Origin of the sequence: Paenibacillus sp. BSR1-1, assembly GCF_030403775.1 — a bacterium.
Taxonomy (GTDB): domain Bacteria; phylum Bacillota; class Bacilli; order Bacillales; family Cytobacillaceae; genus Neobacillus.
This window is the reverse complement of record NZ_JAQMWQ010000005.1, coordinates 172,136-229,806: the sequence shown is the minus strand read 5'-3', so window position 1 is coordinate 229,806 and position 57,671 is coordinate 172,136. Positions and strand designations below refer to the sequence as shown.

At 38.3% G+C, this 57,671-nt stretch carries 62 protein-coding genes, 1 other RNA gene and 1 pseudogene (2 of these 64 running past the window's edge); 9 read left to right on the top strand and 55 right to left on the bottom strand.

The genetic code is table 11. The features are described 5' to 3' along the window. Together PH210_RS11215 and PH210_RS11210 are read left to right on the top strand one after the other, a co-directional pair. Positions 1-401, top strand: partial view of a cytochrome c oxidase subunit II gene (locus PH210_RS11215; protein ID WP_289985381.1) — the 3' portion only. It extends 76 nt beyond the left edge of the window; the window shows 401 of its 477 coding nt (coding positions 77-477); its start codon lies off the left edge, out of view; it ends in the stop codon at positions 399-401. Continuing rightward, complete coding sequence (locus tag PH210_RS11210) at positions 401-2,059, top strand: b(o/a)3-type cytochrome-c oxidase subunit 1 (RefSeq protein WP_289985379.1); 1,659 nt, start codon at positions 401-403, stop codon at positions 2,057-2,059. Before PH210_RS11215 ends, PH210_RS11210 begins: the two co-directional genes overlap by 1 nt. An 18-nt stretch (positions 2,060-2,077) precedes the next feature. Here PH210_RS11210 and PH210_RS11205 read toward each other — a convergent pair whose 3' ends face one another. From PH210_RS11205 to PH210_RS29920, 3 genes and pseudogenes are all read right to left on the bottom strand, one after another. Beyond that, complete coding sequence (locus PH210_RS11205) at positions 2,078-2,998, bottom strand: DMT family transporter (RefSeq protein WP_289985378.1); 921 nt, start codon at positions 2,996-2,998, stop codon at positions 2,078-2,080. Continuing rightward, a complete protein-coding gene (locus PH210_RS11200) occupies positions 2,995-4,494 on the bottom strand; it encodes a carboxypeptidase M32 (RefSeq protein ID WP_289985376.1) in 1,500 nt (499 codons plus the stop codon). The genes PH210_RS11205 and PH210_RS11200 overlap by 4 nt, the downstream gene beginning before the upstream one ends. A 178-nt stretch (positions 4,495-4,672) precedes the next feature. After that, positions 4,673-4,765 (bottom strand): annotated as a pseudogene (locus PH210_RS29920) (DUF2249 domain-containing protein); the annotation flags it as partial. A 92-nt stretch (positions 4,766-4,857) separates the two neighbouring features. Between PH210_RS29920 and PH210_RS11195 the strand changes: the two are divergent. Next, positions 4,858-5,010, top strand: a complete 153-nt coding sequence (locus PH210_RS11195) for a hypothetical protein (RefSeq protein ID WP_289985374.1) — start codon at positions 4,858-4,860, stop codon at positions 5,008-5,010. Positions 5,011-5,370: 360 nt separating this feature from the next. Here PH210_RS11195 and PH210_RS11190 read toward each other — a convergent pair whose 3' ends face one another. From PH210_RS11190 to PH210_RS11150, 8 genes are all read right to left on the bottom strand, one after another. Then, positions 5,371-7,296, bottom strand: coding sequence for an ATP-dependent DNA helicase (locus tag PH210_RS11190; RefSeq protein WP_289985372.1), 1,926 nt, complete (start codon positions 7,294-7,296; stop codon positions 5,371-5,373). A gap of 59 nt (positions 7,297-7,355) precedes the next feature. Then, a complete protein-coding gene (locus tag PH210_RS11185) occupies positions 7,356-8,501 on the bottom strand; it encodes a THUMP domain-containing class I SAM-dependent RNA methyltransferase (RefSeq protein WP_289985370.1) in 1,146 nt (381 codons plus the stop codon). Positions 8,502-8,650: 149 nt separating this feature from the next. After that, positions 8,651-9,049: RNase P RNA component class B (gene rnpB / locus PH210_RS11180), an RNA gene on the bottom strand. An 80-nt stretch (positions 9,050-9,129) separates the two neighbouring features. Continuing rightward, positions 9,130-9,432 (bottom strand): cell division regulator GpsB, encoded by a 303-nt coding sequence (gpsB, locus tag PH210_RS11175; RefSeq protein ID WP_289985368.1) that lies wholly within the window; start codon positions 9,430-9,432, stop codon positions 9,130-9,132. A gap of 66 nt (positions 9,433-9,498) precedes the next feature. Further along, a complete protein-coding gene (locus tag PH210_RS11170) occupies positions 9,499-10,062 on the bottom strand; it encodes an SLOG family protein (protein ID WP_289985367.1) in 564 nt (187 codons plus the stop codon). A gap of 129 nt (positions 10,063-10,191) precedes the next feature. Further along, entirely contained in the window at positions 10,192-10,608 is a 417-nt protein-coding gene (locus PH210_RS11165) for a CotD family spore coat protein (RefSeq protein ID WP_289985366.1), read from the bottom strand. Between the two features lie 373 nt (positions 10,609-10,981). Then, entirely contained in the window at positions 10,982-12,247 is a 1,266-nt protein-coding gene (locus PH210_RS11155; RefSeq protein WP_289985365.1) for a ribonuclease H-like domain-containing protein, read from the bottom strand. A gap of 2 nt (positions 12,248-12,249) precedes the next feature. Further along, entirely contained in the window at positions 12,250-14,541 is a 2,292-nt protein-coding gene (locus PH210_RS11150) for a DEAD/DEAH box helicase (RefSeq protein ID WP_289985364.1), read from the bottom strand. Positions 14,542-14,712: 171 nt separating this feature from the next. On the opposite strand from PH210_RS11150, the gene PH210_RS11145 reads away from it, so the two are divergent. Together PH210_RS11145 and PH210_RS11140 are read left to right on the top strand one after the other, a co-directional pair. Next, positions 14,713-15,411 carry a Crp/Fnr family transcriptional regulator gene (locus PH210_RS11145; protein ID WP_289985363.1) on the top strand — a complete coding sequence of 233 codons (699 nt, stop codon included), beginning with the start codon at positions 14,713-14,715 and terminating at the stop codon, positions 15,409-15,411. Between the two features lie 109 nt (positions 15,412-15,520). Continuing rightward, complete coding sequence (locus PH210_RS11140; protein ID WP_289985362.1) at positions 15,521-16,006, top strand: Hsp20/alpha crystallin family protein; 486 nt, start codon at positions 15,521-15,523, stop codon at positions 16,004-16,006. A gap of 47 nt (positions 16,007-16,053) precedes the next feature. Here the strand turns inward: PH210_RS11140 and PH210_RS11135 are convergent, their stop codons facing one another. Beyond that, positions 16,054-16,602 carry a YppG family protein gene (locus PH210_RS11135; RefSeq protein WP_289985361.1) on the bottom strand — a complete coding sequence of 183 codons (549 nt, stop codon included), beginning with the start codon at positions 16,600-16,602 and terminating at the stop codon, positions 16,054-16,056. 188 nt (positions 16,603-16,790) lie between these two features. Here PH210_RS11135 and PH210_RS11130 point away from each other — a divergent pair, with 188 nt between their 5' ends. After that, entirely contained in the window at positions 16,791-17,000 is a 210-nt protein-coding gene (locus tag PH210_RS11130; RefSeq protein WP_289985360.1) for a YppF family protein, read from the top strand. A gap of 36 nt (positions 17,001-17,036) precedes the next feature. On the opposite strand, the gene PH210_RS11125 is transcribed toward PH210_RS11130, so the two are convergent. The 3 genes from PH210_RS11125 to PH210_RS11115 all read right to left on the bottom strand — a co-directional run bounded on the left by PH210_RS11125 (position 17,037) and on the right by PH210_RS11115 (position 19,075). Continuing rightward, complete coding sequence (locus PH210_RS11125) at positions 17,037-17,390, bottom strand: YppE family protein (RefSeq protein WP_289985359.1); 354 nt, start codon at positions 17,388-17,390, stop codon at positions 17,037-17,039. An 88-nt stretch (positions 17,391-17,478) separates the two neighbouring features. Then, positions 17,479-17,754 carry a hypothetical protein gene (locus PH210_RS11120; protein WP_289985358.1) on the bottom strand — a complete coding sequence of 92 codons (276 nt, stop codon included), beginning with the start codon at positions 17,752-17,754 and terminating at the stop codon, positions 17,479-17,481. Between the two features lie 343 nt (positions 17,755-18,097). Then, positions 18,098-19,075 (bottom strand): DUF2515 domain-containing protein, encoded by a 978-nt coding sequence (locus PH210_RS11115; protein ID WP_289985357.1) that lies wholly within the window; start codon positions 19,073-19,075, stop codon positions 18,098-18,100. Positions 19,076-19,255: 180 nt separating this feature from the next. On the opposite strand from PH210_RS11115, the gene recU reads away from it, so the two are divergent. Together recU and PH210_RS11105 are read left to right on the top strand one after the other, a co-directional pair. Beyond that, a complete protein-coding gene (gene recU / locus PH210_RS11110; RefSeq protein WP_289985356.1) occupies positions 19,256-19,858 on the top strand; it encodes a Holliday junction resolvase RecU in 603 nt (200 codons plus the stop codon). Positions 19,859-19,894: 36 nt separating this feature from the next. Then, positions 19,895-22,525 carry a transglycosylase domain-containing protein gene (locus PH210_RS11105; protein WP_289985354.1) on the top strand — a complete coding sequence of 877 codons (2,631 nt, stop codon included), beginning with the start codon at positions 19,895-19,897 and terminating at the stop codon, positions 22,523-22,525. Positions 22,526-22,552: 27 nt separating this feature from the next. On the opposite strand, the gene PH210_RS11100 is transcribed toward PH210_RS11105, so the two are convergent. The 18 genes from PH210_RS11100 to PH210_RS11015 form a co-directional block, all read right to left on the bottom strand. Further along, complete coding sequence (locus tag PH210_RS11100; protein ID WP_289985352.1) at positions 22,553-22,912, bottom strand: YpoC family protein; 360 nt, start codon at positions 22,910-22,912, stop codon at positions 22,553-22,555. Further along, a complete protein-coding gene (gene nth, locus PH210_RS11095; protein WP_289985351.1) occupies positions 22,905-23,567 on the bottom strand; it encodes an endonuclease III in 663 nt (220 codons plus the stop codon). Before nth ends, PH210_RS11100 begins: the two co-directional genes overlap by 8 nt. A 29-nt stretch (positions 23,568-23,596) precedes the next feature. After that, positions 23,597-24,295, bottom strand: coding sequence for a DnaD domain-containing protein (locus PH210_RS11090; protein ID WP_289985350.1), 699 nt, complete (start codon positions 24,293-24,295; stop codon positions 23,597-23,599). Positions 24,296-24,429: 134 nt separating this feature from the next. Next, positions 24,430-25,623: a pyridoxal phosphate-dependent aminotransferase gene (locus PH210_RS11085; RefSeq protein WP_289985502.1), complete on the bottom strand. Its 1,194-nt coding sequence runs from the start codon at positions 25,621-25,623 to the stop codon at positions 24,430-24,432. A 32-nt stretch (positions 25,624-25,655) separates the two neighbouring features. Beyond that, positions 25,656-26,129, bottom strand: a complete 474-nt coding sequence (locus tag PH210_RS11080; protein WP_289985348.1) for a cell wall elongation regulator TseB-like domain-containing protein — start codon at positions 26,127-26,129, stop codon at positions 25,656-25,658. 14 nt (positions 26,130-26,143) lie between these two features. Next, positions 26,144-26,314: a YpmA family protein gene (locus PH210_RS11075; RefSeq protein WP_289985346.1), complete on the bottom strand. Its 171-nt coding sequence runs from the start codon at positions 26,312-26,314 to the stop codon at positions 26,144-26,146. 117 nt (positions 26,315-26,431) lie between these two features. Further along, complete coding sequence (locus PH210_RS11070; protein WP_289985345.1) at positions 26,432-27,268, bottom strand: hypothetical protein; 837 nt, start codon at positions 27,266-27,268, stop codon at positions 26,432-26,434. 51 nt (positions 27,269-27,319) lie between these two features. Next, on the bottom strand, positions 27,320-30,124 hold the full coding sequence (gene dinG / locus PH210_RS11065; protein WP_289985343.1) for an ATP-dependent DNA helicase DinG: 2,805 nt from the start codon (positions 30,122-30,124) through the stop codon (positions 27,320-27,322). 91 nt (positions 30,125-30,215) lie between these two features. Then, complete coding sequence (gene panD / locus PH210_RS11060) at positions 30,216-30,599, bottom strand: aspartate 1-decarboxylase (RefSeq protein ID WP_289985342.1); 384 nt, start codon at positions 30,597-30,599, stop codon at positions 30,216-30,218. Positions 30,600-30,623: 24 nt separating this feature from the next. Further along, complete coding sequence (gene panC / locus PH210_RS11055) at positions 30,624-31,472, bottom strand: pantoate--beta-alanine ligase (RefSeq protein ID WP_289985340.1); 849 nt, start codon at positions 31,470-31,472, stop codon at positions 30,624-30,626. Continuing rightward, complete coding sequence (gene panB / locus PH210_RS11050) at positions 31,469-32,305, bottom strand: 3-methyl-2-oxobutanoate hydroxymethyltransferase (protein WP_289985338.1); 837 nt, start codon at positions 32,303-32,305, stop codon at positions 31,469-31,471. The genes panC and panB overlap by 4 nt, the downstream gene beginning before the upstream one ends. Positions 32,306-32,711: 406 nt before the next feature. Continuing rightward, on the bottom strand, positions 32,712-33,689 hold the full coding sequence (locus PH210_RS11045) for a biotin--[acetyl-CoA-carboxylase] ligase (protein ID WP_289985337.1): 978 nt from the start codon (positions 33,687-33,689) through the stop codon (positions 32,712-32,714). Next, positions 33,674-34,873 carry a CCA tRNA nucleotidyltransferase gene (locus PH210_RS11040; RefSeq protein ID WP_289985336.1) on the bottom strand — a complete coding sequence of 400 codons (1,200 nt, stop codon included), beginning with the start codon at positions 34,871-34,873 and terminating at the stop codon, positions 33,674-33,676. The genes PH210_RS11045 and PH210_RS11040 overlap by 16 nt, the downstream gene beginning before the upstream one ends. 10 nt (positions 34,874-34,883) lie before the next feature. Then, on the bottom strand, positions 34,884-36,011 hold the full coding sequence (bshA, locus tag PH210_RS11035) for an N-acetyl-alpha-D-glucosaminyl L-malate synthase BshA (RefSeq protein WP_289985333.1): 1,128 nt from the start codon (positions 36,009-36,011) through the stop codon (positions 34,884-34,886). A 3-nt stretch (positions 36,012-36,014) separates the two neighbouring features. After that, on the bottom strand, positions 36,015-36,725 hold the full coding sequence (bshB1, locus tag PH210_RS11030; RefSeq protein ID WP_289985332.1) for a bacillithiol biosynthesis deacetylase BshB1: 711 nt from the start codon (positions 36,723-36,725) through the stop codon (positions 36,015-36,017). Beyond that, positions 36,715-37,134, bottom strand: a complete 420-nt coding sequence (gene mgsA / locus PH210_RS11025) for a methylglyoxal synthase (RefSeq protein ID WP_289985331.1) — start codon at positions 37,132-37,134, stop codon at positions 36,715-36,717. Before mgsA ends, bshB1 begins: the two co-directional genes overlap by 11 nt. Positions 37,135-37,144: 10 nt before the next feature. Continuing rightward, the gene (gene dapB / locus PH210_RS11020; protein WP_289985330.1) at positions 37,145-37,948 is read right to left on the bottom strand and encodes a 4-hydroxy-tetrahydrodipicolinate reductase; all 804 of its coding nucleotides are present in this window, start codon (positions 37,946-37,948) and stop codon (positions 37,145-37,147) included. Next, the gene (locus PH210_RS11015; RefSeq protein ID WP_289985329.1) at positions 37,941-38,297 is read right to left on the bottom strand and encodes a nucleotide pyrophosphohydrolase; all 357 of its coding nucleotides are present in this window, start codon (positions 38,295-38,297) and stop codon (positions 37,941-37,943) included. Before PH210_RS11015 ends, dapB begins: the two co-directional genes overlap by 8 nt. 169 nt (positions 38,298-38,466) lie before the next feature. On the opposite strand from PH210_RS11015, the gene PH210_RS11010 reads away from it, so the two are divergent. Next, positions 38,467-39,339, top strand: coding sequence for a YitT family protein (locus tag PH210_RS11010; protein ID WP_289985328.1), 873 nt, complete (start codon positions 38,467-38,469; stop codon positions 39,337-39,339). A gap of 32 nt (positions 39,340-39,371) precedes the next feature. Here the strand turns inward: PH210_RS11010 and PH210_RS11005 are convergent, their stop codons facing one another. The 22 genes from PH210_RS11005 to folE all read right to left on the bottom strand — a co-directional run. Beyond that, a complete protein-coding gene (locus tag PH210_RS11005) occupies positions 39,372-40,052 on the bottom strand; it encodes a zinc metallopeptidase (protein ID WP_289985327.1) in 681 nt (226 codons plus the stop codon). A 62-nt stretch (positions 40,053-40,114) separates the two neighbouring features. Further along, positions 40,115-40,909, bottom strand: a complete 795-nt coding sequence (gene ypjB, locus PH210_RS11000; protein ID WP_289985326.1) for a sporulation protein YpjB — start codon at positions 40,907-40,909, stop codon at positions 40,115-40,117. Positions 40,910-40,980: 71 nt separating this feature from the next. Next, on the bottom strand, positions 40,981-41,574 hold the full coding sequence (gene lhaT, locus PH210_RS10995; RefSeq protein WP_289985325.1) for a lipoprotein heptaprenylglyceryl N-acetyltransferase LhaT: 594 nt from the start codon (positions 41,572-41,574) through the stop codon (positions 40,981-40,983). Between the two features lie 65 nt (positions 41,575-41,639). Next, complete coding sequence (locus tag PH210_RS10990; RefSeq protein WP_289985324.1) at positions 41,640-42,416, bottom strand: menaquinol-cytochrome c reductase cytochrome b/c subunit; 777 nt, start codon at positions 42,414-42,416, stop codon at positions 41,640-41,642. 61 nt (positions 42,417-42,477) lie between these two features. Beyond that, complete coding sequence (gene qcrB / locus PH210_RS10985; protein ID WP_223593471.1) at positions 42,478-43,152, bottom strand: menaquinol-cytochrome c reductase cytochrome b subunit; 675 nt, start codon at positions 43,150-43,152, stop codon at positions 42,478-42,480. 3 nt (positions 43,153-43,155) lie between these two features. After that, the gene (locus tag PH210_RS10980; RefSeq protein WP_289985321.1) at positions 43,156-43,659 is read right to left on the bottom strand and encodes a Rieske (2Fe-2S) protein; all 504 of its coding nucleotides are present in this window, start codon (positions 43,657-43,659) and stop codon (positions 43,156-43,158) included. Between the two features lie 140 nt (positions 43,660-43,799). Beyond that, entirely contained in the window at positions 43,800-44,264 is a 465-nt protein-coding gene (locus PH210_RS10975) for a YpiF family protein (RefSeq protein ID WP_289985319.1), read from the bottom strand. 97 nt (positions 44,265-44,361) lie between these two features. Next, the gene (locus PH210_RS10970; RefSeq protein WP_289985317.1) at positions 44,362-44,928 is read right to left on the bottom strand and encodes a ReoY family proteolytic degradation factor; all 567 of its coding nucleotides are present in this window, start codon (positions 44,926-44,928) and stop codon (positions 44,362-44,364) included. A gap of 32 nt (positions 44,929-44,960) precedes the next feature. Continuing rightward, entirely contained in the window at positions 44,961-46,226 is a 1,266-nt protein-coding gene (locus tag PH210_RS10965; RefSeq protein ID WP_289985316.1) for a tetratricopeptide repeat protein, read from the bottom strand. 24 nt (positions 46,227-46,250) lie between these two features. Beyond that, positions 46,251-47,147, bottom strand: coding sequence for a hypothetical protein (locus PH210_RS10960; protein WP_289985315.1), 897 nt, complete (start codon positions 47,145-47,147; stop codon positions 46,251-46,253). A 91-nt stretch (positions 47,148-47,238) separates the two neighbouring features. Beyond that, positions 47,239-48,528, bottom strand: a complete 1,290-nt coding sequence (gene aroA, locus PH210_RS10955) for a 3-phosphoshikimate 1-carboxyvinyltransferase (RefSeq protein WP_289985313.1) — start codon at positions 48,526-48,528, stop codon at positions 47,239-47,241. Between the two features lie 26 nt (positions 48,529-48,554). Continuing rightward, on the bottom strand, positions 48,555-49,661 hold the full coding sequence (locus PH210_RS10950) for a prephenate dehydrogenase (protein ID WP_289985311.1): 1,107 nt from the start codon (positions 49,659-49,661) through the stop codon (positions 48,555-48,557). Positions 49,662-49,698: 37 nt separating this feature from the next. Next, positions 49,699-50,787, bottom strand: coding sequence for a histidinol-phosphate transaminase (hisC, locus tag PH210_RS10945; RefSeq protein WP_289985310.1), 1,089 nt, complete (start codon positions 50,785-50,787; stop codon positions 49,699-49,701). 26 nt (positions 50,788-50,813) lie between these two features. Beyond that, positions 50,814-51,188 (bottom strand): chorismate mutase, encoded by a 375-nt coding sequence (gene aroH, locus PH210_RS10940; RefSeq protein ID WP_289985308.1) that lies wholly within the window; start codon positions 51,186-51,188, stop codon positions 50,814-50,816. Between the two features lie 16 nt (positions 51,189-51,204). Continuing rightward, entirely contained in the window at positions 51,205-52,275 is a 1,071-nt protein-coding gene (gene aroB, locus PH210_RS10935; RefSeq protein ID WP_289985307.1) for a 3-dehydroquinate synthase, read from the bottom strand. After that, on the bottom strand, positions 52,275-53,447 hold the full coding sequence (aroC, locus tag PH210_RS10930) for a chorismate synthase (protein WP_289985501.1): 1,173 nt from the start codon (positions 53,445-53,447) through the stop codon (positions 52,275-52,277). Before aroC ends, aroB begins: the two co-directional genes overlap by 1 nt. Before the next feature lie 165 nt (positions 53,448-53,612). Further along, positions 53,613-54,059 carry a nucleoside-diphosphate kinase gene (ndk, locus tag PH210_RS10925; protein WP_289985306.1) on the bottom strand — a complete coding sequence of 149 codons (447 nt, stop codon included), beginning with the start codon at positions 54,057-54,059 and terminating at the stop codon, positions 53,613-53,615. A gap of 97 nt (positions 54,060-54,156) precedes the next feature. Continuing rightward, positions 54,157-55,119, bottom strand: coding sequence for a heptaprenyl diphosphate synthase component II (gene hepT, locus PH210_RS10920; protein WP_289985304.1), 963 nt, complete (start codon positions 55,117-55,119; stop codon positions 54,157-54,159). Positions 55,120-55,162: 43 nt separating this feature from the next. Continuing rightward, a complete protein-coding gene (locus PH210_RS10915) occupies positions 55,163-55,867 on the bottom strand; it encodes a demethylmenaquinone methyltransferase (protein ID WP_289985302.1) in 705 nt (234 codons plus the stop codon). 5 nt (positions 55,868-55,872) lie between these two features. After that, positions 55,873-56,685, bottom strand: a complete 813-nt coding sequence (locus PH210_RS10910) for a heptaprenyl diphosphate synthase component 1 (protein ID WP_289985500.1) — start codon at positions 56,683-56,685, stop codon at positions 55,873-55,875. 186 nt (positions 56,686-56,871) lie between these two features. Continuing rightward, a complete protein-coding gene (gene mtrB, locus PH210_RS10905) occupies positions 56,872-57,111 on the bottom strand; it encodes a trp RNA-binding attenuation protein MtrB (protein WP_223593493.1) in 240 nt (79 codons plus the stop codon). Positions 57,112-57,135: 24 nt separating this feature from the next. Further along, on the bottom strand, positions 57,136-57,671 hold the 3' portion of the coding sequence (folE, locus tag PH210_RS10900) for a GTP cyclohydrolase I FolE (RefSeq protein WP_223593495.1). The gene runs 31 nt beyond the window's last position; only the last 536 of its 567 coding nucleotides appear in the window; its start codon lies beyond the right edge, outside the window; its stop codon occupies positions 57,136-57,138.

The following is a 57,671-nucleotide window of genomic DNA, read 5'->3' as shown; positions in this document are numbered from 1 at the left end:
GAGTAAGCGCTTTCTACCTAGGCAATAAGCCGCCTAGCTGTTTGACAACTGTTAATCCAGAAAAGGTGGATCAAACAAAACCCTTCGACAAACCAGGACTACATAAAGTAGAAGGAAAAGATTGGGATTATGAATTAGTCTATGTAGCACAAGCTTTCTCTTATAATCCTGCTCAAGTTAAAGTGCCGCTTGGAGCGAAGGTACGAGTTATCGCTACTACTAAAGACGTCGTTCACGGCTTCGAAGTAGCTGGAACCAATATAAACATGATGCTTGAACCTGGTTATGTCAGCGAATATACGACAACTTTTGATAAAGCTGGCGAGTATTTAATTGTATGTAATGAATATTGCGGTGCAGGTCACCATTTAATGAGCTCGAAGATTGAGGTGGTAGAATAATGGTTAACTCAGCAGTTTCAAAAATAAAAGTTGACCCGCGTGATGCAAAGCTTTCCATGGCGCATTTTTATGTGGCATTTATTGCACTTGCTCTTGGCGGACTAATGGGGTTGCTGCAAACTCTAGTCCGTTCTGGTAAATATGAACTTCCTGGCGGAATTGGTTATTATCAAATTTTAACCGTTCACGGTGTCATGATGGGACTTGTTTTAACAACATTCTTTATTATGGGATTCCAATATGCGGCAGTAAGCCGAACTGCAGGAACCCATTCCAATGCGGCTAGACGCACCGGCTGGATTGGCTTTTGGACCATGACGGCTGGAACAGCAATGGCTGCGACCATGGTTTTGCTTAATAAAGCAAGTGTCCTATATACTTTCTACGCTCCGCTTCAGGCACATTGGATTTTTTACTTAGGATTGACTCTTGTTGTGGTCGGCAGCTGGATTGATGGTGCCGCACAAATAATGACCTATGCCAAATGGCGGAAAAATAATCCTGGAAAACCTAGCCCGTTATTAAGCTTTATGGCCGTTATTAATACCGTCCTTTGGATCGTAGCTACTTTAGGGGTAGCTGCAACCGTTTTATTCCAGTTGCTTCCATGGTCTCTTGGATTAGTTGATACAGTTGATGTTTTAGTCAGCCGTACTTTGTTCTGGTATTTCGGACATCCGTTGGTTTATTTTTGGTTATTGCCTGCCTATATGTGCTGGTATACTATTATTCCAAAAATTATTGGCGGAAAAATTTTCTCAGATTCATTAGCTAGATTGTCGTTTATCTTATTCCTTCTCTTCTCTATTCCGGTTGGTTTCCATCACCAATTAACAGAACCGGGAATTGATCCAGCTTGGAAGTTTTTCCAAGTAGTATTAACCTTTATGGTTGTTATTCCTTCCTTAATGACAGCTTTCTCGTTGTTTGCGACGTTTGAGAGGTATGGCCGTTCAAAAGGGGCAACAGGGCTTTTTGGCTGGTTTAAAGTTCTCCCTTGGGGAGATGCTCGTTTTACAGTTCCATTCATTGGAATGGCTTCCTTCATCCCTGCTGGTGCAGGCGGTATCATCAATGCTTCAAACCAGATGGACCAAGTCGTTCACAATACAATTTGGATTACTGGGCACTTTCATTTAACGGCAGCTACCTCTGTGGTATTAACGTTCTTTGGAATTTCCTATTGGCTAATTCCTCATTTAACCGGACGCAAATTAACAAAAGCGATGAATAAATTAGGAATTATCCAGGGCTGGGTTTGGTTTATTGGTATGGTCTTCATGTCCGGCGCTATGCACTTCGAAGGCTTGCTTGGCGGGCCTAGACGTTCTGCCTTCTCCACTTATGGAGGAGCAAAGCAGGCAGCTGAATGGATTCCTTATCAAATTGCACAAGCTGTGGGCGGATCGATTTTATTCCTAGGCATTATCCTAGTTTTAATTATCTTCATTAATCTAGCATTCTTTGCTCCAAAAGGTGAGGAAGAATTCCCTGTTGGTGAAGCAGAAAATCCACAGGAGTCAGCTCCAATGGTATTCGAAAACTGGAAGTTATGGCTTGGCATCACTGCAGCCCTAATCCTTTTCGCTTACACGATACCATTTATTGATATAATTCAAAATGCACCACCTGGATCAAAAGGGTTCAAAACGTGGTAAAAATCAGAAAAAAAGGCTTCAATCATTTTTGATTGAAGCCTTTTCTTTTTGAATCCTTCGTTCGAAGCCGACAGGAAGATTAATGAGTAAAACAGATAAAAGAATGATGGTAGAGCCTATGCCTTGAATGGCACCAAAATTTTCATTATATACAAAAACACTTAAAAGGGTCGCAACAACTGGCTCGACTGTGGCAATAATGGCCGCTTTACTTGTTTCGATATCCTCAAGGCCTTTAGTATAAAGTAAATAGGCAAGAACGGTTGGAAACACTCCCAATCCAATCGCATAAAAGACAACATCACCATTCATAAGGATATCCACCTTAGTCCATAATCCAGTTAAAGGCAGCAAACTGATAGCAGCAACAACAAAGGTATAAAAGGTAACAGTAAAGGGTGGATATTTCTTCAGGGCAAACTTTCCAAAAATACTATAAAGCGCATAGCCGAAACCTGCGCCCAGCCCCGTCAAGAGTCCCGCACCACTAATGGATGCCGTATCATTTAAATTAAGTCCTGCAATCAATATACAGCCTAATATCGTTCCTGTAACTGAAATAAGCTTGATCGAATTCATTTTTTCTTTTAGAAAAAAGTAGGATAATACTGTGACAAAGGCAGGAGCTGTATACAGTAAAATCACAGCAATCGATAAATTCATTTGATTAATAGCAGAGAAGTAACACCAATTAAATAAGACAATGCTGCAAAGACCTGTGCCAATAAATAGCGGGAGATCCTTATACGCGATTCTTAATTGGCTGCGATATTGAAATGCCCCAAGTAACCCTAGTAATGCTGCTGCAGTGATAACCCGCAATGTCACAATTTCCATTGGGGAAAAGCCAAAACTAGAGAGTTTTCTAATAAAAATTGCAATGATTCCCCACAAGGCTGCACTAGTGGAAATCAACACAATCGGAATCGACTTGTTCAATGTAACTGATAGACCTTTCCATACTTCTCATAGAGATATTCGATTAAATATTTAGCGTTCAGCCCTTCGCCAGTTACGTCATGCAAGATTTCTAAAGGTTTTTTCATTTTCCCATACTGGTGGATATTTCTCGTCAGCCACTCTTTAATCGGAAGCAAATTACCCTCTTCCAGCAATTGATCGAAATTTGGAAGATCCTCGAGCATTTTATGCTTAAATTGAGCCGCATACATATATCCTAATGCATAGGAGGGAAAATATCCGAAGCTGCCTCCTGCCCAATGAACATCTTGAAGAACTCCAACGGCATCATTTATGGGACTGATTCCTAAGTATTCCTCATACAATTCATTCCAAACCCTCGGCAAGTCACGGACTTCTATTTCGTCATTAAATAACCTTTTTTCAATCTCATACCGGATGATGATATGCAGCGGGTAGGTTAATTCATCAGCCTCAATTCGTATGAATGAAGGCTTTGATTCGTTTATCGCACGATAAAACTCTTCAATTTCAACTTGATTAAACTGACCACTTGCATATTTCTTTAACAGGTCGAAATTCTGTTTCCAAAAAGAAAAGCTCCGTCCTACGATATTTTCATAGAAAAGAGATTGTGATTCATGAATCCCCATTGACGTTCCAGAACATAGAGGAGTGCCAACCAAGCCTTTTGAAATATTTTGTTCGTACAAAGCATGGCCGCCTTCATGAATCGTTCCAAAAACGGCAGTCCGGAAATCCTGTTCATCATATTTTGTTGTCACTCGGACATCCCCAGGATTAAGACCGATGGCAAAAGGATGTACAGTTTCGTCCAGCCTTCCTGCATTGAAGTTATAACCCATTTTTGCAAGGATATCCAAGCTGAATTCACGCTGTTTTTCCTTCTTAAACTCTTTAAATAAAAAATCGGTTTTTGGTTTATTCGGCGATTCTGAAATTGCCTTTACCAGAGGCACAATTTTTTCCCTTAGTTCACCAAATACTTTGTCCAATACATCAGTTGTAATTCCCGGTTCAAACATATCTAGTAACACATTATATTTGCTGCCTTCAAATCCCCAATATGAAATAAATCGTTTTGTCATGTCCACTAATTTCTCTAAATAAGGCCTAAAAAGATCAAAGTCTGCCTTTTCTTTTGCCTCTTCCCAAATGCTTTCTGCTTTTGATTGAAGGATAACAAACTCTTTATACTCTTCAGCAGGAATTTTTTTGTTGCGTTCATATTCCTTTTTGCATTCTGCAAGTATTTTTCTAGTCGATTCAGGCATCTCTGCATTTGTTAAACTTGCTATGTAGGCGGCCATTTCTTCGGAAGTGGACATTTTAAAGACTTCGGATGATAACATTCCAATTACTTCTGATCTTTGTTCCACACCTTGCTTCGGAGCACCAGTACGTAAATCCCAATAAATTAAACCAATTGCCTCATTGTAGGCAGACATTTTTTTCACATGCTCTAAAAATTCTTTTTCTAAATGTGCAGTCATGGTACTTCCCCCTTCCTTCAGTTTAAATTTTATCATATTTTTCTGAAAAATAGTTACCTAATAAGGTTATTAAAAAAACAACAGAATAGAATTCTGTTGTAAAATAAGGTTATAGGAAAATAGAGATGTTTCAATGGGAAATAAATAAAATGGAAAAGAAAGAGTGCAGATTTCAAAATTACTTTTTGCTAATTACGATTTTCCAAACTTCAGGGCCTTCTTCAAGGTATTCCCAAGTAAATTGCTCGGTCCTTTCCATCATAAACTGATATAGTGCTAGCATGACAAACAACGAGTGAACCTTATTACACCTTATACATGATTTTGTGAATAGTCCGTGAAATAATTTTAAGGAGGAGAACTATGTCAGAACTGGTTGGCACTTGTATTGGTTGTGAAAAAGAGATTTATTGTTTAGATGGATTTTTAAACGGAGTCGTATCCGAGGAAAAAAAGATTTATTGTTTTGATTGTTATGATCAAACTGCTAATAAGGAAAAAAATCCGCAAAGCTAAACTTTGCGGGTTTCTTCTATTAATTAATCCTCGTCAATGGAAAGATCCTTAACAGGTAGTAATTCTTCGTCTTTGTGAGTCGGTTTCCGTAAATTAAACAATGCTTTCAAACAGAATAAAACTAAAGATCTATACACCAATAAGGAAAGTGGTGTCAGGCACCGCACGCCACGTTAAAATGGTTTGCACAATATCCTTTTGTAGGAAGTTACTTGAACGGCTGGCAGCGTATCCATGATAAGGTTAATCTCGTCTGGGAACTAGATTGGTCCCCTGAAAAAATGACACCTGAAGGGCTTAGATTACTCGGACAGTAAATAAAACGAAAGCACCGTTAATTGGGTGCTTCCTTCCGTTTTATTATTCCTCTATTGCCTTAATTGGTAAAACCTCTTTTATTTTTGTTAAAACGTTATTGTCTATGTTTTCATCTAATAAAATATGAACTGTTCCCTTATCCTGTTCACTTCTAATTAATCTTCCAATTCCCTGACGCAAACGGAGCAGCATATATGGTAAATCAACCTCTGAAAAAGGATCCGCAACGCCCTCTCTTTTTGCTGTAAAGACAGGATCATGAGGAGGAAATGGCAGTGAAAAAATCAATACATTTTCAAGTGATCTGCCTGGAATGTCAAGACCTTCCCATAGATGAATAGAACAAAGGACCGCATGTTCGTCATTTTGAAATTTTGAAACAAGGGTGCTTATTTCTTCATCCCCTTCGAAATAAACAGGATACGGAATTGAGCCTTTTAATCTTTGTTTTAGCTGCATCATTTCCTCCTTTGTATTAAGAAGAACCAGTGCGCGTCCTTGTGATTCCATAATTTGAGCGATTAGATAATCTATTTTTCCATTAGTTGTTTCATTCTTGAATTTTAGAAGATATGCCTTCATTTTCTCCTCATAATCGAACGGCGAAGCGACTGAAAAAGATAAATAATCCTGAACTCCAAGGCTTGCAGCTATATAATCGAACGATTTTTGATTGGCCAAGGTTGCCGATGAAAAAATAAATGGTTTATTCTGCGAGAAAACTTCTTCCTTCATTACCGTTTCAACCATTTTAGGCATGATGACAAGCGTCCGTTCACCTGCATTTTCTTCAAACCAAGTAATTCCATTTACTTCTTGGAGAAAAAGCGATAATGAATGAGTAATTTGCTCTAAATATTCCTCAACAATTTTTAAGTCATATTCATTGATTACATATAATTCACTCTCAAACACCAGCTCTTCTTCTAATGCTTGAAGGGTAGAAAGTAATTTCCGGCAGGTTTTTAATACTAATGGATGTTTAGTAATTATCTGTTTTTCAGATCCTTCCGAATAGGAGGAGAAGCTTGATATTGCATCAAAAAAAGCTTCGTTTTCTAGTAAAGCTTCTTCAATCGTATATAAGGTTTTTTCTCGAACTTCATTTTCCATTAACCGGGTAAGCAGCGTCTCTAATGTATAATCAGTAAAACGGTAGCTCAAGGCTTTTTGTGCAGCATATTCGAGTAGATGACCTTCGTCAAAGACAACAGCCGAATGTTCTGGCAAGAGGGCCAATTGTCCTTCACGCTTTCGTGATTCTTTTGTCCATATATGCTCCATATAAAAATCGTGTGAGCAGATAATTAAATCCTTAGCATGCCGATAAAATTCCCGGTGCAATGTCAGGCCGCAGCGATGGCGTTTTTCACAGGAAAAACAATCCTGAAGGGCATCCCAATTGACTTTTCCCCAATGCTCATCTGACAATGCCGGATAATCCCGCCGGTCACCGTACTTCTCAAAATTCTGCATGGTACCGCTCGCATGAACAAAATCAGGCAATTGTTCATAAATATTGGCAATACCATCTGAATAACCGTCGCCCCTTGCAAGGTCCAGCTTCTTAAGACATAAATATTGGTCCCGGGATTTTGCCAGGCGCACATCAACCTCCAGGTCTAGGACCTTTTCTAATTTAGCAATATCACCTTCTTTTTTGACAAGCTGTTCAATTAAAGTCTCATCTGCACAGGCAATAATGGCAGGACGATTTGTATAGCGAGCATACATAATGGCGTAAAGTAAATAAACGATCGTTTTTCCTGTTCCTACACCCGCTTCCGCAAACATCACCTTTTTATCCTTGAAAGCTTTTTCAAGCTGGAAAGCCATATAAATTTGTTCATCACGAAGCTCAAAGCCAGCTTCCGGCAAAATATCATAAAATAAATCGCCAATCCATTCACTCAACTTATCATAAAATGATTCCGATTTCGAAACACCAAACGGTAATCCTTGCTGCATGTTAACCCTCCAAAAAGAAAAGCGCCATAGACGACGCTAATAAAAGTTGTTTGTTAATTTTAAGACTGACTTACACGTGGTGGCTTTTTCCCCCAATATTGATAAAGGTCTGTTCGGATAAAACCGTTAAATAATTTTCTTTTCTTTGTTGCCGGCTTCCCATAAAACTGCTCAAACTCTTCATTAGAAGTCAGGATATAAATGGACCACGTATCAAGTTTTTGAAACGCCTGTCCCAATTCTTTGTACATATGCTCGACTGCTCTTTTCTCACCAAGTCTTTCACCATATGGTGGGTTGCCGACGATCGTACCATATTCTTTATTTGTAGATATATCCTTAACTTGCATTTGCTTAAATTGAATTAAGTCAGCAAAACCAGCCTCAAAAGCATTCTCTTGAGCCATTTTAACCATCCGATGATCAATATCTGATCCGGTAATGTCTAGAGGCTGATCGTATTTAGCAAGATCTTCTGCTTCATTTCGGGCATTATCCCAAACTTTGGCTGGAATCCATTTCCACCCTTCTGAAACAAACTCTCGATTAAAACCCGGTGCGATATTTTGACCAATCATTGCTGCTTCGATCGGAATAGTGCCTGAACCGCAGAACGGATCAATAAAGGGCCGATCAGGCCGCCAATTCGTCAACATAACCAGTGCTGCTGCCAGAGTTTCTTTAAGTGGTGCCTCCCCTTGATCCGTACGGTATCCGCGTTTGTGCAGCCCCTGACCGCTGGAATCAATTGTAATCGTTGCGACATCCTTTAATAACGCTACTTCAATCCGATACAATGCCCCGCTTTCCTCAAACCAGGAATTCGTTTTATAATGTTTTTTCATCCGTTCAACAATAGCTTTTTTTACAATCGCCTGGCAATCCGAAACACTAAAGAGCTTTGATTTAACCGACTTCCCAATGACTGGAAATTCCGCATCCTCCGGCAGGAATTGTTCCCATGGCAAGGCCTTAGTCTTTTCAAATAATTCATCAAAGGTAAAAGCTTTAAATTCACCAACCTTAATTTTAATCCGGTCAGCGGTTCTAAGCCATAAATTACTTCTGACAATGGCAGATTCGTCCCCCGTGTATGTAACTTTCCCATTCTCTACTTGACATTCATAGCCAAGCTCTCGCACTTCTTTCGCTACTAATGCCTCAAGCCCCATAGCAGCAGTTGCTATTAGTTGATATTTACCCATTTTTTCCACCCTTAACTCTCTCACAAAATTATACAGTATCCATTATTGGCTAAAATCGCTGAAAAATTCAGAGTCCTACCGAAACATATAAAAAGCCCTCCTCAAAAGGAAGGCCGTTATATATGCACTTTACATTCACATTAATAACGTTCTGTAAGCCATGTTCTGTACCAAAGTACTTCAATCGACCGTTACGTCTCGTACTGAGGTGGTAATCATCTATCTACAGACTCGAATGAATCTGTCCTTCTCCTTGTTCAGTTCCTCAGAGAAAGTGCCCCTACCATTATTTGGGTTTCTCGCTCGTGGGGTTTACCCGTTCCACCCTTTCCATTTCTAGAAAGGCATCGTCACTGTGGCACTTTTATAGGTACTCATACCATATCCGTTTGGATTTAGGTATTTTTCCGGCCGTCAACAAGGCGTTATGCCCTGCTGCCCTAGCTTATGATTTCGCTAGGCACGAACACTACGGACATCTCAGCCCGTGCGAGCATGGACTTTCCTCTACAAGTTGCAATAGCTCCTTGCAGCGATTACCCGAACGTCATTAATGATGACATTTCTTATTATATGTATTTCATGGTGTTTATTCAATGGTTTTTATTAGGAAATGTCGTAAAATCTGTTAATCGTAAAGTTTGTTGCCAAAAACATGCTTTTCAAGATTGGACAAACGTTTTAGAATATCAAAATTGGTTGTCCCTGCCGGTTGGGCAACAGGCTGTCTTTTAGATGTATCCTCAAGCTGTTTGCGCAAACGCAAATTCTCTTGTTGAAGATCTTCAATTTCCTGATGAAACGTTCCATAATCCTTAATAATGAGATCTAAAAATTTATCAACATCTTCTTGTTTGTAACCGCGTACTCCAGTCTTAAACTCTTTTTCTAAAATATCCTTAGCTGTTAATTTCACTTTATCTGACAGCATTCAAATCACCTCAAGTTTAGCCAATCATTACCTATTATTTTTTCAAAAATTAGTGTTTTTGTCAATCTATTCATAATCCGTTAGCTTTAATTGCTCTTCCTCCACAATCATTTGCAAATCATAAAAGGTAATCAGGTTAATTAAATACAAATGATTTTTTTGATATTGCTGTGCTAATTCATATAAATATTTGGGGCTTCCTTCCTTTTCATTATCGTATAGGAGAAGCAAACCATCGCTTTTTTCAATAAAAAATTGATTCTTCAGCCTGAATTGCCATGGTTTTTCATAGCCTTTTTTTGTAACCGAATCAATAAAATCAGCTTGAGCGAGTATAGATTCATACCATTCCTTATTAGTTTCATTCCAGGATACTTGTTGGTCCAAAAAAGGTGTTATGACTGCAAGCCTTAATTTAGGAAATTCTGATTGCATTTCAAACACAACTTCGGCTGCCCACAATTCCACTCCAAGCTGGCCGCTAATGATCACCCATTCTAGCCCTTCCTCTGCCATTGGCATTAAGGCCTTTTTAATGGCCGCTTTTATATAGAAAACTGACGGATGGTCATTTTTAAAAACACCTAATTCAAAGGGCTTATATCCTGAAATTGCCAATACTTTATTCAAGGAAGTTCTCCTTATTAAAAAATTAAAAAATTAAAAAATGGGACAAACATTTTTTTAAAAAAAGCATAACATATAGTAAACAATAAAAAAACAAGGGCTAAGAAGCCCCTGTAATTAGCAATGACCCCTTTAAGGTCTAGGTCCCATAAACGGTCCTGGAGCGAACCCTGGACCACCTGGGCCAAATCCTGGACCTCCAGGGCCAAATCCTGGAGCACCCGGGCCAAATCCCGGTCCACCTGGGCCAAATCCCGGTCCACCTGGGCCAAATCCTGGGCCACCCGGTACAACATTCGGCAATGCATTCGATGCTGGCAATACTGCTGCTGGTGCACATGGGTTGCAGCAATTAATGTGCTGGTTACATACCTCTTCAGCACATGAAGCAGTCTGCGGACAGTAATGTTTATGTTGGAACATATGATGATTTATAGTTGTAGTGTGTACTGGATGAATGTGCGGTACCACTGTAGTTGAGAACGTATGGTTCACAATGTTCTGAGTCGGATGAATAACTGGCGGCATAAAATTAGTTCCTAAATACATTTCGTTATCTCCCTTCAAATATTCTGTTTACATTAACAGCCTATGTAAAAGGGATTACTCTTGTACTAAGGAAAATACCTATTTTTGCTAATCTTATAAAAACGAATAAAAGCTATCTTTTAAATTCGTAAAAACAAAGGCAGTTAAACAAACAACTACAAAAAAGGCAAACAAAATTGCTTTATACATATTACCACTCCATATTGTTTCTATCGTGTTTTAACTCAACACAATTTAACATTTTACCTTGTTCAATTATGTTTAACAATACAGAAATATGTTTTTTTTATAAAAAATTATTAAGATTTTGTGACAACATATCGAAGCATGACGAAAAGAGCAGAGTTATTACATTTTTTGGCGAAAATTGCGCTTACCCAGGAAATTTTGCTAATTTTCGTTCTAACCGTTCTCTTCTTTTTTGAAGCTGTTCATTGGAAAACTCTCCAGTTAATTTAGTAAGTTTAGAAGTTTGAGTAACGATTAAAATCGCTTCATGACAATAAAAAATAGCACTCTTATAATCTTTGACTTTATGCTCATAAATTTTAGCAAGCTCTAAGCATGCCTCAAGTGTTAATTTTTCATCCCTGGAATCGACAACATCGGCAAACAATTTCCGAGCCATTTCCCAATCCTGGTCTTTTTTGTGCTGCAAAGCGAGAGCAAGTTTTGCTTGATACGATGGGAAATCATTGCCCTCAACAAGCTTTTTTAATACCTTCTCCGCTTCCCTTTTCTCCCCTAAGCCTGCAAACCATCGGCCAACTTCAAAGGACTCTGATCTCGTTTGCTTCTCGTCAATTCCGCAGATTTGAAAAGTTAGATGAGTATATAATGTGATCAATGACAAAATATCGATTTCATTATGTTTTAATATTCCCAGCATCCCTTCTGGCTGCTTACTTTCAACAAAATCGAAATAGATCATTGGAGCCAAAAATCCTGGGATATCATCTACCCGTTCAACCCCTAGAATTTCTTTCTCCACGACAGCCAGCTTCATCTTTTCTATTTTGTGCTTCCATAGCCTTCTGGCAGCATGGAATAAATCAAAATGTCCAAAAGCCGGAAGTTTCGGGACATGTTCTCTTACAAGAGTATGACGAGTCTTAACCTGCGGCCAATCGAAGGATTTTCCATTATACGTTACAAGCGTTTTATAATTCACTTTTTCTAAAAAACTTTGGTATAAAGGAACCTCCGCCCCTGGGTGCGGTAAAATATGCTGTCTTAAGACTAGTTCTTCCCCAACGAAACTTGCATACCCTAATAGAAAAATAGTATTTCCGGTTCCTCCCCCTAGTCCAGTTGTTTCTGTATCAAAGAAGAATAAATCCTCAGGCTGATGGCCTTGTGCGGATAACGGATGATTAATTGGCCGCTTATTCCATAGGTCTACTGCAGTCAGAAAGTCACGAAAATAATAAATTCCATGCTTCTCAGAAATCGGATATTTCACTTCCCTGATTAAGCAATAATCTTGATCCATATAGTACGGAAAAATGTTTTCGCCCGCCCATTTTTCCCTGAATGGCACATCATTTGTAGGAACTATCGGCGGCTTTTCTATTTTTTCCGGCTGATTTCCGCTAGTAAGATGCGGCTTTAGCCGATTTAATTTATTTTTTAATGACATTGTCACACTTCCTTGTCACTAATAGAAGACTGCAAAAAAGATTCAATAATTTTTAAAGCATCCTTTTTGGCGTATTCACTAACGGTATCCGTGCCAATACATGACGGACACCCGGTTTCACATTGACACCGATTAATCATCTTTTTTGTTTCTGCAAAAACCGCTGCCATTCCGCTGTGGATTTTTTCACTTAAGCCTATCCCGCCTGGGTAGCGATCATAAAAAAAGATGGTCGGCTTTTCATTATGGTCGGCCTTGACTTGGGGAACCACATGGATGTCCTGTGGATCGGACATAACAAATAACGGAGCAATAGACCCAAGTGCATGGGCAGTTCCCACAAGCCCTTGCTCTAGTCTATCATGGCCCATTTCTGCTAAAGGTTTATTTAATGATAACCAGGCTGCATTTGTATGAAGTTCCTCCTCAGGGAGGTGAATGGGACCAGAGCCAATATTTTCGTGGGTTTCAAACTTGATTTTCTTAAAAATTGTCGCCATTGCCCTGACACTGACATCGCCATAACCAATTTCAGCATCATCCATTGTCTTAAGTTTATCTACCTCTAACACCTTTAATTGAACAGCTAAATTTGCATCGGTAAAATAATCTACGTCTACTTCTCTCACAAACGCCTTTTTCTCTTCCCAATCCAATTTTTCAACCTGGAATTGGGTCCCTTGGTGTAAATATATAGCTTCATCATGTAATAAGGTCATCGCAGAGAAGCGGTCCATTTCACCAATAACCTTCACATTCGCCACATCAGATTGATCGACGATGATTACATTTTCCTGTGAAGCCGAGCGCAGACTAATATTATGGGCTGGGAATGAATCATTCATCCAATACCATTTGTCTCCATTTCGATAAAGAACGCGTTCTTCTGTCAAATACTCCAGTAATTCCTCGGTACCAACACTGCCAAACTGTTCATCTACTTTAAATGGAAGCTCATAGGCCGCACATTTCATATGATCGATTAAAATTATCAAATTATCTGGATTAATCCTTGCCGTTTCTGGACTCTTATTAAAGAAATAGTCTGGGTTCTGGATGATATACTGATCCAATGGACTTGAGCTGGCTACCATTATTACCAGGGCCTCACCATGCCGTCTTCCAGCTCTGCCTGCCTGTTGCCATGCACTTGATATTGTGCCTGGATACCCAGTCATAATACAAACCTGAAGTTGTCCGATATCAACCCCTAATTCAAGCGCATTTGTGCTAACAACACCGTAAATTTCACCAGAGCGAAGACCTTTTTCAATCCTTCTTCTTTCCGTAGGAAGATAGCCGCCTCGATAGCCCATAATCGATTTGGGGCCTAATTGATTTTTCACTAATTCTTGCAAGTAGGTCAGAATAATTTCCACCCTAACCCTGCTTCTTGCAAAAACTATTGTTTGAATTTTATTTTTTAACAGTTGACCAGCTAGTTTTCGAACTTCAAGTGTTGCACTTCTTCTTATATTTAAGGGCTTGTTCACAATTGGCGGATTATAAAAGAGAAAATGCTTTCTTCCGCTCGGAGCCCCATTATTATCGATTAAGTGCATTAGTTCTTCTGTTAATTTTTCCGCAAGTTCAAGTGGATTGGCAATCGTTGCGGATGTACAAATAAATACTGGATTACTTCCGTAATAACGGCAAATCCGTTTTAATCGTCGAATGACATTGGCAACATGGCTGCCGAACACGCCTCGATAGGTATGGAGTTCGTCAATCACGACAAATTTAAGATTTTCGAACAAAGACACCCATTTCGTATGGTGCGGCAAGATGGCCGAATGAAGCATATCAGGATTTGTAATCACGACATGCCCAGCTTGTCTTACCCTTTGACGAATATTTGCCGGTGTATCACCATCATACGTATAGCTGTTGATATCAACACCTGCCGCTTGAATAATTTCATTGATTTCACTTTTTTGATCCTGTGCGAGCGCTTTTGTAGGGAACATATATAAGGCCCTTGCATTTGGATTTGAAAGAATCGTTTGCAGCACTGGAAGATTATAGCAAAGGGTTTTTCCTGAAGCAGTTGGTGTAACGGCTACGATACTGTTACCTTCCATAATCTTTTCATAGGCGGCTTTTTGATGCGTATAAAGCTTCTCAATCCCTTTACTTTGAAGCGATTGTATTAAGACAGGGTGTAAATCCTGGGGAAGTGAAACGGTTTGGGCAGGCTTTTCATCAAGGGTATGCCATTTGACAATATTCTCTTTAAAGTCATCATTTATTTTTAATTCTGATAGAATATCTTGCAGGCTTTTTTTCAACATCATGACTCTCACCTCGTTACTTCTATTTTAGCGAATAAACGTTCGCTGCAAAAGATTTTATACAAAATTTTTTCTACTTCTTGCACTGATATTTTTACCTTTTATAGAAAGAGATTCCTTTGAACCCTTAATTTGATACAATAATAGTAACTGAATTTATTTGAAGGTGATCAAATGAAAATAGATGAAATAAAACGAGTCCTGTCTGATTTTTCTCTTTTTCGTGAGTTAAATGATTTCGAATTAAGCAAAATTACCGATATTGCCATTGCTAGAGAGTGGAAAAAGCAAAGCCATGTTTTTCTTCAGGGTGACCCGCTAGAAAATGTTTATTTTATTAATGATGGAAAAATCAAAATTTACAAAAGTGATATCAATGGTAGGGAACAAATAGTTGCCATCGCGAAAAAGGGCGAAATGTTCCCCCATGTCGGCTTTTTTAGAAAAGGGGATTATCCTGCCTATGCCGAGGTTCTTGAGCCATCAACCCTTATTGCTGTCCCTATATCAAAATTCGAATCCGTTTTGATTGAAAATCCGGAACTTTGCATTAAGGTCTTTAAAGTCCTAGGTGAGAAGATTGTTGACCTGCAAAATCGTCTTGAGGAGCAAATTCTTAACAATACATATGAACAAATTGTCAAACTGTTAATTCGGCTTGCCCAGAAGCATGGAAAGGAACTGGAGGATGGAACAATCCTGCTAAGGTCCGAATTCACGAATAAAGATCTCGCCAATATGATTGGGACAACAAGAGAAACTATTAGCCGGACACTGACCAAAATGAAAAAGGACGAATTAATTGAAGTGGACGACGAAGGAAATATGATTGTAGACATCGAAATTCTCGTGGAAGAAATTAATTTAATCTAAAGAATAGCCCGCAGCAAAAATAAAATGCTGCGGAGTTTTTTTTAACCGCACCCACCCAGGCTCAATTTCATATGATATCATGTGAAATTTCGAAAGTGAGGGTATCAAAATGTCATCAAAGCTTCCGAGTGATAAAAATAATAACTCCAAAAAGCCCGTACCTGAACCTTTTCGTGAATTAGTGAAATCAATGAACGACTTATTCACTGAAAAACCGATCAGGGGGTTTTTACAATCCATCGATGAGTTTTTTAAGCATCCTTTTCCTCCAACGGCAGGCTTTCATGTTGAAACATTAGAAACCGAAGGTGAATATATTATCACTGCTGAACTTCCTGGTGTAAAAAAAGAGCAGATTCATTTAAATATGACGGAAAACTATATAACTATCTCTGTTGAAAATAACCAGATTGAAACCCAGGAAGATGAACTTAACCAAATTTATTCACGTAAAATGTTTAGGCAGCAATCCTCCAGAACGGTTTCCCTTCCTCAGACGATCAATGAAAAAAAGGTTAAAGCATCATATCGAGATGGTTTATTACAAATTCGCATTCCACAAGAAAAAGGCAAGGTTATTGAGATTGAAGATTAAATAAACAGCGTAATAAGAGAGACGGCTTAAGGTAGCCGTCTCTTTTATTACGCTTTAAATATTCCTCCAAATCCTTTGACGAGCGAGGAAACTTGATTGACTGCATTCATCATCTGACCTGCTGTATTCACCATCTTATTAAAATCAACGGATCCATCCTGCGATTTAAAAGAATTCATAAAGGATTGCATTCCGCCAGGCTGTTTAGGAATAACATTTTGTTTTGGATAGGGGTTCATCATTGGATATCCATTCATGGGTTGGTATTGGTGATACATTTCTTCCTGTGGCTGCAATGGATTCTGGAACAAGAATTGTGAATCTTTTTGTGAATAATTTTGGTTCGGATATGGGATATTTTGTGGGGCGAATCCAGGTTGATAGTTTTGGGCCGTTTGTTGAAAAACTTGCGGGTTATAAGGATTTTGTTGTGGATATCCGTTCCAATTATAATTTCCAGATGGTGCCTGATATGGAAATGGTTGAGTACGTACACTAAATGGCTGATTCCATTGCTGACCAATCGGGATCTGGTGCATCATTTGCCCCGAATATCCATTTTGAAAGTTTAGGTTTGGCCGCCTTTTACCAAACATGGGCAAACATCTCCTCCGCATTTATCTCTCCTACAATTTATGAAGGATATGAGTGAAAGGTGATTAATTGGAAAAGGACAACCTATGTCAAAATCCCGTGAATTTTGTCTAAAGTTTAAATATTTTAAAAACTAGAAATCACTTTTTTTCGTGATACGATATAAAAAATGGTGAAGGAGGAGCTTTAAATGAACATTCGTGAATTAAAAAGCAGATTTATTCAAAGTCGGGATTATACCACAGATGACGTTAATGCACTAATGGATTTTGCTAAGAAAGCCTATATTCATAACGAAATTAGCATTAAAGAATATCGCCTTCTTGTCCGCGAACTTGAAAGTCAAGGCGCGGTTATTCCTGAAATTGATAAGGAAAACTCCCTCATCGAACATTCCTAATCTATAAACTTAAGAGATGCAAAATGCATCTCTTTTCTATTTGTTCACTTTTAAAATTTCCAAAAGAAAATATTCAATTGTACGGTGGGTATTTAAAAACCTTGTCTTGCTGGTTTCTGGAAAAAAACATTGAATTGAGAGTTGTGAAATATGCTCTCTCGTCGTATCAATTTGCTTAAGATGAATATGTTTAACCGACTCATTTTTCAGCCATGCGTTCATGGCATCTTTCCATTGGTCGTTAACTTCTCTTACCTCATTTGAAAATGGTTTAACAGTTTCATGAAAATCATAGCTAATGCCATTTTCTCTTCCTTCCTGATAGTATTTTAGAAATAGGCGGTTATAGTCTAAAAGTTTTTCTGTTAAGTCGATAATTTCTGTCTTCATTTTGCCAGTATCCCTTCTATTCTACAAATAAAAAAGCAGCATATATTTTCGCTGCTACTTTATCACATTATTTTCATTTTAACGGTAATTAAAAACCTAATTCAAGTTCTAACCGTTTTGCAGCAGGATTTTTGCTTGACTCAAGACTGTTTTCGAAAAATGCTAAGTTTACTTGATCGATTTTATTTTCTATGAATGAGAGTTTCAATGCAGAGTCATTTATTTTACTTTGCTCTTCCTTGTTTAAACTAATGCGAAGGTCGGAGAAAGATGCCTCAAGAACAGAATCCAATTCTTCCAATTGATCGTATATATCAGTCAGCATCGATACCAGCTTTTCTTTTTCAGACATTGGCTTATTCATTTTTATAAAACCCTCCTCGCTTAATCTATAAGGTATAATTCTCTTTCTTTGTTTGGCTTCCTTCCCCCTTGACAAAACTAGAAGCTATTCGTCAAAGAAAGTGTCAAAATAGCAATTTACTTGGATTATTTCGACACATTCCTAAATTCGAATGAAAAATAAAAAACGGCACAAGCTAAGGTTGGAGGTGTTAAGATGCCAAAAAAGACTAAACCAACCAACAAGCAAAAGCAAGCTGCATCAGGAAAAAGTGTTGGCTATGGTGATAAAAAGCTAGAGGGTCCAGATCGTCCTTCTACATAAGATTTTCAAAGAAAAAGCAAGGAATTACACCTTGCTTTTTTTATTCGAATTTATTTAAGTTGAGGACATTTTGGAGGGATAGCAATAATTGAAGTTGATTTGATTTAATGAAATACCAATCAGTTAGATGTATAGGATGGCGATGGCGAGCCGGAAAATACATCCAGGCCGGAGAAATCCTTTGATGCTGACTCCAATCAGTGCAGGTATGCTGATCATGCTCAATTACGGGAAAGACGGCCCTTAATAGGGGGGTATTTCGTTTCGTTTTAACTTTAAAATACTGTTCATAGTCATATCTTGAACCTGTATGCGGCGTTTTTGCAGCGAATTCATAGAAATAAGGAAATAAACGCGGATGAAACAGAATGCTGGCAAGCCTTTTTCCTAAGTCAATCCGCTTGGATAGGGAAGTAAATCCGTTCACACTAGCCCCATAAACCTCTCCCCCGCATGTCGGGAACAATACACAACTAAAATGCAGCCAATCCTGAAAGGAAAAGATAAGCGAACGAAAAACCTTCTTCTTAAACACCGGGTGCTCAATGACAGGCTTTTGGATGACATTTTGCTCGTTAATAATCAAAGCCGTGGTCAGCCTCTTTCTGTCTCTTTCTTTCCAATAACGGGTCCATTCCTTTTGAATAAAGGTGGATACATTAAAATTTGGAAGTAAATGAAACATTGGCTTGTTGATCTTCGTCGAATATTGATAGAGCAATAATTGGGGGAATACGTCATGGAAAATAAGCCAATTAGCCATTTCATACGTTAAAAAAAGCTGTTTCCTAACCTGCGGGGTGAGTAAATGAGGAAGGATTGACCCCTCCAGGTCACACATGTTCCATCCTCCATTCCGAGAAACCATACTGGCAAGGAAGGACCATATAATATCCGTATTTTTATTAAAGTATGAAAAGTAGGCATTAGTTCTAGATATATTGTCGATATTTCGCTTGTTTGTTTCACTTTGAATTTGACGAATGATGGTTTCTTCCTGTATTGTAAGATGATTCATACTCATCTTCCCTTAACGAGTTTTAATAGATTATAAGCATTGATCAATACGTAAATGGGTTCATGCTTTTGTTTGACAATTAAGGAACAATTGTTATTAGCTTGTGCATGATAATTCATTTTATTCACCCCATCTTATCCAAGATTTGATATGATATGTTTAGCTTGTGAGGTGTTTAGTATGAATTTTAACTATCCAAATGGGAAGAAGTATATCACTAAGGAGCTGCCAGCAGAAATGGCAGCAGGTAATAAAAAAAACGGCTCCTACAGTAATAGAGGAATGACACTGGAGGAAGATCTGAATCAAACAAATGAATATTATCGGGAAAGAAAAATAGCTGTCATTCATAAAAAGCCTACGCCGGTGCAAATTGTACAAGTGGATTACCCAAAAAGAAGTGCTGCTGTTATAAAAGAGGCTTATTTTAAACTAGCATCTACTACCGACTATAATGGCGTTTATAAAGGAAAATATATTGATTTTGAAGCGAAGGAAACACAAAATTCAACTTCTTTTCCATTAAAAAATTTCCATCAGCATCAAATAATTCATATGGAAGAAGTCATGAACCAGGGAGGAATTTGTTTCGTCATCCTTCGTTTTACAAAAAATGAGAAGGTTTATTTGCTTGAAGCAAAGCATCTCCTTTCTTTTTGGGAAAGGATGGCTAATGGAGGCAGAAAATCGATTACAATGGAAGAAATCGAACAGCTAGGGCATTACATACCGCTTGGATATCATCCAAGAATTGACTATATTAAAATAATTGATACACTTTAACCTTTTTTGGAAGGTTTGAAAGGATGGAATTTCATTATGGCAGACCAATATCAATCACGAGAGGAGCGCCGAAAGAAACTCCAAGCTAAAGGAAAACCAAATGGAAAAGCCAAGAAAAAACCAGGCGGACTATTTAAGAAAATCTTTCTATCTCTCGTTGTCCTTGGTATCGTTGGCATTCTGGCTGGAGTTGGTACTTTCGCCTATTTAGTGAAGGATGCTCCCAAACTTGATCCTAAATTATTAAAAGATCCAATCCCCTCTAAGGTTTTAGATAAAGATGGAAAACTAATCTCTGAGGTAGGAGGCGTAAATCGTGAATATGTAAACTATAAGGACATTCCTAAGCAAGTCGAGAATGCCATTTTAGCCACAGAGGATTATCGTTTTTACAAGCACCATGGTATCGATCCCATTCGTCTAGGCGGTGCCGTATTGGCTAATATACGCCATGGATTTGGCTCTGAAGGGGCAAGTACAATTACACAGCAGGTTGTTAAAAATTCATTTTTGACTCCTGAAAAAACGTTAAAACGTAAAGTGGAAGAAGCCTGGCTCTCCTATCAGCTAGAGCAGCAATACACGAAACACCAAATTTTCGAAATGTATGTGAATAAAGTGTATGTTTCCGAAAACAGCCATGGTATTGCAACGGCAGCTAAAATTTATTATGGAAAAGAATTAAAAGATTTAACCCTTGGAGAAGCTGCGCAAATTGCTGGAATGCCGCAAAGTCCTAATAATTATAATCCGTTTGACCATCCGGATTTAGCCGAGAAAAGACGTAACATCGTTTTATCTTTAATGAATCAGCATGGATATATTACAAAGCAACAAATGGAAGAGGCGAAAAAGGTGTCTGTTGCCTCTACTGTTTTGAAACCAAATCAAAGAAAAGTTGATGAAAAGCCGTTTGATTCTTTTGTCGATGCAGTTATTGATGAAGTAAATAAAACAACCGATCTTGATATCAATACAGATGGTTTAACCATCTATACAACCTTAGATCCGAATGCCCAAACCTATGTTGATAAAATTTTAAACACAAAAGATATCATCCCATACCCCGATGAGAATATTCAAGCTGGTATCGCTCTCCTTGATACGAAAACAGGTGAAATTCGGGCAATTGGCGGCGGCCGAAATCCAAAGGTAAAACGCGGATTTAACTATGCAATCGATACAAAACGCCAGCCAGGTTCGACCATTAAGCCAGTTCTCGATTATGGTCCAGCTATTGAATACTTAAATTGGGGCACCTATGAAATGATTGAGGATAAACCGATTACCTATTCAACCGGGAAAAAATTTGGAAATTGGGATCAAAAATACAAAGGTCCCATGACGATAAGAACCGCCTTGCAGTTATCACGAAATACTCCTGCCGTTCAAGCACTTCAGCAGGTTGGCCTAGATAAAGCAAAAGACTTTGCGTTAAATTTGGGAATTCCATTGAAAGAAATATATGAGTCCTATGCAATCGGCGGCTTTGGCGGGAAAACGATTGGGGTTTCGCCGCTAGAAATGGCGGGTGCCTATAGCGCTTTTGGTAATAAAGGCATTTACACAAAACCGCATGCGGTTACTAAAATCAAGCTCCGTGACGGGACAATGATTAAAACAGCTCCAGAACCAAAAGTGGTAATGAAGGACTCAACAGCTTTCATGATTACGGATATGTTAAAAAGTGTATTGGTATCACCTGGAACTGGAGTAAGAGCGAAAGTACCAGGACTTCCAATTGCTGGTAAGACAGGAACGACCAACTATACAACTGATGAAATGAATAGATATAATATTAACAGCAGTTCAGTACCGGATGCCTGGTTTACAGGATATACAACCAACTATACGGCTTCTATTTGGACCGGGTACAAAGATCGAACCACGCCAATTACAGCTGTTGGAAATAATCAAAGATTAGCTCAATTAATCTTTAAAAATTTAATGGCCTATGTATCTAAAGATATTGATACTCCGGATTTTGAGATGCCAAATAGTGTTCAAAAGGTTAGGATTGAAAAAGGCTCAATGCCGCCAGTCTTAGCTAGTGAATTCACCCCTGATAGTGAAATTACGACCGAATATGCTCTTAAAGGGCATGCGCCTAAAAAAATATCTCAGAAATATAATAAACTTGAAGCTCCAACGAATCCTGTTGCCAAATTAGATGAAACTAGTCAAAATATTATTTTGACATGGGACTATAAAAATGCGACCGAAAATGTTACTTTCGATGTATCCGTCGATAACGGAACCGGAGTGAACCATATCCCAGTTCAAACGAACACATTGAGTATACCTGCTACACCTGGCACAAAATATACATTTGCTATTGTTGCCATTAGCGGAAATAAAAAGAGTGATCCAGTAACAGCCTCCATTGAAATTCAAAAGCCAGCCAATGAAAATGACACAGGCAATGGTAATGGAAATGAAGGTGGGAATGGCAACGGAAATGGCAATGGGAATGGTACTGGTAATGGTACTGGTAATGGTACTGGTACTGGTAATGGTACTGGTAATGGGAATGACAACGGAAATGGCAGCGGAAATGGAAATGGAAATGGCGGAGGCCAAGGTAATACAGGAGGAACAATTCCACCAGTAACTCCTCCAGTTACTCCTCCAAGCGGGCAAAGTACAGAACCACGAAGTGGAACATAAAAATTTATTTGATCAAGAAAAAATCGTCTAGGCCATTGGCTTAGACGATTTTTTTTTGATTGTATTCTTCGCAAAATGTTTTTCCTGTTCATCCATCAGCTCTGAGAGCTGCCGGTACGAATGATATAAATTAGGCCTCGCTTTAATAAATGCCAATCGTTCTTCAAGATTAATCGGTTTTGTCTCTAATTGGTCAAATTGCAGAGTGCCTTGAAAAAAAGACCTATCATTGGTCTTCAATATAAATTGAATGAATAGCTCGATCCCTTTCTCCATCCATTCCTTGATATTTTTAAAGCTCCGGCTGCGAAAAGATACATCCAGTCTTTCTTTTACAAGCTTCCATTCCTTTAGGATGTTCATCACTTCTTGATCTTTATTATCCATGGGAAACGGCACTGCCCTTCATTCTTTTTTTACCTTCACGGCAAATTTCTAATAACGGGCATGATGGGCACTGGGGATTTTGAGCTTTACAATGATACCTTCCAAAAAAGATTAAGCGATGGTGGGTAACCGACCATTCATCTTTTGGAATTCGCTTCATTAAAGTTTTTTCAACTTCCAATACGGAATCCTTCCACCGGCATATTCCTAGACGCTTACTAACTCTTTCAACATGCGTATCAACGGCGATGGCAGGGACATCAAAGGCAACAGAAACCACAACATTGGCTGTTTTTCTTCCCACACCCGGCAGTTTAGTTAACTCATCCCTATCCTTTGGAAGTTCTCCATTATAATCATCTAAAATCATTCTGCAGAGACTTTGAATATTTTTCGCTTTATTCCTGTATAGTCCAATCGAACGTATATCAGTTTGTAATTCCTCAAGCGGAACTCTTAAATAATCTTCCGGTGTTTTATACTTTTTAAATAATTCCTTTGTGACCTTATTTACGAGCGCATCTGTACATTGTGCCGATAATGAGACAGCAATAATAAGTTCAAAGGGATTCGAATGTATTAATTCACAATGGGCATCTGGGAACATCTCTCCCATTTGATCTAAACAATATCGGATTTGAGTATTATTCAGCATAACATTTCACCTGCTTGTACGTAAAACTATTATTGTTCTAACCAGTTGTAAAAGGGAATCGATGAATGCTGGGATTCATCTTTAACATTTGGTTTCAGAGATTGTTTTTGACGAAACTTTCGTCCCTGGTTTTTAGCTTGTTCTAATGTTTTTATACCATTCTTCTTCCACTCAAACAGGATCCTATCAATATAGCGAAAATTTAATTTGCCTGACATTACAGCTTCTTTTAATCCCGCTTTAATAATAACTGGGTCATGGTGATCATCATCCATCCACATCCCAAGGGTTTCGCATTCAAATGGTGATAAAGGCCGGCCAAACTCCTTTTCAAAACATGTATATAAATCAGTTTCCTCTGCCTTCTTTTCCATTTGGTTTATATTTTGATTATGAATCATAAATTGATCAACGAGTCTCTCCCACAAAGGCTTTAAGGAATACTTTTCAAATCGGATTCCTTCATGCGAATATTCATCCATGATTTCAATGAAACCTCTTTGGATTAGCTTTCTGAGCATTTCATTGCATTCAGAAATAGAAATAGTCATTCTTGCCGACAGTTCTTCCGGTGTTGGAAATTCATTCCCTTTTTCTAAAAAAGTAAGTATATTTAGTAAAAGAACGAGCTCTGTTTCGTTTAAATTAATATTGCGGTATTCAGAAAATAATAGTGTTGGTATCGAAATATTACCTTCTTGAAGCCATGCTAATAAAGTTGTTTTCATCTTTTGGACACCTCCTGATAAGTATACCATGAACATTTTATCCGAGTAAGAGTATTAGGTATCCAGCATTGGAAAGGAAATCAAAAAGCCTGCAGAAAGCAGACTTTTTGTTAATATCAATAGTTGTAACTATTTTAGTTTTTAACGTTAGCCTTTTCAAGTACAAACTGGTGAATCCTTGCTACGGCTTCTTCTAATTGCTCGAGTGAAGTTGCGTAGGAAAGGCGAATATTATCTGGTGTTCCAAATCCTGAACCAGGAATGACAGCCACTTTTGCCTCTACAAGCAATGCTTCTACAAAGTCATCTACTTGGTCAAAACCAGTCATTTCAGCAGCAGCTTTCACATTTGGATATAAGTAAAAAGCACCTTGTGGTTTTACGCAAGTAAAGCCAGGAATTGCAACTAACTTATCATAAATGATTTCTAATCTTTTTTCAAATGCCTGACGCATTTCTTCTACTGGTTCTTGCGGACCATTGTAAGCTGCAATAGAAGCATATTGTGCAGTTGTAGTGGGATTCGATGTACTATGGCTGGCAAGATTTGTCATCGCTTCAATGATATCTTTATTTCCGGCAGCATAACCAATTCTCCATCCAGTCATGGAATGTGATTTGGAAACACCGTTAATGACAATTGTTTGTTCCTTAAGCTCAGGTGATAGCTCGGCAATCGATATATGCTTGACGCCGCCATATACAAGCTTTTCATAAATCTCATCTGAAACAATGAGAATATTTTCTTTCAAACAAATTTTACCTAATTCTAAAAGTTCTTCAGCTGAATAAAGAACGCCAGTTGGATTGCTTGGTGAATTGATAATCACCGCTTTAGTTTTATTCGTAATCGCCTTTATAAGTTGTTCCGGGGTAATCTTAAATTGATTTTCTTCAGAACCCTCAATATAAACGGGGACACCGCCTGCTAATTTAACTTGTTCGGGATAGCTTACCCAATAAGGAGTTGGTATGATAACCTCATCACCATCATTAAGAATTACCTGAAATAATGTATAAAGAGCATGCTTGGCTCCATTGCCTACAATTATTTCATTTGGTTTATACGTTAATCCCTGGTCTTGTTCAAATTTCTTGATAATCGCTTTTTTTAATGCCGGTAATCCAGCTGAAGGGGTGTACTTTGTATAACCTTCATTCATCGATTCTACTGCAGCATCTAAAATATGTTGAGGTGTATTAAAGTCAGGCTCCCCTGCTCCTAAACCAATTACATCTTCACCCTTTTCTTTTAATTCCTTCGCTTTAGCGGTGATTGCTAAAGTAGTAGAAGGTGTAAGTGCTAAAACTCTATTCGCCAGCTCCACTACCATGCCTGTTCCTCCATTCTCAATCCATTCTAAAGATTTTCAATTTTTTTCAGCCATTCGCCTGTTTCAAAGTGTACATAATAATAATTTATTAAATTATTTTCAGAACGATAATAAATTTCCCATAATGGAATATTTTTTTCCATACCTAACCGAACTGAAATAATTTTTTTAGGTTTTTTTTCTTGTAATAATTTTTTTACAGCCTCATTTTTCGTGAGACCATTTTTAGCTTTTTTCACTATAACTTTTTTACTTTTTTCGGGAATCCACACAATGATATTTTCACCTTTGTTATTTTTTCCCTCGATTACATTTACTGTCTCTAAACCATTGTAAATATGAAAGTCCTCTACTTTACTTAATTGAACCCTTTTATTAGCAAGTAGTAACGCTTTTTCTTCAGCCGCTTTTACAGGTTCTTCTGCAGAGAAATATACCTTAATCAAGACACCAAAAATACCAAGAACAAATAATGCTAGAAAAAATAACCACTTTTTCACTTTAATTCACTTCTTTATGTACGATATATAGTAAAAATCGCTTTATTTTTATCTTCTTGATCAAGGGCCAATCCAAACATAAGGTCTTTTTCTTTCAAAGTACGATTCAGCGCATCAACTACTTTATAAAAATCCGGACTATGCTGGATTTTTACAGTTGACAAAACTTCAATTTTACTTTCCATCTAATTCCTCCATTGTCTTTCTCATAACACAAAATCGATAAAAAATTCTACTCAATTATTATAACAGGTTAAAGCGAGAAACGTACTTGAAATGCTAGAATAATTAAATGAATATTTTTACTCTGTTGCATCTGGCAAGGGAATTACTTCATAGTTTGAATCTGTAAATTTAATTGTCACCGTACCGTGTTTTTTTGTAAAATATATCTCCGACCAAATATCATGTAAATCATGTATGATTTCAGTATCAAAGAGATCACCTTCATCAGCAAATAGAATCGAAATTTGCGGATTAAAAAATTCGATTAATTTTTCTGTTATTGCGTCTTCTTTAGCGAAAAGGGGAGTTTTAAAAACGTTTAGGTTCTCGAGGTTCCGAGTTAAAAGCTTTTGTTCAGCGCGTTTGCTAAAAGAATTCATCATGAAAATTCGATGTTTAAAAAACTCCAAAGTAAAATCTAAACCTTCGTTTTGCATACTTCCTAAAAATTGAACTTCAGCTGTCAACTCAGGGAGTATTTCTTTTTTCGTGCCCTCTCCCCAAGCCACAATTGATAGCTGATTTTCAGGGTTTAAACTTTTCGATAGGAATGCCGCCATTTTAGGTGTAGTAATTATCTCTTGGGTTTTATATTTTAAAAGAAATTGATTGATCAGATTAATATGGGTTTCAGGTTCATCATTGGTAAGGATGAGCGTAGAAATTTCCTTGACATCATACAGGCTCAGCCATTTTTCCAATTCTGCTTTGCTCTCTTCTCTCCCGATATTCACTAAAACATTCCCGCCATTCGGTCCTTGAATAAGGGTCGCTTCTCCAGCTGACAATCCCAAAAAGGTAATGGCAACCTCATGGTCCTTCAATTTCAAATCAATATTTTCAATTTTGCTTGTCGCAAAAACAGTCGAGGTGGCTTGAAATATGATCATTATTAAAAGCAGTAAAATTCTCATGCACATTCCTCCTATAGATATTTATAGAATGTACAATTTTACCATTATTTATCATAACCAAGCATGAATAAATTCTACAAGTTCATCCATTGGACCTTTTTTAACCGGCACGGAAGGAATTGATTTCAAAAAAGCCTTTCCATATTTTGTGGTTACAATTCTTCTATCAAATACCACTAAAATTCCTCGATCGTTCTTTGTACGGATCAAACGTCCAAAGCCCTGCTTAAATTTTAAAATAGCTTCCGGAAGTGAGTATTCGGAAAAAGCATTACCGCCTTGTTCTTTGATCACTTGGCACTTTGCTTCCGTCAGCGGTTCGTCAGGCGGGCTAAATGGTAGTCTCACAATCACAAGACAGGTCAAATCCTCCCCAGGAATGTCTACCCCTTCCCAAAAACTGCTGGTTCCTAATAAAATAGCTTTGTCATATCGCTGAAAATTCCGTGTTAATCTCGTACGGCTGCCGCTCGTAATGCCTTGGGCAATCATGACGTAATCATTGAGAAAACCACTTTCTTTAATTAATTCATAGGTTTTCTTTAACATGTCATACGCAGTAAAAAGAAGCATCATTCTTCCATTTGTCGCTTCTGCAAGAGTAATAATATGCTCAGTTATAGCAATTACATATTCATCCAAAGTAACCTCATTGATTTCTGGCAAGTCCTCAGGGATTAAAAGATTGACTTGATGCTTATATTCAAAAGGCGAAGGAATCGTAATTTGTTTCGTCGAGACTGGATCTAATCCGATTTCTTTAATTATATAGTTAAACGAGTTATTTACCGTTAAGGTGGCAGAGGTGATGATTACCCCTTTTTTCACTTGAAATAATTGCTCTTTAAGAGCATTCGCCACAAATGCAGGCTGCGCCAAAAAGGTTGTTACGTTTTGTGGAGAGCGGATATCCATCTCAATCCATTTAACGTCGTGAGAATCCTTTATAAAGCACTTTATGACCGTTTCCCTTAGCATAACTAAATCATTTGAAAGCAGTAAGATTTCTTCCATTTTACTCTTCTGTATATTTGATAAGAAATTTGTCTGTTTTTCTAACAAATGAAGCCGTTCCATAATTGAACCTTGCAGGTCTTTAAGTAAAAAGGAAAACCTTTCAGCACTATGAATAATGCCCTTTGTTTCTTTCCCTTCAGCAGATTTAGAAAAGCGGACTTTGGCACGATAAAAACCTTTTTTGTTAGACAGCTTCTTTTTCGTATAAAGACCGATTAACTTAAAGAATTCATCCATTTCATAGGTAAGGTCCACTATTAGCTGATTCAACTCCTGCCGGGAAGCAAGTTTCTCATTTGTAACACAAATTGAAGATAACAGGCCTTCTAGCTCATAAAAAAGCTGTTTCTGTTCATATAGTCCAAATTGGCCCAATAACAGTCTTGTTGATAAATAATCTAAGGTTGCTCCGAAAAACTGAGATGCAACTTTTTCAAGATGATGACCCTCATCAATAATCACATAGTCATATTCGGGTAAGATTGAGCCATCTCCCTTTATGTCACTTAATAATAACGAATGATTGGTTATAATGATATCGGCGGAAGAGGCCGCCCTTTTTGCTTTTTGGTAATAGTCTTTCTCTTGCCATTCGCGGTTTTGGGAGAATACTGCAGGTTCATTCTTTATTTTATTCCAGTAAATGAGCCCGCCGCTCGAAATATTAAGCTCGTCTTTATCTCCAGTTTCTGTTTCTGTCAGCCAAACAAGTATTTGCATTTTGGTTAACGTGGTATCGTAATTATCGTTTTCATCCAAAAGAGTTTGATAGAATTTTTCCAAACTAATATAATGGTTTCTCCCTTTAAGCAAAACCGAATCAATCTTAAAAGGGAGTATTTTTTCTAAAATCGGAATTTCTTTCTTTAAAATCTGCTCTTGCAGCTGAATAGTATGTGTACTAATTACAATTGGGAGATTTTTCTGCTTGGCAAAATAAGCACTTGGCAAGAGATAACCTAGTGATTTGCCTACACCAGTTCCAGCTTCAATTAAAGTATGCCGCATATTGAATAAAGTCTCATGAACCTCATCCATCATCGTAAATTGACCAGATCTATGCTCAAAATTATCAAAACCTTGTTTAATCAGTTCCATTTTCTCTTCAACATTACCAGGAAACTTGATGTCGATTCTACTTAAGTTTTCTTCTGGATTATTCTTTAAATCCTTTTTTAAGGCAAGATTCTTAAATATCTCAATGGCTTCCGGAAGCTCCTCAGGCTCCATCTTTTTATATTCCAGAAGGTCATCAAGAAGCAGCTGCAGATCACTTTTCAACCCGCCAGAAAGCTGCGTAAGCTGGTCCATTGTGATTAAAGGCAACTGCGATAACTTTCTTAAAAAAATTAGAAAGAGTTCTGCAGTGACCTGAGCATCGCTGTCGGCCTGATGAGGACGGTCATGATTAAGATTTTCTCTTTCTGCTAAATCGGTAAGCTTATAGCCATCTGCGGTTGGATATAAAATCCTGGCCATTTCGACCGTATCCAGAACTGGGCCATAAAACCCCTCGAAGCCTGCCTGAATTAGTTCCTCTTGCAGAAAGGAAAGGTCAAACAAAACATTATGCGCAACAAAATAGGCCCCTTCTAAAAGTTCCGATACTTGCCCGGCAATTTCAGAAAATAAAGGAGCGTCCTTAACCATATCATCATTAATTCCAGTTAGCTCTTCGATAAAAACTGGAATGGATTTTTGCGGATTGACAAGTGATGAGTATGTATTTATGATTATTCCGTTTTCGATGACTACTGCTGCGAATTGGATGATCTTATCGCCTTTTTTGGGAATGTTCCCTGTAGTTTCTAAATCGATAACAACAAATTTATTTGACATCTGATAAACACCCCGAACTTCTGTTCATTAAACGGTATCACAAAAAGACTAAAAAGTAAAAAAGAAAAATCCCCGAAAAAATCGGGGATTACTACATAACTGTAAGTGCTGGTTCTGCATGAAGCAGTTCTTTAATGCGGTTATTCTCATCCATTATCGCCACTTTTGGCTTGTGCGCCGATACTTTCTCTTCAGCCACAAAGGCATAAGATATAATAATGACGATATCACCAGGCTGTACAAGGCGGGCAGCTGCACCGTTTAAACAAACCACACCACTGCCTCTTTCTCCCGGAATAATATAGGTTTCTAAACGGGCTCCATTGTTGTTGTTAACAATTTGCACCTTTTCATTGGCAATCATGCCAACAGCATCTAGAATTTCTTCGTCTATCGTTATACTGCCAACATAGTTTAAATTAGCCTCTGTAACTGTTGCGCGGTGGATTTTTCCGTTCATCATGGTGCGAAACATAGATTTATTTCCTCCCCCTGGTTATTAATTTATATTAATAATTAAATTATCTATCAATCGAACCTTCGTAAATTTAACTGCAAGAGCAATGATAATTCTATCGTTTAATTCTTCCAGTGGCTTAAGCTCTGGATAAGAGAAAATATCGACATAATCGATCTCCCCTTTTGATTCACTTGTTATCATTTCTTTTATTAAGTTGACTAAAGTGACAGGATTACGTTCACCGTGAAAAATGGCTTCCTTTGCAGCCTGCAGGCTTTTATATAAGACGGTTGCTTGTTGTCTATCTTCAGGTAGCAGATTAACATTGCGGGAACTTTTCGCAAGACCATCTTGTTCACGGACAATATCAACTGCAACCAATTCAATTGGAAAATTAAAATCAGAGATTAATCCATCAATGACAGCTACCTGCTGAGCATCTTTAATGCCAAAATACGCCCGTGTCGGCATTATGATATTAAATAGTTTCGTAATGACCGTGGCTACTCCGTCAAAATGGCCTGGACGCGACTTTCCACATAATACATCCGTACGTTTTTCAACGACCACTTTAACTGAAGCAGAACCTGGATACATTTCCTTTACTGAAGGAAAAAAGACATAATCTATTTTCTCTCCCTCAGCTAATGCACAGTCTCGCTCAAAATCACGCGGATAAGTAGAGAAATCCTCTTTTGGTCCAAACTGCAAGGGATTGACAAAAATACTTAATACAACGGTATCATTTTCTTGACGCGCCTTTTTTAACAAGGTTAAATGTCCTTCATGAAGAAATCCCATTGTTGGAACAAAGCCAATTGAATGTCCTTTTTCCTTCAGTTGCCTGATTTCTGATTGCATTTCTTGGATGGTTGTTACGACCTTCATTCTTTACCTCCGTATAAAGCCTTAAGCTCCGTTTCTTTCATGGTAAAAGAGTGTTTATCTTCGGGAAATTGTTTATTTTTCACATCTGAAACGTATGCCTGAATGGATTCAAGCATAAAAGGATTGACTGAATGGTATTGTTTCACAAATTTTGGAACTCGCTCTACACCATATCCTAAAATATCATGATAGACTAGAACTTGGCCATCAACATCAATACCTGCTCCTATGCCAATTACAGGAATGGATAACGACCTTGTTACTTCTTCTGCAAGCTGCTTGGGAACACATTCAAGCACTACAGCAAAAGCGCCTGCTTCTTCGCATTTGATAGCATCATCCAGTAATTTTTTAGCCGCCTCGGAATCTTTACCTTGAACCTTATACCCGCCTAAAACACCGACCGATTGCGGGGTTAGTCCCAAGTGAGCACAGACAGGTATCCCTGCATTGGTTAGTGCAGAGATTTTCTCTAGAACATCGTCAGCCCCTTCGAGTTTAACAGCATGGGCTCCCGTTTCCTGAATAAGACGTCCGGCATTCATTAATGTATCTCGAACCGATAAATGGTAAGTTAGAAAAGGCATATCCGCCACAATAAACGTATCTTTTGCTCCACGTTTAACTGCTTTTGTATGATGAATCATGTCTTCGAGTGTTACTGGGATAGTGGAATCATAACCCAACACCACCATTCCAAGTGAATCACCAACTAAGATTAGGTCAACTCCACCCTGTTCTGCTTGTTTGGCAGACGGGTAATCATATGCCGTTAACATAACAATTTTTTCGTGATTTTCTTTCATCTTTAAGAACTCTGTTGTTTGCTTCATCCTTATTCCCTCCTTTTAATTGGGAGAGGAGATAAAAGGCAGCTGAAGAGCAAATAAAAAGATCCTTCTGAAGGCAGAGGATCTCCGTTACTCATTACTGTTCCATCCCTCTGTCCCGGTCCGTATTTACGGATCTAGGCAGATACCTATTTTAATTTTCGTTTGACGTTAAAGGTGCAGTTCCTTAGGATACTGCCCAATGAAATTATAACAAATTTCTCTTAAAAAGTGTACAAGCTTCTTTATATAAATTGCTGTGTTAAACTTAATTGTTGATTTTTACTCCAGGCGCTTCGCTTTCCGCGGGCGTGCCGGGAAGCCCCGTACTCCCGCAGGAGTATTCGCGCCTTCCGTTCTAATCAACATGGTTTTAAAATGAAAATTTCCTTTACAATCATACTACCGATTAAAGCTCAATATCGGCTGAGTATATATGATGTATCGTACCTAAGTTATCTTCGAGCATTAATACTCCCTCATCAGTAATTCCTAAAGCCTTTCCCTCAATTACATTTGTCAAGGTCCTTGCCTTAAGTACTTTCCCAATGCTTATCGCATAGCTTTCCCATAATAGCCTGATTGGAAGGAAGCCTTGTTCTAAATAAAGTAAATATAGTGTCTCGAATTGTTTAAAGATGCTTCTGATTAAACCGGCTCTAGAGATTGGTTCGCCTTTTTCAATATAAAGAGAACTGGCGATTTCATGCAGTTCAGCTGGGAAATCTTCCTTCTTTTGGTTTACATTTATCCCGATGCCAACAATGATCGAATGGACCCTGTCAGCTTCAGCCTGTAATTCAGTTAAGATACCAGTCACTTTTTTCCCTTTGATTAAAATATCGTTCGGCCACTTTATTTCAGGGGTGAGTCCGGTAAATTCTTCAATTGCCTGAACAACTGCAACCGCTGTTAAAAGGGTTAACTGCGGTGCTTTTGTTAAAGGGATATTCGGACGAAGAATGAGGCTCATCCAAATACCAGTATATTTTGGTGAATGCCATTTACGGTTCATTCTTCCCTTTCCAGACCTTTGCTCTTCAGCAATGATAACCGTACCCTCAGGTACTTCCTCAGAGGCAAATCGGTGGGCAATCTTTTGTGTCGATTCTACACTTTCCTCATAATGGATGTTCCGTCCAATAAAATCCGTTGTTAAACCAAGTCTAATTTCATCAGCCGTTATTTTTTCCGGTGTTTTTACAATCCGATAGCCTTTCCTTCTGACAGCTTCTAATTCGAAGCCCTCTTTCCTTAATTCCTCTATATGTTTCCAGACTGCCGTCCTGGAACAGCCAATTAAATCAGCTAGATGCTGCCCTGATAAGTAATCTTCCCCTGCATTTGTAAAAGCATCAAGCAGTTCCTTTCTTAATTCCGACTGCACTCTACTAGCCACTCCTTAATATCTTGATAATTATTCGCTACTTTCCCTATTAAAATTGCATGTTCAATTTCAAAAAGGGTTTCCTTCAACCAAGGTCCACCACTTTTATTGAACCACTGCATGAGGTCATTACCTGTTACATTCATTTCTGACCGCTCTTTTATCGGCAGCTCTTGATAAACCTTCTTCCAAGAATAAATAGATTTCTTTTCTTCAATTCCTTTTAAAACTAGATAAAGCTTCTCTACTGATTGAATGGTATCAAGCCCGGCAGTATACAAATCATAAACCGTCCATTCCTGTTCAAGTCTTTTGGCTAGGTATGTTAAGGTAATTTGAATATCCCTTACCGCTTTAACCGGCAGTCGCCAGCCTCTTAAAAAAGAATCTGCGTCATTATTTTTTAACTCCAAACAGAAAAGAAGTAACGACCACATTTCTTTTATATTCAGCTTTTCACAATGATAGGCTAATAATAGCTCTAAAAACTTCTTTTGATTTTTAAGGCCCGGCAAATAAGAATATAAATCAGTATCAATCAGGATACTGATTGCTTTTTTTCGATTTTGGCCTGCTAGAAGCTTTTCAAATTCTGTTCTTTTTCGTTCAACAGCAATGTTGTCTAGTAAGGGAATTAATTTTGTTAACGCCGTAATGGTTTGACTTTCCATCGCGAAAGAGAGCTGGCTGACAAAGCGGACAGCTCTCATCATCCTTAATGCGTCTTCCTGGAACCGCTCCATAGCTGAACCGACGGTCTGAATGACCTTTTCGTCTATTGCCAGACGGCCATTAAAAGGGTCAATTAAATTCCCCTGCCTGTCCATCGCTATAGCATTCATCGTAAAATCTCTTCTCTGCAGATCTTCTTTAAGGCTCCGAATAAACGCAACCTCTTTTGGCCTTCGAAAATCCAAATATTCAGCTTCTGTTCTGAAGGTGGTAATTTCATACGATTCATTATTATATATAACAAGGACAGTTCCATGCTCAATTCCAACATCCACAGTTCTTGAGAAGACCCTTTTCACTTCTTCCGGTGTTGCGGATGTGGCGATATCGACATCACTTATTTGTTTATTTAGAAGAAAATCCCTAACTGATCCTCCAACAAAATAAGCTTCATAGCCCGCCTCTTCTAGTTTCATTAGTACTGGAACGGCAGATAAAAATGGTTCAATCATTTCTTTCACCCTAATTCAGCAGCTTAAAGTATATTTGTTCATACTGTTCTACGATGTTGTCCGCTTTAAATTTAGTTGTTGCAGTTTCAACTGACCGTTTAGATAATTGTTGATGGAGTTTCCTATCCATTAATAAAGCAATCGCTTTAGCAGCAATATCTTCAATGTCTCCTACTTCACAAATATACCCTGTTTCACCATGGTTAATAACTTCCGGTAATCCTCCCACATTGGTTCCAATACAAGGCACACCACATGCCATCGCCTCTAAAGCAACAAGGCCAAAGCTTTCCTTTTCTGATAAAAGAAGCATTAAATCACTAATCGAGTATAATTCCTCAAGATTCTCTTGCTTACCAAGGTAAATAACTTTGTCCTCTATTCCTAACTTCCTGACTAGTTTGCAAACGATTGTCATTTCCGGACCATCTCCGACCAGCAATAATTTTGCAGGCATTGACGCTGAAATTTTCGCGAAGGTCTTAATGACATCCTGCACCCTTTTAACAGCACGGAAATTAGAAACATGAATAATGACCTTTTCTTCTTGTTTAATCTCAAATTCACACTTTAAAATATCGGCATTGCTTTTTTTATAGATTCTCTCGTCAATAAAATTATAAACCGTTTCAATTTGTTTATCTGGATTAATAAGTTCAAATGTTTGATTTACAAGGGCTTTGGAAACAGCTGTGACAGAATCTGATTTTTCAATACCAAATTTAATTGCATCGGCAAGTGAAGGGTCATATCCTAAAACCGTAATATCCGTTCCATGTAAAGTTGTCACAATTTTAAGATCCCTTCCGGCCATTTGTTTGGCTAAAATAGCGCAAACAGCGTGAGGAATGGCATAATGAACATGTAAGATATCTAATTTTTCACGATTTGCTACTTCAGCCATCTTGCTTGCAAGTGCAATATCATATGGCGGGTATTGGAAAACGGAATATTGGTTCACTTCTACTTGATGATAGTATATATTGTGGTACATTTTATTTAATCGAAAGGGAATACTCGATGAGATAAAATGAATTTCATGCCCTTTTTCCGCAAGCATTTTCCCAAGTTCCGTTGCAACAACACCTGATCCGCCAACAGTTGGATAGCAGGTTATCCCAATTTTTAGTTTCTTCATCGCTTATTCTCCTATCAAATCACGATTCATAAGGATAGGAACTTTCGTTTTAAAGCCTTCGGCATAAGTTACACCAACCAGCTTTCCAAACATTCTTTCTCTAGCCTCAACTGTTTCAATGTAACCGTTCACTAATGGTGTATCTTCGCTATCATCTGTTTTTTCAAATTGACTTTTATAGGCTCGTAAAGCAGAAAGCTTTTTATCTATAAAGGTTGAAATATCAATCGTAAATTCTGGATTATGGAAACCGTTAATCATATAAAAATAAACCCTTTCCACTCGGTGGGGCATATTTTCTCCATCTGTCTGAAATTTTTTAATCCCCGCTGAAAAAACAGCTTCTTCGACAAGGCGGGCGCAATTCCCGTGATCGGGGTGCCGGTCTTCAAAATAAGGGGCAAAGACAAGTTGAGGCTTGTATGCTCTGATTAATGCTGCAATTTTACGTATGTATTGTTCCTTCAGGAATAAACCGCGATCAGGAAATCCCAATGAAGTTCGGATCTCTACGTTTAGTATTTCTGCCGCTTGTGCCGCTTCCTCTTTTCTTAAGGTTACGTTCCCGTTGGAAGAAAGATCTGCATCTGTTAAATCACATATACCAATTCTTTTACCTTCAGATGCAAGTTTAGCAATCGTACCCCCCATGCCGATTTCAACATCATCAGCATGGGCTCCAAATGCCAAAACATGAAGCTTCTTATTTTCCATTGCTTCCACCATTTTCTTTGACGATATTTCTCCAATCCATTAAACCTTCCTCTAACCCTCTAATTAATAGCTCAGCCGTCCCCATATTGGTAGCAAGAGGTATAGAATATACATCACATAAACGAACAAGTGCGGTAACATCTGGTTCATGAGGTTGTGATGTCAGCGGATCCCGGAAAAAGAACACAGCATCCATTTGATTTTTTGCAATCATCGCCCCAATTTCCTGATCGCCTCCCAGTGGTCCTGATTGGAACCGGGTAATTGGCAGTCCTGTAGCTTCACTGATTCTTGCCCCTGTTGTTCCGGTCGCAAACAATGTGTGTTTGGCAAAAATAGTCTGATAGGCAGTGGAAAATTGTACCAAGTCATTCTTTTTTTTATCATGAGCAATTAAAGCAATATTCATAATTTACCTCCTAATCTAAAATATTTTCTAGTCCATAAACAAAATGATTTTGTTTCATGACTGTTTCGACAGCCACTTTCACTCCAGACATAAAGGAAGCTCTGTTATAGGAATCATGACGAATTGTCAAGGTTTGTCCATCTGCGCCAAATAAAACCTGCTGATGGGCAATTAATCCTGGCAATCGGACGGAATGGATATGCATACCGTCATAGTCCGCACCTCTTGCACCATTAATGGTTTCTTTTTCATTTGGATGACCTTGCTGTTTCTTTGCCCTAACAGAAGATATCATTTCCGCTGTTTTAACTGCCGTACCAGACGGAGCATCAAGTTTCTTATCATGATGCAATTCAATAATTTCAATATCGTTAAAATATTTTGCAGCCATTTGTGAAAATTTCATCATCAGAATAGCGCCAATCGCAAAGTTTGGGGCAATAATACAACCCAATTCTTTTTCCTTACAAATGCGTTCCAGCTCTTCTAAATTATTTTTTGTAAAACCTGTTGTCCCTACAACTGGACGAACATTATATGATAGAGCTGTTGTAGTGTGGTACATACCTACTTCCGGTGTTGTTAAATCTATTAACACGTCTGCATCTACATTTTTCAAACAATTTTCAATGTCCCTATAAACAGGCACACTATGTATCGATTGAAACCCATCAATATCACTTAGCATGATTCCATCGTATTTATGGTCAACAACAGCAACTAATGTAAAGTGTTCCGTTGTGGTTACTAGATTGACTGCCTCACTGCCCATTCGGCCCCGCGGACCGGCAATAACAATTCGGATGTTATTCATTAGACTTATTCCCCATTTCCTCATCTATTCTTGTCCATCTGTTTTTATCCCTCGTATTAAATTTATTCATAACATAATCGTGGGCCTCTTCTAGATCAATATTTAAAGAATTCGCAAGACAAATAATAACAAACAACAGATCGCCAAGCTCTTCCTCAATTGCTTTTTCTGCTTCTGTTGTTTTCTTTGGTTTCTCACCGAAAGTATGGTTTATTTCCCTAGCTAACTCGCCAAGTTCCTCCGTTAGTCTTGCAACCATGGCGAGAGGACTGAAATAACCTTCCTTAAATTGTCCTATGTATGTATCGACCTCTTGTTGAAGGTCTTTCATCGATTTCCCTTTGTCCATTTTCTTCACCTCATAGCTATCATATTTTTCATGTTAGCTAAAAAAAGACTGTTTTACAAATGTTTTCGATTAAAGCGCTCACTTTACTATTTAGATTGCTCCAGTATATTTTATTCGCTATAATAAAAACCGCGATGATAGAGAAAATTATGGTAGAGGAGGAATGTTTATGGTATTAAGCCTTAAAATTAAAAATATATTGTTTATTCTATTAGGTGCAGCCATTTTTTCATTTGGACTTGTAAATTTTAATATGCAGAATAAGCTGGCAGAAGGCGGATTCACAGGGATAACCCTGCTTCTTTATTTCCTGTGGAAGCTAGATCCGTCAATAACAAACCTGGTGTTAAATATTCCTTTATTTATTATTGGATGGAAGCTGCTGGGTCGAAATGTTTTTTTATATACGATCATAGGAACAGTTGGGGTTTCCATTTTTCTTTGGATTTTCCAACGCTATCCTCTAGACATGCCATTGAAAAGTGATTTAACCTTGGCAGCTTTATTTGCAGGAGTTTTTGCTGGTATTGGATTAGGAATTATCTTTCGCTTTGGAGGTACGACCGGCGGCGTGGATATTATTGCAAGGCTTGTTCAAAAATATGCCGGCTGGAATATGGGGAAGACGATGTTTATGTTTGATGCATGTGTCATTGGCTTATCCCTGCTTACATATTTAAACTACAAGCAGGCCATGTATACACTTGTAGCCGTTTTTGTTGGGGCAAGAGTAATTGACTTTATCGTAGAAGGAGCCTATTCCGCAAGGGGAGCGATGATCATTTCGGAAAAAAATGAGGATATCGCCAAAAAAATAATGGATGAAATGGAGCGTGGAGTCACTGCTTTAAGAGGCTATGGATCTTATACAAAAAGTGAGCGTGACGTATTATATTGTGTGGTAGCGAAAAGTGAACTGATCCGCTTGAAAAATTTAGTTACTACAGTAGATCCTCATGCCTTTGTATCCATTTCCATTGTTCATGATGTCCTAGGTGAAGGGTTTACACTAGACGAAAATAAAAAACCAATTCAATCATAAAAGCAATGTCCCTGCCTAGGACATTGCTTCTTTTAATCGTCGTTTCTATTCATACCTGTAAAAATAAAAACCAATCTTAATAATTCCAGAACAGCTACGGCTGCGGCAGCTACATATGTCAAGGCTGCGGCATTTAAAACCTTTTTAGCTTCTCTCTCTTCTCCATGACCAATTAGCCTGAGCGCAGCAATTTGGTCCAGTGCGCGATTAGAAGCATTGAATTCAACAGGCAATGTGATAAGTTGAAAAAGGACGGCTGCTCCCATGAAAATAATCCCCAATAGCAGCATACCGCTAAAATGAAAGAGTATCCCAATCATTATGAGTATCCATGAAGCATTTGAACCAAGATTAGCAACAGGAACCAATGCATGGCGAAAACGCAAGAACGCATATCCTTTTGCATCCTGTATCGCATGACCGCATTCATGGGCAGCCACTGCAGCCGCAGCAATCGAATGACCATGATAGTTATCAGGAGAAAGACGGACTGTTTTCGTCCTAGGGTCATAGTGGTCACTTAAAAACCCTCTCCCTTCTTCAACAGCAACATTATAAAGCCCATTGGCATTCAAAATTTCCCTTGCAACTTCGGCTCCTCGACGATAAGAAGAGGACGGCACTCGAGAATATTTAGCAAAGGTACTTTTAACCCTCATCTGGGCCCATAATGGGATTAGTGCAATGATAATAAAATATAATAGAAATGACATTATAAAACCTCCAAATCAGCTCTTGGTGACTGTCTTGTAATCAAAGCTGCCGATTAGACGCATCAATCCTTTAAATCTCTAGAACGGTCTTTTTTCAACCCTTTTTCACCTTGATACTTTCTCCAGCCAACATATGATAAAGTCATGATAATAATACTTCCGGTTGAGATGATCACCCACCATAATGAAGGATCTGCCTCATCCTCTTCTAAATTGGCAAAAAGGTTTTTTAAATCCGTATCAAGGGCATCCAGTTCCTGCCTGCTTTTTTGATCCTTTACAACTTGCGACCTGTATTCATCAATAAAATTTATTCGGGCATCTAATCTTTGAATATTTTCTACTGGTACATCAATTTTCATACTTGGATAGATAACATTATACAAGGATAAAAACGAATTAAAGCTTGAATGGAAATGAGCAGAATCACCATTTAGGGCCGCATCCTTTGCCTGATGAAAAGCGGTCATAATTTGGTCTTCCATTTCTGTCCATAATGGTTGATGACTAGTGGAAATCGCATCAATGACAAGACGGAATTTCGTAAGTTTATTTATTCTTTCTTCATATTTCATATTTGGGCTTACAGCAGCTTCCATTGCCTCGTCATGGGAGGTGTGAACAATTCTAACCTCATCCATGGTTAAGGGCTGCTTATTACCAGTAATACTAGTGAACTGATCTGAAAAATAATCAAGCAATTTCTTAGCATCTTCGTATCTATGAAACTTCACCATTTGGAGAGCTTCATCGGAAATATCATCAAGCTTCTCCATTGGCGATTGCTGTTTTGCTTGAACTGATATGGGAGTGAGCATCATGATAATTGCTAAAATGATGAACCATTTTATTTTCAATTCTTGTCCCCCCTTTCGTTACTAATTAAAATGTATGAAGGGTTGGACAAGGTTAGACCTGTGATACCAAACTATTTTATATCAAGTTGAAACCGATTTTCCCGGATGCCTAAATAATAGGCAATACCAATTGACAACATCGACAGCCAAAAAGTAAAATAGCCAATTTGCGGGGTATATTGATCAAGCATATGATAGCTTGGCAGCATGAAGAAGACATAGTCAATAACGTCATTATGTAAGGTCCAAATCGCAGTTACAATCAGGTGCCACCATTTTATCCTATAAAACGGAGCATATAATAGTCCTTGTACCGCCATGGCAAAATGGGAGAAAATCAACATATATCCAACAAAATCCAACTCCCCCTGGACAAAATACACTAGGATGTTCATGACAACAGCCCAGATTCCATATTTAAAAAGCGTTACTAAGGCAAGCGATTCTACTAAAGGCCAATTTTTCCTCATTAAAAAAGCAATAAGGACAAAAACAAAAAATAAGCTCGCAGTTGGGCTGTCCGGTACAAAAATGAGAAATTTCGCCGGTGTTTCTTTAAGCTGCCACCCATACCAATAATATCCATATATCGTTCCTGCAATATTAATCACTAGTAAAAGTAATAATACATTTCGATTTGCTAATAGAGGATAAATCCAGCGCACTATGATTCCCCATTTCACTAATTAAGAAAAAAGCTGACGAAAATCGTCAGCTTTCAATCTTTAAATTATTTTTTACCAAGGCCTGAGATAAATTCAGAAAGTGTCTTTAACTCTTCGTCAGAACCTTTGAAAATTCCTGGTGGCATTTTGCCGCCTTTACCTTCTTTGGCAATCTTAGCAATCTCTTCAGGCTTTAAACCTGTACCGATTAGTGTCGGGGCACCAGCACCACCTTGAAAACTATCGCCGTGACAAGTGATACATGTATTTGCACTAGCTATTTTATACCCAGCGCTAGACTTATCAATTTCCACTTTTTCAACAATTTTACCTTGACGTTCTGCAGCAGCCCAGTCATGTGTCGCAACAGATTCCCAAGTTAAATATACAGTAGCAGCTAACGCCAAAAGCATAGCACCAGTCGCGATTGGACGCTTCAATGGGCGGCGTTCCGGTCCACGATCAAGGAACGGAGCTAATAGTAATCCTCCAAAAGCAAGTCCAGGGATAATCATTGCCCCAATTACCGTGTACGGTCCGGAAGCAAATGTATATTTTAGCAATTGATACAAAAATAAGAAATACCAGTCTGGTAATGGAATATAACCTGTATCGGTTGGATCCGCAATCCTTTCAAGCGGAGCCGGATGAGCAACGGTTAAACATAGATAACCAACTAAAAATACTGCTCCTACCATCCATTCTTTCAAAAGGAAGTTAGGCCAGAATGCTTCTGTTTTACCAGGATATTCTGAGTAATCTTTTGGAAGTTTCGGTTTTCGTGCTTCAGGTGCTAACACACGTGAGTCACCAACGAACTTCATACCTTTACCGCGATGCATTGAGCAATCCCCTCCTTTTTCCGTAATAATAAGATAAAATTACAATTTCAGCTAATAAGTTTTAAAGAGGTCCTGAGATACCTTGTCTGCGAATCATGATGAAGTGGGCCCCCATTAGACCTAAAAGAACACCTGGCAGGAAGAACACGTGAATCGCAAAGAATCGAGTTAACGTTTGCGCACCAACAATATGTTCATGTCCAGCTAGTAGAACCTTTACATAGGTACCAATGAACGGAGTTGCTTCGGCAATTTGCAGACCTACTTTTGTTGCAAACAACGCCTTCATATCCCAAGGTAATAAGTAACCTGTAAAACCTAAGCCCAGCATTACGAAGAAAATAAGTACTCCGACAACCCAGTTAAGCTCACGCGGCTTTTTATAGGCACCTTGGAAAAACACGCGCAATGTATGTAAAAACATCATTACAAGTACTAAGCTGGCTCCCCAGTGATGCATTCCACGTACGATTTGTCCAAATGCTACTTCATTTTGAAGGTAATAAACGGACTCCCATGCATTTTTAATATCCGGTACATAATACATGGTTAAAAACATACCAGAGAGAATTTGAATAACAGTAACAAAAAATGTCAGACCGCCAAAGCAATAAACAAACGCTGAAAAATGATGCGCCGGGTTAACATGCTCAGGTACTTCATGGTCTGCGATATCGCGCCACAGTGGCGTAATATCTAAACGTTCATCTACCCAATCGTAAATTTTGTTTAACAATGATTACGCCTCCTTCCGTGGTTCAGCTTTTCCTAGATATAGGAAACCGTCTTTTTCTTTGTAAGGATATACATCAAGCGGGTGAAGTGGTGGTGTACCCTTTATGTTTGTACCATCCTTCGTGTAACGACCATAGTGGCATGGACAGAAGAATTGGTTTGGATGCTCCTTGTCTGTATTCCAGTTAACCGTACAGCCTAAATGTTTACAAGTTGGTGATAGGGCAACAATCTTGTCCCCATTCTTATAAACCCAAGCAGTATTGGTTACTTCAGACTCATACCATGCATCCTTTTGCTTGAAGGTGAAGTCAACCCTTACTGGTTCATCAGTTATTTCAGAAACCTTTTGCTTTGTTGCAATAAAATTACCGGCACCTTCAGTCTTCAATACTGGATCAACTGCAAATCTTACCATTGGCATCAACATTCCAGCTGCCATGAAACCGCCTACACCTGTTAAAGTATAGCTTAAGAATTGACGTCTTGAAACGCGCTCTTTACTCATGCTTATCCCCCCTCTATTAACGAATTTAAGTCCAGCGGACAAAAATTAAACACATATAAAACTAGGACATAACAATGATATATCAATCTGCATGCAAGGTCAATATCATACTATTTTAAAAACATATATTCTGGATAGTTTTACATATTTTCATGCCATTTTTGCGTAAAAAGGGTTAATAGCTGTTTGACTTGACTGTCGATAATCGTTAATTTTTGCGAATCACTCATCTGTTCAAGCGGGATGGCCGGAAGCCAAATTAACGATCCCTTTAATTTTTCGGAGCTTTCTCTCCATTCAATTTCAGAGGTGATATAAAATACGTGTTTAAATTCACTCTGAAAAATACTGGACTCCCAATTGTGCAGTTCATTAAAGACTTTTTCTGTACTATCATTTTTTAAGTATGTAAATGGCGGAAACAAGACTATTCTTCCCGTAAATTGTCTTTCTAAATGACTTGTTAATAAAGTGATAAATTCTGCAGCAGCAGCAGATTGCTTCATTTCCCCCCCAACTGAAACCGAATATAAAGGGACAACAGCGGTATCGACATACTCTTTCGCATTCAAGTAGGTCTCTACCTCTTGAGGTATCCATTTCATAGTGTGCACCAACCTTTAAGAATTCACTATTCCTATATTATCATTTTCTCCAAAAACAATAAAATAATTAAGATGCAAAAGAAAAAAGAAGCCTGCTTTAACGCAGGCTTCCTTTTGGTTCAGCTTGATTTAGTTTATTTAATTTTTCCGTTAACATTTTAAACGCTTGGCGATCTTGTTTATCAAGTGCTTCATCAATCAATTGAAGCAGTTTTTCGCGTTGAAAGCGTTCAATACTGTTTTGCAGCAGTTGTTCAGCAATTACTCCATCTTTCTCGTTAACCTGCAGATGTTTAGGTACAAATGGATTTTCTTCAAGGACTGCTGCATACTGGTGTGCTTGATTTGATGCATGGAAGTTTAATTGAATAAAAATATCTTCGTCCCGGTTAAGCCGAATATCATGAAAGGATTTTTCAGCATCAGTGGTCATGACATTTTCCTTATAAAAGCGAAATGGTACTTTATCTACACAATGGGTAGACATGATCAAACCTCGTGGACAATACTGTGCTTGCTCAACAAAATGAACCTTTTCCATAAGTTGATCGTGGCTCATTAAATAATTTAGAATCCAAACACATTCTCTTCTCTTAAGTTGATAATGATTTAAAAACCATCGTATAAAGTCCTTCTTCTCGTTGACAGAAACAGGGGTTGCCATGATAGTTTCCCTCCTCTGCAAAATCAGCATTTTTAATCTTTAAAATCGTTTAAACGTTCAACCAAGTCAAGGTATTCAAAATTGGTAGGATCCTTAATTAGCAGCTGTTTAAAAATTTCGGCAGCGAGGTCTGATTTTCCTTCCTCAACTAAAAAATATCCGTAATCTTGTAAAAATGCCTCATTGTTCTTAAAAAAAGTATATGCACTTTCATATTTGTCTAATGCGGATGAAAATTTCTCTAATTTCTCTAAAGCAAGGGCAGAATCCCATAAAAATTGGGGTTCTTCATCCTCAGCAATGTCAAGGGCTGAAATTAAATCCAGCACATCCTCATGCCGCTCTTGTTGGAATAGAAGCTTATTTAAGGTTAGAGCAGCCTCGGTAAAGCCGGGATCTAAGGCTATTGCCTCCCGAAAAAGCTGTTCTGCCTCCTCAATCTTTCCAAGCTTAATAGATATTTTTCCTCCGTAGAAAAATAATTCTTTATTAAATTCGTCTTGCTTAATGCCTTCTTTAATTGCACGTATGCTATTTTCAAGCTCTTCTTCCCGCTCATATGCCATGGCAAGATGGAGGTAAAGTGAATGATATTCTGGGTCTAGTTCTTTTAATTCATTGAACTTCTCAATGGCAGTTCTGTTATAACCTGCCTGTAGCGCTGTAAAAGCATAGCCAAATAATGTATTAATTTCTAACTTTTCATCCAGCGCTTTATCATAGTAGACTAACGCTTCTTCAAAGAGGCCAGAAGTACTTAACAGGTCTGCCATTCTCTGGTGAATATTGACTCCGGCAATCTCACTTTCTTCTGTTAAAACTTTTTCATAAGCAGCCATGGCTTGCCTTATTTCGCCCTGTTCACTATAAAGCTCGCCCAGGGCAAAATCGATAATGATTTCATTAGGCAATATTTCCTTAGCCTTAAGCAGCTTATTTTCACAGACCTCATATAAACCTTGAACTTGGTATAGGTCCGCTAATAAAAGTAATGACTGCCCAAAATTAGCATCATGTTCTGAAATTTTTTCCAAAATTAGAATGGCTTCTTCCTCTTCCCCCGCTTCAATTAGAATCTCACTTAATAGTACAAGCAGTTCACCCTCCTCAGGGTACATTTCTAAAAGGTTCTCAACAAGTGCCTTTGCTTCATCAAGAAAACCATACTGATACAATTCTTCACTTAGAAGATATTTTTCATCAGGCATTCCGCTTTGTAATAAAACATTATATTCATTTAAGGCCTCATTATGTTGGCCGTTTTCTAACATAGAAATAATTTTATTAACTCTGTCCATTGACTTCTACCTCTTCCCCTAAATTTACAAAGAAAAATAAGCTGGGGTTCGCACTTTTACATGTTCTCCATATCCTGGTTTAAATAAAACCTTTTCCCCAGACCGAACAACCTTTCCTTTGTGAACTGTAACTACAAGTCTATCACCATGATAATGAAATAATTTCTGTTCATCAACATTCATGATTCCTCTTCCCTTTACATATAAATTATAGCTTAATTCAGTGCCATTCATAAGGCTCGCCATATGGGGATAGAGTCCTAAATGATTTAATGCATTGATTGAAAGTGGCAGGTCTTCTTTTAGCTCTTCGTAAAAAGCGGAAATTTTTTCATTTTCCATGATACTTTTCCATTTCGACAAAGTGAAGCCAGCTTCCTTCTTATTTGAAGTAGAAATTATTGGAATTAATGGACTATTGAATGGGAACAAGGCTTCCCTGATCCATCCCCATGGCATATTGGCTAATTCCTCTGGACATCTTATTTCAACAAAAATAGCTGGTACTTTTTCTTTTTTGCATTTTCGGATAAATGACGGGGTTAAAAGGCGAACAGGGATTTTTACCGCAATGACAAAGTCAAGCGGGCTGTTGAGTAGTGTCATCTTCATTTCATTGATTCTTTCAATTAGTTCATTTTCAAAGTTAACTTGGACAAATGTAATTAGAGCCGTGGATCCTTTTAATAAGAATCGATCGATAAACATCGTTTTCAAATCCCGGAAGGAAATATCAGGTGAGATTTTAGAATTTAACAGAACATAAGAGGGGGTCATGATATACGGTTCAACATTCATTTTCATCAAACGATAATGCTTGGAACTTCTTTGTATTGACTCGATTCGGTCTTCCCTAATGATGAGTGAACAGGTTGTTAACCGCTTATCTTTAAGGATATTGGCATTTTCAATGATATACATTGTCCACCCACCCTTTAATATTCTCTTAAGACAAGCTATGCGAAAATTAACAAAACTATGACATACAAAAAAACTGCCATAATGGCAGCTTTTAGTTTGTCAGGCTTTTTAAATGTTCAAAGAAATTGGGGTAGGAAACAGCGATAGCCTCTGGATTTTCAAGGAATACCTCACCATCACTGACTAGTGCTGCAATTGCCAGCATCATACCTATGCGATGGTCACCATGGCTGGAGACGGTTCCGCCATGTAGATTAGATTTACCGTTTATTATCATTCCATCATCTGTCGCCTCTATTGATGCACCTAATTTTTTGAGTTCGTTGACAACGGTATCGATACGGTTTGTCTCTTTTACCTTAAGTTCCTCCGCGTCTTTTATGATGGTTTTCCCTACAGCTTGTGTTGCCAATAGGGCAATAATCGGAATTTCATCAATAAGCCTTGGAATTAAATCCCCTTCAATCACCGTTCCTTTTAGACTTGAAGTTCTTATAACGAGGTCACCGGCTGGTTCAAAGGAGTCGCTCTCATCTGAAATAATCTCTAAGTCAGCACCCATATTTTTAAGAACCTCAATAATACCGGTTCTAGTTGGGTTTAATCCTACATTTTTCAGCACGATTTCACTGCCTGGTACAATAGCCCCAGCGACCAAGAAGAACGCTGCAGAGGAAATATCACCAGGAACGTGAATCGTAGCTCCTGTCAGCTTTTGACCGCCTTTAACCGTAATAATTTTATTCTCCTTATCAATCACTCCGCCAAATTGCCGAATCATTCTTTCAGTATGATCTCTAGTTTCAGAAGGTTCGATTATTTGAGTAATCCCTTCAGCCTGTAAACCAGCTAAAATAAGGGCAGATTTAACCTGGGCACTGGCAACCGGAAGTTCGTACTGAATTGGGTTTAACTTTCCTCCGCGAATGGATAATGGAGTATAGGAACCGCTATTACGGCCATCAATCACAGCCCCCATTTTCGCTAATGGACCAGTAACCCTTGTCATCGGCCGTTTCCCAATCGAAGAATCACCCACTAGCGATGAGAAAAATGGTCTTCCGGCCAATATTCCCATCAATAAACGAATGGTTGTACCAGAGTTCCCTACGTCTAAGACATCAATTGGCTCTTTTAGCCCCTCAATTCCATTTCCGCTGATTCGGATCTGGTTGTCTTCTTCCTCAATGGATACCCCGAGCTTCCGAAAACAAGAAATCGTACTTAAACAATCCTCACCAGGAAGGAAATTAGTAATCTTTGTCTCACCGTGTGCGATGGAACCAAACATAACGGAACGATGGGAGATAGATTTATCTCCAGGGATAGTTATTTCACCAATTAACCGATTTAGTTTCGTATTAAGTGTTATTGATTTCATGAAATCACCTTTTTAATTAATATAAATTAGGAACCGATGGATGTGGCGTAGCTTGAATAGGCTCGAATACAACGTTCAGCCCTATGTCGATCCTCTTCCGTTTGAAAACTAATCACCAGAACACCATTTATATCTTCACGTGTTTCAAGGATTCGAATGTTTGTAATGCTGATCTTTTCTTTTGCTAAAAATCCTGTTATTTCGGAAATGATACCAGGGTAATCAGGTATGTCAACATACAAATCATAAAAGGCCGGAATTGCACCTTTTTCTTTTATTGGTAGTCCATCACGGAATTGTTTTGCTTGGTAAAAATAATCATAAATGGCAGTGCTATTTTCATTTTCTAATAGCGTTTTAACCCATTCCATTTCGTCTTGCCAATGGTTTAACAGCTCAATTAAATTTTCACGATTGTGTAAAAGGATGTCTTTCCACATCTCTGGACTGCTTGATGCAATGCGGGTGATATCTCTAAATCCTCCTGCAGCGAGGCGGGGGATCAGGCTGTCTGCTTCCGACAATTTTTCAGTTTGGCGGACGATTGAGGCAGCAATGATATGCGGGAAATGACTGACAATCCCTGTAAGGTAATCGTGATTTTGCGGGGTAATGGTTAAGAACTTGGCATTAGTCCCCTTTAACCACTCTTTAAGTAACATCACCTTTGAATTTTCAACATACTCCCCGGGTGTTAATAGGTAAAAAGCATTTTCAAATAAAATTTCTTTTGCTGCCGACACACCACTTTTATGTGAACCGGCCATTGGATGCCCACCAATAAAAGTAATTCCTTGTTCCTTTAAGCTGAAGGCGTTTTCGACAATTTTACTTTTCGTGCTTCCTGTATCCGTTACAATCACATCCGGGTTTAGTGAAAGCTTTGAAAGTGATTGAATAATGGTTTTGGTATCATTGACTGGGGCCGCAATAATAATTAATTTAGCCTCATTGGCCCCATCTTGTATATCAGCAGCAATTTCATCAATTACTCCGAGCATTTTGGCAAGTCTTGCTTGTTCACTATTGATGTCTAAGCCAATAATGGTTGCTTGTGGATGCTCTTTTTTTATACAAAGAGCCAAGGAACCCCCTATTAGGCCCAATCCAATGACGAAAACACGGCCATTCAAAAATAATTCCTCCCCCTAGACCAAAAGCCGTTCAGCGTTAATTCTCAGCCAGAAAATCACTTAGTGCTTTTAGTACCCCTTCATTTTGTTCAGGAAGGCCAACCGTAATTCTAACGGAGGTTGGAAACCCTAACGCTTTGCCTGAACGAGTAATAAACCCTTTTTCTAGTAAATATTGAAAAACCTTGTCACCATCCACTTTAAAATCGATTAATATAAAGTTGGTTTGCGATGGATAATAACTCAATTTATTTTCATCACAAAACGCATAAAATTGAGCAAGGCCTTGTCTATTTTTTTCTTTACATTCCAGAACAAATTCTTGATCTTTGATTGCAGCTACCGCTGCCAATTGTCCTAAAGTGTTAACGTTAAACGGCTCTCTCGCAGGTTCTAGTGCCTTAATTATGGATGAATGTGCAACACCGTATCCAACCCTTAAGGCAGCAAGTCCGTAAATTTTTGAAAAAGTTCGAAGCACGATAACATTTTGGTACTTGCGTGTCAGACTTATGGATTCATAATAGTCATCAGCATCAACATATTCATAATAAGCTTCATCAACAACCACTAAAATATGATCCGGCACTCTATCTAAAAACGAGGTTAATTTATTTTCTGGAATATATGTACCAGTTGGATTATTAGGACTACATACCCAAATGACATTTGTTTGTTCATCAATTGCTTCTAGCATTGCTTCTAAATCATGATCACCGTCTTTTAAAGGAATCTCTTTAATAATGGCTCCTTCTATAATTGCATTATGCTTATATTGAGAAAAAGTCGGCGTAGCCATTATCGTACTTGCATTTGGATGCAGCAGGGCTCTTGAAATCATTTGAATGATATTATCTGAACCATTTCCAAAGATCAGTTCATTCTCGCCCACTTCTAAAAATGCAGCAAGTTCTTCTCTTAAATTTGCTGCATAACCATCCGGATATATAGCCAAATTGTTAGATATCGATTGAAGCGCCGGAAGCACCTTTTTAGAGCATCCGAACGGATTTTCATTTGATGCAAGCTTTACAATTTTATCTAGTTTGTATTGTTTCTTGACTGACTCAATTGGTCTTCCAGGCTGATAAGGAGTCAGCGTAAGTAATTGCTCTTTCCATCTCATATTATCCACCCCATTGGTTATATCTTTTATAATGCCAAACTATTATCGAGATCAGGTCTTAGAACCTTGGCTTCATTTAAATAAACATGGAGAATATCTTTCTGATTTTGATTTGTATTGACATGCATCATAATTCGGATGCACATTTTTAACGAATTCGGAACTTGGATTTCCCTCATACACATTACAGGTACGTAGGTCCATCCCTCAAATTTTCTCAAGGCCTTTGCAGGAAATGCTGCTGTAACGTCCTCTGTAGTAGAAATAAAAACGGATGCGACAGTATCAGGTTGAATTTGATTAACCTCAATGATTTTAGCCAAAAGTTCTTCAGTAGCTGTAACAATTGCCTCTTCAGTATTAGCTGTAACCGTCGTCGCTCCTCTCACCCCTCTGAACATGAAAAACCCTCCCTGTTTAAAAGCTTTTAAGCTCCTCTAATAATAATTTATCTGAAATCTCACGAAGAATCGGTGTACCCAATTGCTCTAGTAAAACAAAACGAATTGTTTCGCCGACAGATTTTTTATCCTGCTTCATCTTATTTATTAATTTATCGTATGATAAATGACTAGGGATTTTAGTTTCGTACCCCAGCTTTTCAACCCAATTAATAAATTCCTTTAAATTGAATGAAAGTCCGAGCAGCTGCTGGCTTAATTTAATTGCAAAAATCATCCCAATCATTACGGATTCCCCATGAGTAAAATTCCCATAACCCATTTCAGACTCAATTGCGTGTCCCAACGTATGCCCTAGATTCAAATAAGCACGAACGCCTGTTTCACGTTCATCCTGACTGACAAATTCATTTTTAATTTTAACCCCTTTTATTAAACATTCAGACAGCTGTTCAATCGGGAGCATGTTTAAATCATGAACATTAGCTTGAAGCCAATCATAAAATTCCGGATCATAAATTAGAGCATGTTTAATAACCTCAGCAAACCCAGAGCGAATTTCCTGTGCAGGTAATGTTTTAAGAAATTCTAAATCATAAAATACAGCCTCTGGCTGATGAAAGGCCCCTATCATATTTTTCCCGAGTGGATGATTGATGGCCACTTTTCCGCCCACAGCACTATCATGAGCTAAAATAGTTGTCGGAATTTGCACGAAAGGGATTCCTCTCATAAATGAGGCAGCCACAAATCCTGACAAATCCCCCACTGCGCCCCCGCCAAATGACAAAATAAGCGACTTTCTGTCAAGTCGGTTTTCAAGAGCAGCTGACAATGCATTATAATAAATTTCGAATGTTTTGGCTTTTTCACCACTGGGTGCGGTAAAAACAATAGGATCCCACGATGATAGAATGGTCAGCAACTTGTCAAGATGAAGCTTGGCTACAGTTTCATCTGTCATAATGAATATCCTTGTCAATTTTGGAAAATGATTGGATATGAATGATTCCAGATCTTTTCGAACACCTTCTCCAACAAAGACATTATATTGTTTAGACTCTGTTTGGATGTGTATCTTTTCCATTAAAATTCCCTCGCATATTCACGCTGCCTTTTTATTTCTTCGGCAAAGGTTTCAAATCTATCACTATAAAATTGTTCAATAAGAGCATTGGCCAGTTCCCATGCAACGACACTCTCAGCAACAACTGCAGCAGCTGGGACAGCGCAGCTGTCAGAGCGTTCAATGCTGGCAGCAAACGGCTCTTTCGTTTCGATGTCAACACTCATTAGCGGTTTGTAAAGAGTCGGAATTGGCTTCATTACTCCGCGGACGACAATTGGCATTCCAGTTGTCATCCCGCCCTCAAAACCGCCAAGGCGATTTGTTTTGCGGTAATACCCAAGTCCTGCTTCCCATCCAATCTCATCGTGTACTTCACTTCCAGGCTTTCTGGCAGCTTCGAATCCAATACCGAATTCGACACCCTTAAAAGCATTTATACTTACGATTGCACCAGCTAGTTTGGCATCTAATTTTCGATCATAATGAACATAACTGCCAACTCCGGCAGGCATGCCTGTTACGATAACTTCTACCACTCCGCCAATGGAGTCGCCATTTTTCTTAGCTTCATCAATCGCATCCATCATTTTTTGTTCGACATTTGTGTCGGCAACCCGAACAGGTGAATTTTCGGTCCGTTCCTTCAACATCTCTATTGATAAGGAATCATCAGCTTGGGCTTTAACTCCGCCAATTTCAACTACATGTCCAACGATATTTACGCCAACTAAAGATAGTAGTTTTTTAGCAACAGCACCAGCAGCAACTCTTACGGTTGTTTCGCGCGCAGATGAACGTTCTAGCACATTCCTCATGTCACGATGACCGTATTTTATCGCACCATTTAAATCCGCATGGCCAGGCCGGGCTCGAGTTACTTTTCGTTTAATTTCGTCTTCCTGACCTTCTTCTAACGGTTCAGCCCCCATTATATTAGTCCAATGCTTCCAATCATTGTTTTCAACGACTAATGCAATTGGTGATCCAAGGGTTTGTCCATGACGAACTCCTGAGACGATTTCGGCGGTATCTTTCTCAATCTGCATTCTTCTTCCACGGCCATACCCTTTTTGTCTTCTTGCAAGCTCATCATTAATGTCTTCAGATAATAATGGCATCCCGGCAGGCAGACCTTCTAATATTGTCGTTAATTGTGGTCCATGGGATTCTCCAGCGGTTAAGTACCTCATTCCCATTCTCTTTCCCCCTTCAACTCATTAAAGATTTATGTATCAATATAACATATACAGAGAAATAAACATAGTGGAACTATTCCGAAAATAGAGATAAATTTTTTGTATGCGGATACAAAAAAGCACTTGTATCAATAATACAAGTGCTCAATCGAATTTAAATTAATAAATCCATTCGTTTACTAATTTTGTATACTCAACTACTCCAGCTTCTTTGAAGAATAAACCGATTTCACGCTCCGCGCTTGCAGGTGAATCAGAGCCATGAATAACATTTTTACCAACTGTCAGACCAAAATCACCGCGGATGGTGCCAGGTGCTGCATCCTTTGGATTTGTAGAACCCATCATTTGGCGGGCAGTTGCAATTACGTTTTCTCCCTGCCATACCATAGCAAAAACAGGACCAGATGTAATGAAATCAACTAATTCACCGAAGAATGGACGTTCCTTGTGTTCTCCGTAATGTTCTTCAGCTAGTTCGTTGGGAATATTCATTAATTTTGCACCAACTAATTGGAAACCCTTTTTTTCAAAACGCGCAACGATTTCACCGATTAAATTGCGCTGTACGCCGTCTGGTTTAACCATTAAAAATGTCTTTTCCATGAATTCCACTCCTAGTTTGTTATGTATCATGATTGTTACTTAAAACAATCCACGAAAATATTAACATTGTTTCGAATATTTGGCAAGCTTGTGCCAGCTAGAATTTCCGTCTCCCAATAAATTTGGCAATATCACGGAGCGTTTTTTTGGCTTTATTTTCTGGCAGCTCTTCTAATATAGCTAATGCCTTATCTAAATAATGGTCACTTAAGGCAATAGACTTTTCAATTGCACCAGACTGCTTGATCAGATTAATAATTGGGGCAATATCTGCAGGAGTCATATGTTCATTAACCTTTTCTATTTCCCTGCGAAACTTGTGGTTTTCCATTGCATACAGGGCCGGTGCAGTAATATTCCCTTGTAATAGGTCACTGCCTGCAGGCTTTCCCAATTCCTTTTCAGTTGCCGTGAAATCCAATATATCATCAGTTATCTGAAAGGACATACCTACATAATAGCCAAATCTGTATAGTTTTTGATGGATGGATTCTTCAACATCTGCTGCGATAGCACCCAGCTGGCAGCTAGAAGCGATTAACAGGGCTGTTTTTCGCTTTATTCTTCGGAGGTAATCCCGGAGATTTTGATTATAGCGGTATTTATCTTTAATTTGTTGAATTTCCCCGATTGTTACTTCAACAATCGTTTCTGCTAATATCTTATGAGCTAATGGTCTTTTAATATTGGTCATTAATTCAAGGGCGAGAGCAAACACAAAGTCACCCGTATACATAGCAGTCTTGTTATCCCATTTTGATTTAACGGTTGGCTTCCCTCGACGAAGATCAGCGTCATCAATGACATCATCGTGAACAAGTGATGCCATATGAATTAACTCCAGAGCAACGGCCACATTTTTCATTAATCCTATATTGTAATGACCAAATTTACCAGCAAGCAAAACAAAAACAGGACGAATTCTTTTTCCTCCGGCTTGTAATGTATGCATAGAAGCTTGTCTCAAAAGAATAGACTCTGATTGGATAGTCTCTTCTAGCGTTTTTTCAATTATGTTAATATCCGAATTCAAAAATGAATACATCATTTTTAATTTCATTTGTATTCACCCAGCTTTTCATCCTGTCTTTCGTACAATTAAATTAATTCTTTTTGCCAATATGAACAGCAGCTGCACCGCCGCTGTATGATTTATACATGACATCATTAAAGCCTGCCTGTTCAAACATACGTGCAAGCTCTTTCATCCCAGGAAAATCGCGTGCTGATTCTTGGAGCCATGAATATTCTTTGTAGCTTTTCGCAAATAACTTACCAAATACCGGCATAATAAAGCGAAAATAAAAATAAAAAAGCTGCCTATACCCAATTAGTGTTGGCTGCGATGTTTCCAAACAAACTGCAATTCCACCTGGTTTTACAACCCGATGCATTTCTTTTAAAACCTGAAGGTAATCAGGAACGTTTCTAAGACCAAACCCAATTGTCACATAATCAAAACTATTATCCTCGAATGGAAGCTCCATGGCATTCCCATGAATTAGTTTTACCTGATTTAACTTAAGTTGTTTAACTTTTTCAATCCCTACATTCAGCATATTTTGGCTAAAATCCAAGCCAGCAACTTCTCCAGACGGTCCAACTGCTTCTGCTAAGGCAATCGTCCAATCAGCAGTACCGCAGCATACATCAAGGGCCTTCGAACCAGGCTGAACATTCATTCTCTTCATCGTGTCCTGCCGCCATTTGATGTGCTGCTGAAAACTGATAACAGAGTTCATTTTATCATAGCTGTCAGATATTTTTTCAAAAACATGATGAACTCGTTGTTCCTTCGATTGCTGCATATAATTTAACCTTCTTCCACAAAAGTTTTGGCATATGGCTTGTGCTGATTCAACAACATGTTAATTCTTTTTTCAAGTAAATCATTTAAGTAAGGTAGCTGCAAGAGCCCTTTTTCAATGACCTTTTTTGAAACTTCAAGATAATGATCCACTATTTTCAATAACTGCTTTTGCTGCTCATTTGATAATTCTTTAATTTTAAATTCATTGATTGGAAAAATAATTCTTTTCAATGCATCGAATAAAACTGAGCCTTCTTTTTGTTCAAAATGCCGTTTTTCATTAAGAAGCCGTTTAAAAAAGAAAAGATTAGTAATAAAATCATTCCATAAATCGACTTTAAAATATTCAGATAGTTTAGCAAGTATTGCGCTTTCGACCACCTTTATACTTGCCATTACCTTTTCAATTCCCTCAGATTCATGATGATAGACAGAAATCTTATGCTCATTTACTTCTTTAATCCCTTGGGAAAGGGCTTTGATCATCAAAATATCCTCTGAATCCGCGAGTAGCTTATAATATAAACCGCTAAAATAATCTCCAGCTAAAACAGTAAGCTGACGACTTTTTTCAGCCTCTGGTGAATTTATTATATGTTCATGGGTATCAAGGGCGATTTGAATTAGCATGGTGGACAATGCATAGTTCTCTAATTCACTGAAGGAAAGGTCCAGACGGTCCATGATAGAAATAAGGACAAGCAGCTTATCCTCGTCAATCACCGGAATATTAATATATTTGAGCAAGAATGCATCAAAAACACTTTTTTCAACCTTCTCTAGAATTACTGCAAATTTTTGTTGAATATCTTGCATATTAATCACCCTTGCTTCCCCGAAGTAATATATCTATATGTATTCTTATTTCCTATCCGCAAAGTAAAATTCATGCTCCAAAAAATGAAAAAGAATCTTTTTATTATTAAAACAAGCCAAACATGATTATAACACAAAAGACGTGCGCTGAGCAGGAAATCACAAATTAATAGGAAATAGTCTTGCTTATTTCTTCATTTCGCTTTCAACCTGGCCATATTGGGTAAGGATTGTTGCATTTCCCCTTATTTTTATTGCGGACGTATGCTCGGTAAATTGAGCGATTAAAACCTCACCTTTATCAAGCTTCTCTGAATGATGAAATCTTGTATCAGACCCCCGCGTTAAACCAATGACGCTTACACCATCATCTAGCGCCTTAATAACCACATATTCACTATTTTGTGAATTGCGCTTTTCTTCCACATTACCACCCCTTATTATGAATTCTTAATATTTTATTAATGAAAGTACTTCTGACCGGGCAATGGAATCATCAGCAAGGTTTCCACGTACAGCGGTTGTAACTGTTTTTGAACCTGGCTTTTTCACACCACGCATCGTCATACACATATGCTCTGCTTCCACTACAACCATAACACCATGAGGCTCTAATTTCTCCATTATGCTGTCAGCTATCGTGGCTGTAATTCTTTCTTGGAGCTGCGGTCTTTTCGCAACAGCCTCTACCGCTCTTGCTAATTTACTAAGCCCAGTAACACGACCATTCTTCGGAATATACGCCACATGGGCTTTCCCAAAGAAAGGGACTAAATGGTGTTCACACATAGAATAAAACGGAATATCCTTCACCAAAACTAACTCTTCATGATCCTCACTGAAGATAGTCTCAAAATGAACTTTCGGATCCTCGTTTAATCCACTGAATACTTCTTCATACATTTTTGCCACTCGTTTAGGTGTATCAAGCAGACCTTCTCGATTTGGGTCCTCACCAATAGCTTCTAATATCAAACGTACCGCCT

Excerpts from the sequence above, each read along its gene's own strand:
- PH210_RS10980 (WP_289985321.1), bottom strand. The coding sequence starts at position 43,659 with ATGAGTAAAGAGCGCGTTTCAAGACGTCAATTCTTAAGCTATACTTTA.
- gpsB (WP_289985368.1), bottom strand. The coding sequence starts at position 9,432 with ATGCTGTCAGATAAAGTGAAATTAACAGCTAAGGATATTTTAGAAAAA.
- PH210_RS11040 (WP_289985336.1), bottom strand. The coding sequence starts at position 34,873 with ATGATTGAACCATTTTTATCTGCCGTTCCAGTACTAATGAAACTAGAA.
- PH210_RS11120 (WP_289985358.1), bottom strand. The coding sequence starts at position 17,754 with ATGAATAAGCCAATGTCTGAAAAAGAAAAGCTGGTATCGATGCTGACT.
- PH210_RS11165 (WP_289985366.1), bottom strand. The coding sequence starts at position 10,608 with ATGTATTTAGGAACTAATTTTATGCCGCCAGTTATTCATCCGACTCAG.
- hepT (WP_289985304.1), bottom strand. The coding sequence starts at position 55,119 with ATGAAATTAAAAATGATGTATTCATTTTTGAATTCGGATATTAACATA.
- hisC (WP_289985310.1), bottom strand. The coding sequence starts at position 50,787 with ATGAGATGGAAAGAGCAATTACTTACGCTGACTCCTTATCAGCCTGGA.
- aroC (WP_289985501.1), bottom strand. The coding sequence starts at position 53,447 with ATGAGGTACTTAACCGCTGGAGAATCCCATGGACCACAATTAACGACA.
- PH210_RS11195 (WP_289985374.1), top strand. The coding sequence starts at position 4,858 with ATGTCAGAACTGGTTGGCACTTGTATTGGTTGTGAAAAAGAGATTTAT.
- PH210_RS10965 (WP_289985316.1), bottom strand. The coding sequence starts at position 46,226 with ATGGACAGAGTTAATAAAATTATTTCTATGTTAGAAAACGGCCAACAT.
- dinG (WP_289985343.1), bottom strand. The coding sequence starts at position 30,124 with ATGTCAAATAAATTTGTTGTTATCGATTTAGAAACTACAGGGAACATT.
- PH210_RS10915 (WP_289985302.1), bottom strand. The coding sequence starts at position 55,867 with ATGCAGCAATCGAAGGAACAACGAGTTCATCATGTTTTTGAAAAAATA.
- PH210_RS11105 (WP_289985354.1), top strand. The coding sequence starts at position 19,895 with ATGGCAGACCAATATCAATCACGAGAGGAGCGCCGAAAGAAACTCCAA.
- PH210_RS11185 (WP_289985370.1), bottom strand. The coding sequence starts at position 8,501 with ATGGGTAAATATCAACTAATAGCAACTGCTGCTATGGGGCTTGAGGCA.
- PH210_RS11005 (WP_289985327.1), bottom strand. The coding sequence starts at position 40,052 with ATGTCATTTCTATTATATTTTATTATCATTGCACTAATCCCATTATGG.
- PH210_RS11155 (WP_289985365.1), bottom strand. The coding sequence starts at position 12,247 with ATGTCATTAAAAAATAAATTAAATCGGCTAAAGCCGCATCTTACTAGC.
- PH210_RS10910 (WP_289985500.1), bottom strand. The coding sequence starts at position 56,685 with ATGCAAGATATTCAACAAAAATTTGCAGTAATTCTAGAGAAGGTTGAA.
- dapB (WP_289985330.1), bottom strand. The coding sequence starts at position 37,948 with ATGAATAACATCCGAATTGTTATTGCCGGTCCGCGGGGCCGAATGGGC.
- PH210_RS11010 (WP_289985328.1), top strand. The coding sequence starts at position 38,467 with ATGGTATTAAGCCTTAAAATTAAAAATATATTGTTTATTCTATTAGGT.
- PH210_RS11100 (WP_289985352.1), bottom strand. The coding sequence starts at position 22,912 with ATGGATAATAAAGATCAAGAAGTGATGAACATCCTAAAGGAATGGAAG.
- PH210_RS11115 (WP_289985357.1), bottom strand. The coding sequence starts at position 19,075 with ATGAATCATCTTACAATACAGGAAGAAACCATCATTCGTCAAATTCAA.
- aroB (WP_289985307.1), bottom strand. The coding sequence starts at position 52,275 with ATGGAAAAGATACACATCCAAACAGAGTCTAAACAATATAATGTCTTT.
- PH210_RS11015 (WP_289985329.1), bottom strand. The coding sequence starts at position 38,297 with ATGGACAAAGGGAAATCGATGAAAGACCTTCAACAAGAGGTCGATACA.
- PH210_RS11125 (WP_289985359.1), bottom strand. The coding sequence starts at position 17,390 with ATGAAGACAGAAATTATCGACTTAACAGAAAAACTTTTAGACTATAAC.
- PH210_RS10975 (WP_289985319.1), bottom strand. The coding sequence starts at position 44,264 with ATGAAATGGATACCTCAAGAGGTAGAGACCTACTTGAATGCGAAAGAG.
- aroH (WP_289985308.1), bottom strand. The coding sequence starts at position 51,188 with ATGTTCAGAGGGGTGAGAGGAGCGACGACGGTTACAGCTAATACTGAA.
- PH210_RS11070 (WP_289985345.1), bottom strand. The coding sequence starts at position 27,268 with ATGAGAATTTTACTGCTTTTAATAATGATCATATTTCAAGCCACCTCG.
- PH210_RS11130 (WP_289985360.1), top strand. The coding sequence starts at position 16,791 with ATGAACATTCGTGAATTAAAAAGCAGATTTATTCAAAGTCGGGATTAT.
- PH210_RS10960 (WP_289985315.1), bottom strand. The coding sequence starts at position 47,147 with ATGTATATCATTGAAAATGCCAATATCCTTAAAGATAAGCGGTTAACA.
- panD (WP_289985342.1), bottom strand. The coding sequence starts at position 30,599 with ATGTTTCGCACCATGATGAACGGAAAAATCCACCGCGCAACAGTTACA.
- aroA (WP_289985313.1), bottom strand. The coding sequence starts at position 48,528 with ATGAAATCAATAACACTTAATACGAAACTAAATCGGTTAATTGGTGAA.
- PH210_RS11190 (WP_289985372.1), bottom strand. The coding sequence starts at position 7,296 with ATGCAGCAAGGATTACCGTTTGGTGTTTCGAAATCGGAATCATTTTAT.
- PH210_RS11210 (WP_289985379.1), top strand. The coding sequence starts at position 401 with ATGGTTAACTCAGCAGTTTCAAAAATAAAAGTTGACCCGCGTGATGCA.
- ndk (WP_289985306.1), bottom strand. The coding sequence starts at position 54,059 with ATGGAAAAGACATTTTTAATGGTTAAACCAGACGGCGTACAGCGCAAT.
- PH210_RS11090 (WP_289985350.1), bottom strand. The coding sequence starts at position 24,295 with ATGAAAACAACTTTATTAGCATGGCTTCAAGAAGGTAATATTTCGATA.
- bshB1 (WP_289985332.1), bottom strand. The coding sequence starts at position 36,725 with ATGGAAAATAAGAAGCTTCATGTTTTGGCATTTGGAGCCCATGCTGAT.
- PH210_RS11075 (WP_289985346.1), bottom strand. The coding sequence starts at position 26,314 with ATGGAAAGTAAAATTGAAGTTTTGTCAACTGTAAAAATCCAGCATAGT.
- mgsA (WP_289985331.1), bottom strand. The coding sequence starts at position 37,134 with ATGAATATTGCTTTAATTGCTCATGATAAAAAAAAGAATGACTTGGTA.
- PH210_RS11150 (WP_289985364.1), bottom strand. The coding sequence starts at position 14,541 with ATGATGTTGAAAAAAAGCCTGCAAGATATTCTATCAGAATTAAAAATA.
- nth (WP_289985351.1), bottom strand. The coding sequence starts at position 23,567 with ATGCTGAATAATACTCAAATCCGATATTGTTTAGATCAAATGGGAGAG.
- panC (WP_289985340.1), bottom strand. The coding sequence starts at position 31,472 with ATGAAGGTCGTAACAACCATCCAAGAAATGCAATCAGAAATCAGGCAA.
- bshA (WP_289985333.1), bottom strand. The coding sequence starts at position 36,011 with ATGAAGAAACTAAAAATTGGGATAACCTGCTATCCAACTGTTGGCGGA.
- panB (WP_289985338.1), bottom strand. The coding sequence starts at position 32,305 with ATGAAGCAAACAACAGAGTTCTTAAAGATGAAAGAAAATCACGAAAAA.
- PH210_RS10990 (WP_289985324.1), bottom strand. The coding sequence starts at position 42,416 with ATGCATCGCGGTAAAGGTATGAAGTTCGTTGGTGACTCACGTGTGTTA.
- PH210_RS11200 (WP_289985376.1), bottom strand. The coding sequence starts at position 4,494 with ATGACTGCACATTTAGAAAAAGAATTTTTAGAGCATGTGAAAAAAATG.
- PH210_RS11135 (WP_289985361.1), bottom strand. The coding sequence starts at position 16,602 with ATGTTTGGTAAAAGGCGGCCAAACCTAAACTTTCAAAATGGATATTCG.
- PH210_RS11145 (WP_289985363.1), top strand. The coding sequence starts at position 14,713 with ATGAAAATAGATGAAATAAAACGAGTCCTGTCTGATTTTTCTCTTTTT.
- recU (WP_289985356.1), top strand. The coding sequence starts at position 19,256 with ATGAATTTTAACTATCCAAATGGGAAGAAGTATATCACTAAGGAGCTG.
- PH210_RS11140 (WP_289985362.1), top strand. The coding sequence starts at position 15,521 with ATGTCATCAAAGCTTCCGAGTGATAAAAATAATAACTCCAAAAAGCCC.
- PH210_RS10970 (WP_289985317.1), bottom strand. The coding sequence starts at position 44,928 with ATGGCAACCCCTGTTTCTGTCAACGAGAAGAAGGACTTTATACGATGG.